47 protein-coding genes, 3 pseudogenes and 1 riboswitch (1 of these 51 running past the window's edge) are annotated in these 57,671 nt (G+C 70.8%); of the genes and pseudogenes, 15 read left to right on the forward strand and 35 right to left on the reverse strand.

Features of this window, described 5'->3' with window-relative positions; genetic code table 11:
* A partial coding sequence (locus IE277_RS23905) for a phosphopantetheine-binding protein (RefSeq protein ID WP_229881934.1) occupies window positions 1-1,428 on the forward strand: 1,428 nt, incomplete at its 5' end.
* A gap of 11 nt (window positions 1,429-1,439) precedes the next feature.
* Here the strand turns inward: IE277_RS23905 and IE277_RS23910 are convergent.
* The gene (locus IE277_RS23910; protein WP_189955691.1) at window positions 1,440-2,246 is read right to left on the reverse strand and encodes an RNA methyltransferase; all 807 of its coding nucleotides are present in this window, start codon (window positions 2,244-2,246) and stop codon (window positions 1,440-1,442) included.
* Window positions 2,247-2,600: 354 nt separating this feature from the next.
* Between IE277_RS23910 and IE277_RS47410 the strand changes: the two genes are divergently transcribed.
* From IE277_RS47410 to IE277_RS48885, 7 genes are read left to right on the forward strand one after another with little or no spacing between them, the layout of a single operon-like run.
* Window positions 2,601-2,777, forward strand: a complete 177-nt coding sequence (locus IE277_RS47410; protein ID WP_229881944.1) for an MbtH family protein — start codon at window positions 2,601-2,603, stop codon at window positions 2,775-2,777.
* Window positions 2,777-3,775, forward strand: coding sequence for a TauD/TfdA family dioxygenase (locus IE277_RS23920; protein WP_268252654.1), 999 nt, complete (start codon window positions 2,777-2,779; stop codon window positions 3,773-3,775). The genes IE277_RS47410 and IE277_RS23920 overlap by 1 nt, the downstream gene beginning before the upstream one ends.
* Entirely contained in the window at window positions 3,772-6,942 is a 3,171-nt protein-coding gene (locus IE277_RS23925) for a non-ribosomal peptide synthetase (RefSeq protein WP_189955697.1), read from the forward strand. Before IE277_RS23920 ends, IE277_RS23925 begins: the two co-directional genes overlap by 4 nt.
* Window positions 6,939-10,160: a condensation domain-containing protein gene (locus IE277_RS23930; protein WP_189955699.1), complete on the forward strand. Its 3,222-nt coding sequence runs from the start codon at window positions 6,939-6,941 to the stop codon at window positions 10,158-10,160. The genes IE277_RS23925 and IE277_RS23930 overlap by 4 nt, the downstream gene beginning before the upstream one ends.
* Entirely contained in the window at window positions 10,157-14,647 is a 4,491-nt protein-coding gene (locus IE277_RS23935; RefSeq protein WP_189955701.1) for a type I polyketide synthase, read from the forward strand. Before IE277_RS23930 ends, IE277_RS23935 begins: the two co-directional genes overlap by 4 nt.
* Window positions 14,647-15,444 (forward strand): nucleotidyltransferase family protein, encoded by a 798-nt coding sequence (locus IE277_RS23940; RefSeq protein ID WP_189955704.1) that lies wholly within the window; start codon window positions 14,647-14,649, stop codon window positions 15,442-15,444. Before IE277_RS23935 ends, IE277_RS23940 begins: the two co-directional genes overlap by 1 nt.
* Window positions 15,441-16,637, forward strand: coding sequence for a glycosyltransferase (locus tag IE277_RS48885; protein ID WP_189955706.1), 1,197 nt, complete (start codon window positions 15,441-15,443; stop codon window positions 16,635-16,637). The genes IE277_RS23940 and IE277_RS48885 overlap by 4 nt, the downstream gene beginning before the upstream one ends.
* 48 nt (window positions 16,638-16,685) lie before the next feature.
* Here IE277_RS48885 and IE277_RS23950 read toward each other — a convergent pair whose 3' ends face one another.
* Both IE277_RS23950 and IE277_RS23955 read right to left on the reverse strand, forming a co-directional pair.
* The gene (locus IE277_RS23950) at window positions 16,686-17,423 is read right to left on the reverse strand and encodes a class I SAM-dependent methyltransferase (RefSeq protein WP_229881935.1); all 738 of its coding nucleotides are present in this window, start codon (window positions 17,421-17,423) and stop codon (window positions 16,686-16,688) included.
* Between the two features lie 1,317 nt (window positions 17,424-18,740).
* Entirely contained in the window at window positions 18,741-19,127 is a 387-nt protein-coding gene (locus IE277_RS23955; RefSeq protein ID WP_189955708.1) for an ArsR/SmtB family transcription factor, read from the reverse strand.
* A 78-nt stretch (window positions 19,128-19,205) separates the two neighbouring features.
* Window positions 19,206-19,396: riboswitch (cobalamin riboswitch) on the forward strand.
* 27 nt (window positions 19,397-19,423) lie between these two features.
* On the opposite strand from IE277_RS23955, the gene nicT reads away from it, so the two are divergent.
* Entirely contained in the window at window positions 19,424-20,533 is a 1,110-nt protein-coding gene (gene nicT, locus IE277_RS23960; RefSeq protein WP_189955710.1) for a Nickel transporter NicT, read from the forward strand.
* Window positions 20,534-20,570: 37 nt separating this feature from the next.
* Here nicT and IE277_RS23965 read toward each other — a convergent pair whose 3' ends face one another.
* The 18 genes and pseudogenes from IE277_RS23965 to IE277_RS24050 form a co-directional block, all read right to left on the reverse strand.
* Window positions 20,571-21,530, reverse strand: a complete 960-nt coding sequence (locus IE277_RS23965) for an L-tyrosine/L-tryptophan isonitrile synthase family protein (protein WP_189955712.1) — start codon at window positions 21,528-21,530, stop codon at window positions 20,571-20,573.
* 150 nt (window positions 21,531-21,680) lie between these two features.
* Window positions 21,681-22,943, reverse strand: coding sequence for a cytochrome P450 family protein (locus tag IE277_RS23970; RefSeq protein ID WP_189955714.1), 1,263 nt, complete (start codon window positions 22,941-22,943; stop codon window positions 21,681-21,683).
* 11 nt (window positions 22,944-22,954) lie between these two features.
* Window positions 22,955-24,781, reverse strand: coding sequence for an asparagine synthase (glutamine-hydrolyzing) (gene asnB / locus IE277_RS23975; protein WP_189955716.1), 1,827 nt, complete (start codon window positions 24,779-24,781; stop codon window positions 22,955-22,957).
* Between the two features lie 17 nt (window positions 24,782-24,798).
* Complete coding sequence (locus IE277_RS23980; protein ID WP_189955718.1) at window positions 24,799-26,214, reverse strand: MFS transporter; 1,416 nt, start codon at window positions 26,212-26,214, stop codon at window positions 24,799-24,801.
* A 131-nt stretch (window positions 26,215-26,345) separates the two neighbouring features.
* Window positions 26,346-26,525, reverse strand: a complete 180-nt coding sequence (locus tag IE277_RS23985) for a hypothetical protein (RefSeq protein WP_189955720.1) — start codon at window positions 26,523-26,525, stop codon at window positions 26,346-26,348.
* A 130-nt stretch (window positions 26,526-26,655) separates the two neighbouring features.
* Window positions 26,656-27,474, reverse strand: coding sequence for an ABC transporter ATP-binding protein (locus IE277_RS23990; protein WP_189955722.1), 819 nt, complete (start codon window positions 27,472-27,474; stop codon window positions 26,656-26,658).
* Window positions 27,471-28,529, reverse strand: coding sequence for a FecCD family ABC transporter permease (locus IE277_RS23995; RefSeq protein ID WP_189955894.1), 1,059 nt, complete (start codon window positions 28,527-28,529; stop codon window positions 27,471-27,473). Before IE277_RS23995 ends, IE277_RS23990 begins: the two co-directional genes overlap by 4 nt.
* Before the next feature lie 17 nt (window positions 28,530-28,546).
* Complete coding sequence (locus IE277_RS24000) at window positions 28,547-29,626, reverse strand: ABC transporter substrate-binding protein (protein WP_229881936.1); 1,080 nt, start codon at window positions 29,624-29,626, stop codon at window positions 28,547-28,549.
* A gap of 183 nt (window positions 29,627-29,809) precedes the next feature.
* The gene (locus tag IE277_RS24005; protein ID WP_189955724.1) at window positions 29,810-30,436 is read right to left on the reverse strand and encodes a sigma-70 family RNA polymerase sigma factor; all 627 of its coding nucleotides are present in this window, start codon (window positions 30,434-30,436) and stop codon (window positions 29,810-29,812) included.
* Window positions 30,437-30,615: 179 nt separating this feature from the next.
* Complete coding sequence (locus tag IE277_RS24010) at window positions 30,616-31,287, reverse strand: hypothetical protein (RefSeq protein ID WP_189955726.1); 672 nt, start codon at window positions 31,285-31,287, stop codon at window positions 30,616-30,618.
* 170 nt (window positions 31,288-31,457) lie between these two features.
* Window positions 31,458-31,979, reverse strand: a complete 522-nt coding sequence (locus tag IE277_RS24015; RefSeq protein WP_189955728.1) for a copper chaperone PCu(A)C — start codon at window positions 31,977-31,979, stop codon at window positions 31,458-31,460.
* Window positions 31,976-34,252 (reverse strand): heavy metal translocating P-type ATPase, encoded by a 2,277-nt coding sequence (locus tag IE277_RS24020; protein WP_189955730.1) that lies wholly within the window; start codon window positions 34,250-34,252, stop codon window positions 31,976-31,978. Before IE277_RS24020 ends, IE277_RS24015 begins: the two co-directional genes overlap by 4 nt.
* The gene (locus IE277_RS24025) at window positions 34,252-34,497 is read right to left on the reverse strand and encodes a hypothetical protein (protein WP_189955731.1); all 246 of its coding nucleotides are present in this window, start codon (window positions 34,495-34,497) and stop codon (window positions 34,252-34,254) included. The genes IE277_RS24020 and IE277_RS24025 overlap by 1 nt, the downstream gene beginning before the upstream one ends.
* A gap of 190 nt (window positions 34,498-34,687) precedes the next feature.
* Window positions 34,688-35,367: pseudogene (locus IE277_RS24030) on the reverse strand (YcnI family protein).
* A 306-nt stretch (window positions 35,368-35,673) separates the two neighbouring features.
* Window positions 35,674-35,910, reverse strand: a pseudogene (locus IE277_RS24035) (ArsR/SmtB family transcription factor); the annotation flags it as partial.
* A complete protein-coding gene (locus IE277_RS24040; RefSeq protein ID WP_189955733.1) occupies window positions 35,907-36,224 on the reverse strand; it encodes an SRPBCC family protein in 318 nt (105 codons plus the stop codon). The pseudogene IE277_RS24035 and the gene IE277_RS24040, both read right to left, overlap by 4 nt.
* Window positions 36,225-36,554: 330 nt before the next feature.
* Window positions 36,555-37,883 carry a class I SAM-dependent RNA methyltransferase gene (locus IE277_RS24045; RefSeq protein ID WP_189955735.1) on the reverse strand — a complete coding sequence of 443 codons (1,329 nt, stop codon included), beginning with the start codon at window positions 37,881-37,883 and terminating at the stop codon, window positions 36,555-36,557.
* Window positions 37,884-38,046: 163 nt separating this feature from the next.
* Entirely contained in the window at window positions 38,047-40,110 is a 2,064-nt protein-coding gene (locus tag IE277_RS24050) for an APC family permease (protein ID WP_189955737.1), read from the reverse strand.
* 160 nt (window positions 40,111-40,270) lie between these two features.
* On the opposite strand from IE277_RS24050, the gene IE277_RS24055 reads away from it, so the two are divergent.
* The 3 genes from IE277_RS24055 (at window position 40,271) to IE277_RS24065 (ending at window position 41,944) form a co-directional block, all read left to right on the forward strand.
* Window positions 40,271-40,408, forward strand: coding sequence for a hypothetical protein (locus IE277_RS24055; RefSeq protein ID WP_189955739.1), 138 nt, complete (start codon window positions 40,271-40,273; stop codon window positions 40,406-40,408).
* A gap of 193 nt (window positions 40,409-40,601) precedes the next feature.
* A complete protein-coding gene (locus tag IE277_RS24060) occupies window positions 40,602-41,273 on the forward strand; it encodes a potassium channel family protein (RefSeq protein WP_189955740.1) in 672 nt (223 codons plus the stop codon).
* Window positions 41,273-41,944 carry a potassium channel family protein gene (locus IE277_RS24065; RefSeq protein ID WP_189955742.1) on the forward strand — a complete coding sequence of 224 codons (672 nt, stop codon included), beginning with the start codon at window positions 41,273-41,275 and terminating at the stop codon, window positions 41,942-41,944. Before IE277_RS24060 ends, IE277_RS24065 begins: the two co-directional genes overlap by 1 nt.
* Before the next feature lie 82 nt (window positions 41,945-42,026).
* Here IE277_RS24065 and IE277_RS24070 read toward each other — a convergent pair whose 3' ends face one another.
* The 8 genes and pseudogenes from IE277_RS24070 to IE277_RS24105 form a co-directional block, all read right to left on the reverse strand.
* Window positions 42,027-42,794: a DUF3159 domain-containing protein gene (locus tag IE277_RS24070; protein ID WP_189955744.1), complete on the reverse strand. Its 768-nt coding sequence runs from the start codon at window positions 42,792-42,794 to the stop codon at window positions 42,027-42,029.
* A 3-nt stretch (window positions 42,795-42,797) separates the two neighbouring features.
* Window positions 42,798-43,196, reverse strand: a complete 399-nt coding sequence (locus IE277_RS24075) for an OB-fold nucleic acid binding domain-containing protein (protein ID WP_076095565.1) — start codon at window positions 43,194-43,196, stop codon at window positions 42,798-42,800.
* 87 nt (window positions 43,197-43,283) lie between these two features.
* On the reverse strand, window positions 43,284-43,970 hold the full coding sequence (locus IE277_RS24080) for a response regulator (RefSeq protein ID WP_189955746.1): 687 nt from the start codon (window positions 43,968-43,970) through the stop codon (window positions 43,284-43,286).
* Window positions 43,967-46,549, reverse strand: coding sequence for an ATP-binding protein (locus IE277_RS24085; protein ID WP_189955748.1), 2,583 nt, complete (start codon window positions 46,547-46,549; stop codon window positions 43,967-43,969). Before IE277_RS24085 ends, IE277_RS24080 begins: the two co-directional genes overlap by 4 nt.
* A gap of 153 nt (window positions 46,550-46,702) precedes the next feature.
* Window positions 46,703-47,362 (reverse strand): annotated as a pseudogene (locus IE277_RS24090) (ABC transporter ATP-binding protein).
* 129 nt (window positions 47,363-47,491) lie between these two features.
* On the reverse strand, window positions 47,492-48,265 hold the full coding sequence (locus IE277_RS24095; RefSeq protein WP_189955750.1) for a DUF3710 domain-containing protein: 774 nt from the start codon (window positions 48,263-48,265) through the stop codon (window positions 47,492-47,494).
* Window position 48,266: 1 nt separating this feature from the next.
* Complete coding sequence (dut, locus tag IE277_RS24100) at window positions 48,267-48,818, reverse strand: dUTP diphosphatase (protein ID WP_189955753.1); 552 nt, start codon at window positions 48,816-48,818, stop codon at window positions 48,267-48,269.
* A complete protein-coding gene (locus IE277_RS24105; RefSeq protein WP_189955755.1) occupies window positions 48,815-49,399 on the reverse strand; it encodes a PaaI family thioesterase in 585 nt (194 codons plus the stop codon). The genes dut and IE277_RS24105 overlap by 4 nt, the downstream gene beginning before the upstream one ends.
* Before the next feature lie 168 nt (window positions 49,400-49,567).
* Between IE277_RS24105 and IE277_RS24110 the strand changes: the two genes are divergently transcribed.
* Complete coding sequence (locus IE277_RS24110; RefSeq protein WP_189955757.1) at window positions 49,568-50,032, forward strand: DUF3093 domain-containing protein; 465 nt, start codon at window positions 49,568-49,570, stop codon at window positions 50,030-50,032.
* Between the two features lie 18 nt (window positions 50,033-50,050).
* Here the strand turns inward: IE277_RS24110 and IE277_RS24115 are convergent, their stop codons facing one another.
* The 4 genes from IE277_RS24115 to IE277_RS24130 all read right to left on the reverse strand — a co-directional run bounded on the left by IE277_RS24115 (window position 50,051) and on the right by IE277_RS24130 (window position 53,606).
* Entirely contained in the window at window positions 50,051-50,965 is a 915-nt protein-coding gene (locus IE277_RS24115) for a hypothetical protein (protein ID WP_189955758.1), read from the reverse strand.
* 13 nt (window positions 50,966-50,978) lie between these two features.
* Window positions 50,979-51,275 (reverse strand): DUF4193 domain-containing protein, encoded by a 297-nt coding sequence (locus IE277_RS24120; protein WP_005481602.1) that lies wholly within the window; start codon window positions 51,273-51,275, stop codon window positions 50,979-50,981.
* A gap of 414 nt (window positions 51,276-51,689) precedes the next feature.
* The gene (locus IE277_RS24125) at window positions 51,690-52,946 is read right to left on the reverse strand and encodes a sensor histidine kinase (RefSeq protein WP_189955760.1); all 1,257 of its coding nucleotides are present in this window, start codon (window positions 52,944-52,946) and stop codon (window positions 51,690-51,692) included.
* Between the two features lie 6 nt (window positions 52,947-52,952).
* Window positions 52,953-53,606, reverse strand: coding sequence for a response regulator transcription factor (locus tag IE277_RS24130; RefSeq protein WP_023546086.1), 654 nt, complete (start codon window positions 53,604-53,606; stop codon window positions 52,953-52,955).
* 415 nt (window positions 53,607-54,021) lie between these two features.
* Between IE277_RS24130 and IE277_RS24135 the strand changes: the two genes are divergently transcribed.
* Window positions 54,022-54,195: a hypothetical protein gene (locus IE277_RS24135; protein WP_189955762.1), complete on the forward strand. Its 174-nt coding sequence runs from the start codon at window positions 54,022-54,024 to the stop codon at window positions 54,193-54,195.
* 204 nt (window positions 54,196-54,399) lie between these two features.
* Here the strand turns inward: IE277_RS24135 and IE277_RS24140 are convergent, their stop codons facing one another.
* Together IE277_RS24140 and IE277_RS24145 are read right to left on the reverse strand one after the other, a co-directional pair.
* Window positions 54,400-55,215: an inositol monophosphatase family protein gene (locus IE277_RS24140; protein ID WP_189955764.1), complete on the reverse strand. Its 816-nt coding sequence runs from the start codon at window positions 55,213-55,215 to the stop codon at window positions 54,400-54,402.
* 8 nt (window positions 55,216-55,223) lie between these two features.
* Window positions 55,224-56,351, reverse strand: coding sequence for a ferrochelatase (locus IE277_RS24145; protein ID WP_189955766.1), 1,128 nt, complete (start codon window positions 56,349-56,351; stop codon window positions 55,224-55,226).
* A gap of 172 nt (window positions 56,352-56,523) precedes the next feature.
* Here IE277_RS24145 and IE277_RS24150 point away from each other — a divergent pair, with 172 nt between their 5' ends.
* A protein-coding gene (locus IE277_RS24150; protein WP_189955768.1) for an MFS transporter crosses the window boundary here: on the forward strand, window positions 56,524-57,671 show its 5' portion. It continues 91 nt past the right edge of the window; the window shows 1,148 of its 1,239 coding nt (coding positions 1-1,148); the start codon lies at window positions 56,524-56,526; its stop codon lies off the right edge, out of view.

Genomic DNA, 57,671 nt, shown 5'->3' on the forward strand with positions numbered 1-57,671 from the left:
GGGGTGGCACGACCGGGACTGGACGACAACTTCTTCGCACTCGGCGGCCACTCACTCCTCGTCACACAGCTGGCGGCCAAGCTCACCTCCGCGCTGGGGGTCGGCGTAGGCGTCCGGCTCATCCACATGAACCCGATGCTGGGGAATCTGTGCCGAGCCATCGAAGCGGCGGAGCCCGAAGGGGCACTCCCGTCCGGTGGGAGCTCCGCAGCGCGGGGAGATGACAGTGTCTCCCTCGAACGGATCCCACCGTGCCCCGTCACCCGCCTCCGGTCGCATCGGCTCGACACGGCCGTGCTCGACGGACTGCTGGCCCCGGTGGACGCCGCAGCGGTCACCTACGTCCCCGACGCGTGGCTGCGCGGCGCGCGCATTCCGGAGACGGTCTGGCAGGACGAGTTCGAGGCACCGGGCGCGCTGCTGGCACACATCTTCGACACGGCGGTCGGCCGCATCGGACTGGTCGTCGCGCCCATCGGCTCCGCCGGACTGTACGACGACCCCGCCCGAACGGCGGCGATCACCAAGCGCGCGATCCACCGGGCCGCCGAACTGGGTGCCCGTGCCGTGTCACTGACGGGGCTGCTGCCCTCCGCCACGGAATACGGCCGTACGGTGGCCGAAGCGATCCACGACGGGCCCGCCCCGGTGCGGGTCACCACCGGGCACGCGGCGACCGCGACGGCCGTGGCGCTCACCACGATGGACGCGTTGAAACGGTTGGAACGTCCCGTCGGCCGGGAGACGCTGTGCGTTCTCGGCGTCGGGTCCATCGGAACGTCGAGCGTGCGGCTCCTGGTCGATGCGGGGCACCATCCGGGTCAGCTCGTGCTCTGCGACCTGTTCAGCAAGCGTGAGGCACTCGCCCGGGAGATCCGCACCCTGCGGGATCTGGGGTACGCCGGTGACATCCGCGTAGCCGTGACGTCCGGTGCCGCGCCCGCCGAGGCATACCAGGCCGACGTCGTCATCGGCGCGGTCAATGTGCCGGACGTCCTCGATGTCGCCGCGGTGCGGGCCGGCACGGTGGTCGTCGATGATTCCTTCCCCCGCTGCTTCGACGCGACGGCAGCCGTCGGCCGGATGAGCCAGGCGGGCGACGCACTGTTCATCGAGGCGGGCTTGGTGAGCGCCCCTCAAGCGCTCGACGAGGTGCGGTACCTCCCCGACTGGCTGAAGCCCTTGGTGGGGAACGAGCCACCGCGGAGGCTGCCTCACGAAATCATGGGCTGCGTGGCCGCGTCAGGACTCGTCGCCACTCACCCGGACGTGGGCGCCTCGATCGGCGCGGTGACCCGGGAACAGGCCCGCGGCCATCTGGAGCGCCTGACCCGGCTCGGCTTCAGCGCAGCCACGCCGCAGTGCGACGGATATCTCGTACCGGACGCGGTGTTCGCCCGCATACAGGAGCTGGGAGCGCGCCGATGAACGGCTCCCCCTCAGGGCTGCCCTGCCGCCATGCGCTGTCGCACGGCCTCGTAGGTGAAGAGCGCGGCCGACACCGCGACGTTGAGCGAATCCACCTGACCGAACATCGGGATCTTCGCCCTGCTGTGGGCACCCGTCATCCACGCGTCCGACAGACCGTACTTCTCGCTGCCGACCGCGATCGCGGTCGGCCCGGTCATGTCGAACTCGGTCATCAGGACGTCCGTGTCGGGAGTGGCGGCGACGACCCGCACCGAGTTCTTCGCCAGCCAGTCCATGACCTCGTCGGAGGCGGCCGAGGCGACGGGTACGGAGAAGACCGTGCCCTTGCTCGCCCGGATGACGTTGGGGTTCCCCCAGTCGGTGACGGCATCGGCGGAGACGACCGCGGTCACTCCGGCCGCGTCTGCGGTACGGAGCATCGAGCCAAGGTTGCCGGGCTTCTCCACGCCCTCACAGACGAGAATGAGCGCCTGCGGCCCCACATCGATGTGCGAGAGCTCCGTCTCGATGCTCGGCACCACGGCGAGCCAACCGTCCGGCCCCTCACGATAGGCGGCCTTGTCGAATGCCTGCTGGCTGAGGCTGAACAGGGCGGTGCCGAGTTCCGCGGACCGTGCCAAGACGTTTCTCGGGTCCTTGCCACCGGTCAGCGCGGGGCAGAAATAAAGATCGCGAGGGCGTACTCCGGCCCGCAGCGCGAGGTCCAGTTCCTCATACCCCTCGACCAGGGTCACTCCGGAGCCATGCCGGCTTCGGCGGCGTCGCAGCGTGACGAGTTCCTTGATGCGGGGATTGCTCGGACTGGAAATCTCCATGGGCGAACCACCCGGCGAGATGGATGGCATAGGCGATGGGAGTCACGGTGCCTTTCGGCCTCCGGTCCTCTGCCCCCTTCCTCTTTGCGCTGCACACGGTGGTGGCCAGCCTACCCGACCGGTCAGCCACCTGCTTCACCGTCACCAACAGCTCGGCAGCCACGGTGGAGTGCGAGTGGTCAGGCAACTACCGGCGGCCCGAGGCGCCTGTCCCGAGGAGGGGGTCGACCGTTCGGCTGCGATGGAGCCTCTCGCGTTCGTCGTCACCCCAGTAAGGAGCATCCTGTGCCCGCTACAGAAACCCAATCTCGACATGACGGTGCCGGTTCGAATCCGACCGGTCCGGAATTCCTCGTGGTCGTGAACGACGAGGAGCAGTATTCGATATGGAATTCACTGCGCCCGGTACCCGGCGGCTGGCGGGCCGAAGGGACGCGTGGCTCCAAGGAAGCATGCCTGGAGCACATAGACCGTGTATGGACGGACATGCGTCCGCGTAGCGTGCGGGACACCGAAGGGGGTGACCATTGATGTCCGAGGCGGTCGCCATATCCCAGGAGCACGGCATCTCCGTATTCCAGGTCGATGACCAGGGTGCGGAAACACTGAATATTGCAGCCGTGGCACGGATTTTCCGCAGCGACCTCCGGAAAATCGCGGCCGAATCCGGGGCAGTGCTTGTCCGGGGCCTCGGTCCGCTGACCGTCGATGACTTCTCGAAGGCAGCCGAACACCTTCTCGATGTCGTCGTACGCGACAACGGCGAACATGAGCCGGCCAACGACACAGGAGACGTGCAGACTCCCGTCCCGTACGACGCCGGCCGAAAGCTCCTCTGGCACAACGAGAACTCGTTCAACCATCGATGGCCGCTCCTGCTGTTGTTCAGTGCCGAGCTGCCGGCCGCCGACGGTGGCCAGACCCCCCTGGCCGATGCCCGTCGGATGCTCGAGGTCCTCGACCCCGGTCTGGTCCGGCGTTTCCGGGACCGCGGCGTGGCCTATCTGCGGACGTACGGTTCCGGAGTCGGCCGCAGCTGGCAGAGCGTGTTCCACACGGAGTCGAGGTCGGAGGCCGAGGCCCGCTGTCGGCGCGAGGGCATCGGATTCCAGTGGGGAACCGACGGGACCCTCCGCACCCGGGCCGTGCGCCCCGCCGTGGTGGAGCACCCCCTGACGGGTCAGCTGTCCTGGTTCGCCCAGGCCCAGCACTGGCACCCCAGCTGCCTGGACGACGAGACCAGGGAAGCCGTGCTCAGCGTCTACGCGCCGGACGAACTGCCCCGGGACTGCCGCTACGGAGACGGCTCGGTCATCGAGGGTGCCGTCATGGAAGAGATCCTTCACGCCTACCAGAGCATCGAGCGGACGTTCGACTGGGTGAAGGGAGACGTGCTCATCGTGGACAACGTGGCCTCCGCCCACGCGAGAAACCCCTACACCCCGCCACGCCGCCTTCTGGTGGCCATGGGCGACGAGTACGAGTTCACGGGGCCGACGGCCGCCGCCGTGCGAAAGGCGGGATCATGACGGCGGTGCGAGAGGCGGTGGCCCGTTTCGCGGAAGAGACACCTCAGGCACCCGCCGTGCGCCTGGGAACCGACGAACTCGGCTATGCGGCGCTCGACCGGCGCAGCCGGGCGATCACCGCGCGGCTGCGGAAACGAGGCATCTCGGAGGGGGACCGGGTCGTGGTCCACATGGCCCGCGGTCTGTCGCTCCTGCCCACGGTCCTCGGCGTGTCGGGTGCGGGCGCCGCGTTCGTCCCGGTGGACGCGCGTACCCCCGCGCGACGCGTGCGCTGGATAGCCGAGGACTGCCGGGCTGCCCTCGCGGTCACGGACCGGTCCACCGAGGCGAACCTCCGGGGGCTCACCGGTGTGCCTTCGCTCCGCGCCGACGATCTGCTCGACGACATCGAGGAGCCCCGGCGGCACCCCGAGGACCGGAGTACCGGACTCGCCTATGTCCTCTATACCTCCGGGTCCACCGGCACTCCCAAGGGCGTCGCCGTTCGCACCGACGCGATGACGGAGTACCTCGACTGGGCGCGCACCGCGTACCAGATGGCTGACGGCACCGGGGCGCCCCTGTTCACCTCGATCGGTTTCGACGCCACGTTGACCACCTTGCTCGGGCCGCTCCTGGCCGGCCGTACGGTCACGGTGGTGCCGGAGGACGGCGGGGACGAACTCTTCCAACTGGCCGACCTGCTGCGGGGTGAGCCCGACTTCAGCTTTCTGAAGGCCACACCCCAGCACGTCGATCTGCTGGCCGACATCCTCGGCTCCACCGCGCTCGGCCGGGCGACCCGGCGCCTCATCGTCGGTGGGGACGCACTGCGCGCCCGCACGGTGCGCAGATGGCACCAGGTCTGTCCGTCCGTCCCGGTGGTCAACGAGTACGGCCCGACCGAAACCGTGGTGGGCTGCACCGCTTTCACCGTCACGCCGGATGAGGTGTCCACGCTGCCGGACGATGTGCCCATCGGCGATGCCATCGGCGCCACACGGATCTACCTCCTGTCGGAGGCCGGAGAGCCGGTACCGCCCGGCGGGACGGGAGAGATCTTCGTCGGCGGACCCAGCGCTCAGAACGTCTACCTGGGTCGCCCCGGCCTCACGGCGGAGCGGTTCCTGCCTGACCCCTGGGGAAGCCCGGGGAGCCGCATGTACCGGACCGGAGACCTCGGCCGCTACGACTCCGCCGGACGACTGGTCTACCGGGGACGGACGGACGATCAGGTGAAGATCCGAGGTATCCGGCTCGAACTGGGCGAGGTCGAGGCCGGGATCACAGCCTGTTCCGGAGTCGCCGACGCCTGCGTCGTGAGCTGGCGGGACGACGACGGCACGGCGGTGCTGGGGGCCGTGGTCGTGGGCCAGGACACCGATACGGTGCTCGCCGAGCTCCGCGAAAGGCTGCCCGCCCACGCGATTCCCCAGCGTCTGGTACGGCTGGCCGCCGTCCCGCTCAACCGCCATGGCAAGGCCGACCGCGCGGCCGTCACCGACACCCTGCGGGCGGAGTCCGGCGCGGCCGCGGGCGCTGCCGGCGACGACGAGGTCCAGAAGCTGGTGGCGCGGACCATGGCGGAGGTGCTGGGCTGCCCGGACCTCGCTCCCGACGACGACTTCTTCGGCCGCGGCGGAGACTCCATGCTGAGCATCCGGCTCGTGGCCAAGCTGCGCAACGCGGGATTCGCGCTCTACCCGCGCGATGTCGTGGCCGCGCCGACCCCGGCCCTGCTCGCGGCCGTGCTCTCCCCCGAGCCGGAGAACGAGCCGGGGCCACGCGTGCCGACGGCCGGGGAAACCGTCGAACTGACGCCTGTCCAGCGTCAGTTCTTCTCGCTGGACCTGCCGAACCCCTCTCACTGGAACCAGAATGTGCTGATCAGAGTGGAGGCCGGCCTGCCATGGTCGCGCTTCGAGACAGCGGCTCGATCCGCGTTCGCCGGGCGCGATGTGCTCCAGTACCGCTACCGGCGGACCGCGGACGGATGGCAGCAGACGTACGTCGGCGGCGCCCCGGCAGTCACGGTCGAAGAAGTCGTCCCCACAGCGACCGGGGCCGACCCGCTGGACGGGGCCGTGCGTGCCGCCAACGCGACGCTGGACATCGGCGACGGCCCGCTGGCCAAGGCCGTGCTGATCCGCGGCCCTGAAGCCGATCACGTCCTCCTGGTCGCACACCATCTCGTGGTCGACGCCGTCTCCTGGACGATTCTCCTCGACGATCTCGTGACGTCCTACCGGCTGGGCGCGGAGGATCCCGCGCGGACGAAACGTGTCCCTGCTCGCGGCGGTGACTTCGCGCGCTGGGCTGCCGCGCTGGGCGAGTTCGCGCGGCGTCCGGAAGTGAGCGCACGCCGGTCCGCCTGGGACGGCATACCGGCGCCGTCCACCGGCGGGCTCGGAGGACCGGCGATCGCTGCGGCGCCCGATGACTACGCCTTCGAGCGGCGCCGGCCGGGCGGCCTCGACTCGGAGGAGACCCGCCGGGTCGAGCGTGCGGGCGAGGCCGGCAACCTCAAGCTCCAGGAAGTGCTGCTGGCGGCGGCCGCCCGTGCGCTGAGCGAGGTGTTCGGCGACGATGTGCTCCGCCTCGATGTGGAGAGCCACGGCCGGACCGACGGACTCGGCGAGCTCGATGTCAGCCGGACCATGGGGTGGTTCACTTCGGTGTTCCCGGTCGCGCTTTCCGGTGGACAAGCCCTCTCCGAGCTCCTCGACCGGGCCCGCCGCGCACTGCGCGAGCAGCCTTGGGACGGAATCGACTTCGGGATATCGCGCCCAGGGCCGCACGGCGAGGGACCGGATCGTTCACCGGTGCTGTTCAACTTCCTGGGCAGAACGGAACGGACCGTCGCCGCCGATCTCGGCTGGACCCTGGTGGACCCGCCACTGGGCGTTCAGGTACCGCCGGCCGGCCGGCGCCCGTACCCGCTGGAACTCCAGGCCCGGGTCGTCGACGGCGCCCTGACCTGGCACTGGGTGCACGGTCGGCACCAGGCGGCGGAAACCGTCGACAAGCTTTCCGGGCGACTGCGCGAGGCACTGCTGGCCTGTGCCGAGGAACTCGACAGGAGCCGGACGCTGCAATTCGAGGCCAGCGGTCTGCCCGCCGACGAACTCGGCGCGCTGCTCGCCGGATTCGGGCACAGCGGTGAGTCCGACGGAGGTGAGAGCCGGTGACCGGCGCCGTCGAGGACGTCCACCCCCTCGCACCGCCCCAGGCGGGTGTGCTGCTGCGGTGCCTCACCGAACCCGAACCCGGCCTGTACGTCGTCCAGATGCGCTTCGAGCTCACCGGGGCGGTGCACGTGGGACGGCTGCAGGCGGCCTGGACGGAGATGGTCCGCCGGCACCCTGTTCTGCGGTCCGCTGTGGTCTGGGAGGGAGTGTCCCACCCGGTCCAGGTCGTGGTCCCGCCCTCCGGCCTGACGGTGCCGGTGGACGTGTTCGACGTCCGTGACGTGGCGGCGGGCGACCGCGCCGCGGCGGTCCAGGACATCCTGCGGGAGGACAGGGTACGTGGGTTCGACCTGACCCGTGCCCCCCTCATGCGCGTGCTCCTCGTCCAACTCGGTGAGCAGCTCTGGGAGATGGTCTGGACACATCACCACGTCATCCTCGACGGGTGGAGCGCCGCCCACGTCGTGGCCGAGCTGTGGCAGTGCTACGGCGGGCACGACGCGCCTGCCGCGAAGCGGCCCGCCTTCCGGGACTACACGGCCGCCGTCGCCGCCAAGGCCGCCCTGTCGCGCGAGGCGAACACGCGGTACTGGACCGGCGTCGTCCGTCCGCACAGCGGTCGGCGGCCCCTGCTCGACGAGGAGAACCTGCCGCGCTCCCACTGGGCTCCCGACATCTGGTCCGAGCGTGAACACCCGGTACCCGATGACCGGCTGCAGCCCTGGCTGAACGCGGCGCGCCGCCATCGCGTCAGCCTGCCGACGCTGCTCCAGGCGGGCTGGGCACTGACTCTTCGCACGCGTGGACTGGGCCCCGACGAGGTGACGTACGGTCTTGTGACGTCGACCCGCACGGACGTGCCCGACGGCACGGAAGTGGTGGGCATGTGCGTGACATCCGTGCCCCAAAGGGTGGTCATGGATCCCGGCGTGGATGTCTCGGCATGGCTGCGTCGCGTCGCCGGCGACACGGCCGCGGCGGAGGAACACGCCTGCGTCAATCCGGCCGACCATCGGCTGTGGAGTGGCGGTGACACCACGGCCGAGCCGTTCCGCTGTCTTCTCGCCATCGAGAACTATCCCCAGGAGGCGCTGCTCACCCGGGTCGAGACCGATGGAATCGGATGCCGCTACCTGGGCGTCCGCGAGTCGACGAACTATGCCCTGACCGCCGGGGTACCCGCCGGATCCCCGAAACGGCTCAAGCTGACCTTCGACACCAGACGGGTCCGCGCCGAGAGGGTGGTGGCGCTGCTGGACCTGTGGCACACGGCTGTCGATCTGCTCTGCGCCGAGGAACCCTGCACGCTGGGTGATGTCCTCGCCGCCTTGGATCAAAGGGGTGCCGGCCCGGACAACAGCGGATCGAGCGTGCTGTCCCTGATCGCCGGCCAGGTTGCGGCCCTGCCCGGGGCAGTGGCCGTCTCGGACGCCGTGGGCAGCCTCACCTTCCACGATCTGGACGCCGCCGCGGACCGCGTCGCCGCATGGTTGTGCGCGCGGGGAACCGTTCCCGGCGAGCGCGTGGGGGTCATGGCCGGCAGCTCCCGTCTGACGGTCGCCGCCGCACTCGGCGCCCTGCGCGCGGGAGCAGCGTACGTCCCCGTGGACCCCCGTCATCCAGCGCCGTACCGGGCCGCCGTGGTGGCCGACGCGGGGGTGCGTCTGGTGCTGTCATCGGCTCGCCGATGCCTTCCCGAACTGCCGGGTGCGACCGTGCTGTACGTCCCGGACATCCTGTCCGCTCCCGAGACTCCGGTCGTGCCGTCGCCCCCCGGGGGGCGCCGCACGGAAGCGGAGGCCGAGGCGTGCGTCGCCTACACGTCCGGCACCGCCCACGCGCCGGTCGGGGTCTCCTACTCGCACAGTGACCTCACGGCCGCGCTGAAGGACATGGCCGAGCTGCTGGACACCGGCCCCGGGGAGACCTGGGCGCCGCTCCATTCACTCGCACGCGCCGCCGCACCCTGGGAATGGTGGGCACCCCTTGCCCACGGTGGGCGGTTGCTCCTGCCACCGGCGGTGGTCGAGTCGCTGCCGGAGACGGCCGCTCGGCTTGTCGAAGAGCGGGTGTCGGTCGTGATGGCGGCACCGGCCGAGGTGGAGACCGTACGCCGGCTGATCCGCCGCTCGGCGTCCTGGCCCGGTCCACGGGGTCTTCGCACGCTGGTGAACGGGCGCGGCCCGGCCGATGCCGATCTGCGCGGATGGCGTGCCGAGGGCTTGCCGAGCGGAGTGCGTCTGGCGAGCCTTTATGCCCCGGCCGGAACGGGAGCCGCCCTGGCCCGTCTCCTCACCCCCGCCGACCTGGCGGACGAGGGTGGCGCGGCGGCTCTGGGACACCCGGGGCCGGGCACGGCGGTCGTGGTCCTGGGACCCGCCGGCGAACCCGTGAGCCCGGACGCCGTCGGCGAACTTCACCTCGGCGCACGCACGCTGCTGCCCACCGGGGATCTCGTCCGGGTTTCCGCCGACGGGCTGCTCACGATGACCGGCCGTGCGGACGACCGGGTCCCTGTACGGGGTGTCCTCGTCCGGCCCGAGGACGTGGAGACCCTGATCAAGGAGACCTGTCCCGAAGTCGCCGACTGCCGGGTGGCGGTACCCCCCGCGGAAGCGGACGCACCGCCGTCCCCGACGGCGGAGGGGGACGGTCTGGTGGCCTGTCTGGTCCCCAAGGAGCCGTTCTCCCAAGGCCCCGCACAGCGTGTCGCCGTGGAGCGCGCACTCCTGCGCGCCCTGCGGTCCCGGTTGCCCGAGACCTCGGTGCCGACCGCGCTGCGCTGGGCGGAGTTCCCCGCCGCCCTGGACGGCCGTACTGCGGTGGACATCGAGTCGGCTGCTGCTCTCCGGGCGGCTTCCACCCCGTCCGGCGCCCAGGACCGCAAGGACATCGAGGACGAGATCACCTCGGTATGGGGGGCCGTCCTGGATGTCCCGGACGTGCCGTTGGATGCCCGTTTCTTCGACCTGGGCGGCAACTCTCTGCTCCTGTTCAAAGTGCTGACGCTGTTGAGAAGGAAGGGGTGGAACGGCTTGACCATGGCCGACCTCTTTGCCTGCCCCACCCCCCGGGGCCTGGCCGACCATCTGCCGGCCCTCCGGGGAAGGGGACCGGCTACCCCCGAACCCCCTGTTCCGGACAGGGCCGCGGAGACCGAAAGCCGCCAGGTCGCACGAGGCCGCCTGGCCGACCGAAGGCGCAGGGGCCGTTCATGAGCGAGGCTGTACGGATGGAGATGGGGAACCTTCCTCCCAACGCTGTGGCCGTCACAGGAATGTCGGGACGCTTTCCCGGCGCGCAGAGCATCGACGAGCTGTGGCGGGCGCTGCGCGAGGGCCGCGAACTGATCAGCTTCTTCGATCGCCGAGAACTGCTGGACCTCGGTGTGCCCGCCGCGGACGTCGACGACCTCGGCTATGTGGCGGCTCGGGGAGCGCTCGACGCACCCCTGGCGTTCGACGCGAGCTTCTTCGGATACAGCGCCCGGGAAGCCGAACTGATGGACCCTCAGCAGCGCCTGATCCTGGAGACGGCATGGCACGTCGCCGAAGACGCCGGTTGTCGACTCGCCGACATCGACGGGCGTGTCGGTGTGTTCGCGGCCGCCGCACCACCCACGTATCTATCGGTCTTCCAACAGCCCAAGGAGGCCGGCGGGCTGGAGATCCAGCTCGGCAACGACACCGACTTCGCAGCGTCCAGGGTCTCCTACAAGCTTGACCTGAACGGGCCCAGCGTCTCGGTGGCCACGGCGTGTTCCTCGGGGCTCGCCGTCGTCCACCTGGCCTGTCAGAGCCTGCTGTCGGGTGATTCCGACGTGGCCCTGGCGGTCGCGGCCTCGGTGCGCTTCCCCGCGGACAGAGGGCTGCTGCGCGGCGCCGACTCGATCCTGTCGCCCGACGGGCATTGCCGTGCCTTCGGTGCCGACGCCGACGGCACCGTCGAGGCGGACGGCGCGGTCGGCGTCCTGCTCAAGCGGCTCGAGGACGCCGTGGACGACCGCGATCACATCTACGCCGTGATCCGTGGGTCCGCCATGGGCAACGACGGCGCCCATCGGGTCGGGTTCACCGCTCCGGGCGCGCGCGGACAGCAGTCCGTGCTCGCCGAGGCCCTGCGGTTCGCCGATGTCCGACCCGAGGATGTCGGGTACGTGGAGGCGCACGGCACGGGTACACCCCTGGGCGACCCGATCGAGATGCGCGCCATGGCCGGTGTCTACGGCACGGCCGAGCGGACCGAGCCCTGCCGGGTGGGATCCCTCAAGTCGAATCTGGGTCATCTCAACCATGCGAGCGGTATGGCTGGACTGGTCAAGGCGGTCCTCTGCCTGCGGCACCGGGAGTTCGTGCCGACCCTGCACACGGACCGTGTGAACCCGGAACTGGACCTGGCCGACGGACGGTTGAGGATTCAGCGGGAGCGGGAGCCCTGGCCGGAGGCGGCCGTGCCACGGACGGCGGCGGTCAGCTCGTTCGGCATGGGCGGGACCAATGTCCACATGATCGTCTCCGAGGCGCCCGCCGTTCCGGCGTCGGCATCGGGGTCCCGCCCGGCGCAGGCGGTGATCCTGCCCCTTTCGGCGCGGTCGGGTCCCGCCCTGGAGGAGGCCCGGGCCCGGCTGGCGGCGTGGTTGCGCGCCCATGGGGACACGGCATCACTCGCGGACGTCGCCCACACCCTGCAGACGGGGCGCACCGCGTTCCCCCACCGGGCCGCCGTCGTCTGCCGTACAAAGGATGAGGCCATCGCGGCTCTCGACCGGCCGGCCGAGCCGGTGCTCCGGCCGGGTTCCATGAACCGTGACCGCGTCGTGGCGTTCCTCTTTCCCGGACAGGGGGCGCAGCGGCCCGGCATGGCGCGCGCCCTGTACCGGTCCGCGCCGGTCTTCCGTGCCGTCCTGGACGAGTGCCTCGAATACGCCCGGCGAGAACCGGGGCTGGAATCGCTACGGGCACTGCTTCTCGACGAGGACGTGCCCATGGATGCGGAGCTGCGGCGGACAGCCTTGGCCCAGCCGGCGCTCTTCGCCGTCGAGTACGCCATGGCCCGGCAGTGGATGGCTCACGGGGTCCTGCCCGGCGCCATGCTTGGCCACAGCGTCGGCGAGTTCGTCGCCGCCTGTGTGGCGGGGGTGTTCTCCGCCGAGGACGCGATGCGCCTGGTCGCCCGGCGCGGCCGACTGGTGCAGTCCGTTGAGCCCGGCGGAATGTCGGCGGTCAGGCTCCCCGAAGAGGAGGTGTCCGCCGCTCTCGGCGAGCTGCGCGGGTGGGAGTTCAGCGCGTACAACGCCGTCGACCAGTGCGTCATCAGCGCGCCGTTCGGCGTGCTCGAGTCCGCCGAGGAGGCGCTGCGGGCCCATGGCGCGGTCACGACCCGCCTGAAGGTCAGTCACGCCTTCCACTCCCGGTCCGTCGAGCCGGTGCTCGAGCAGTTCGCGCGGGAGGTCGAGCGCACGGCGCGCCACCAACCGCGGTACGCGTATCTGACCAATGTCACGGGGAACTGGATCACGCCGGAGGAGGCGACCTCGGTCGACCACTGGGTCCGCCACCTGCGGGAGCCGGTGCGGTTCGGGCCGGCGCTCAGCACCGTCAAGGAGGCGCTGGACCCGGTGTTCCTGCACCTGGGGCCGGGTACCTCGGTGGGCGACCTCGCCCGCGGCGCCGGAGCGGACCAGGTCGTCTTCGGCCTCGGGCGCGGTGAGCGGGAGGACACCCGGCAGGCTTCCCTCGCCGCCCTCTGGACGGCGGGCGCACGGATCGACTGGCCGTCCCTGGCCGGCCCGGATTCGCGCCGCGTGAGCCTGCCCGGATATCCGTTCCAACGGCAGGTGTTCGCCCTCCCGCTCCGTGGCTCGGCACCGGCCGCTCCGCCCGCGGCGGACAGCGAACGGCTCCCGGTCCACCGGTGGTTCTACGCCGAGACATGGGCACCGTCCGTCGAACTGCCCCTGCCTTCGGACCGGCTGGCCGGCCAACTCCCGGAGCGCTGGGCCGTGGTCGGGGGTGGGCAGGTCGCGGACGCTCTCGCGGAGCTGGGCAGGTCCTGGGGCAAGCGGGTGACCGCCCTCGGCTCAGTCGCGGGCCCGGACGGCGAGGCCCTCGCGAGCGCCGAGCCTGAACTCGTCCTGACCGTCGTCGAGAACGACGGAGCGGATGGGGAGAGCCGACTGCACGGCGCGGACGGGGCGACACGGGCGCCGGGCCCGGAGCTCTCCGGAGTGCGTGACGTCATGACGATCGTCCGTCTGCTCGCCGAGGGCGAGCAGCGGTCGGCGGCACGGGTGCTCGCGCTCGCCGTGAGCGACGAAGCTCAGGGCGAGTCCGCGGCAGGACCCCCCGGTCCACCGAACGGCGCCGCGCTCGTCGCTGCCGCCAGAGTGCTCGATCAGGAGAATCCCGGCGTTACGGTGTCGGCCCTCCCCGTGGCCCGGTACGGGGCGCCCGCCTCGCAGGTGGCCGTCAGAGCGCTGCGCCGGCTGGTGGACGGCAGGGACGACGACGCGGTGCTGGTCGGCGAGAGGCGTCTGCGGCGGCTGATCGAACCGCTGGAGCTGCCTGCCGACGCGCTTCCGCCGACCCGGCTGAAACGACGAGGTGTTTATGTGATCACGGGCGGCCTGGGTCGGATCGGGCTGCGCATGGCCTCCTATCTGGCCCGTCACCACGAGGCCCGGCTGGTTCTCGTGGGGCGCCGCACGGTACCGCTTCGCTCGGAATGGCCCTCGGTCCTCGCGGATCCATCGCATCCATGCCACGGACTGGTGGGCGAGTTCACGCGCTGGGAGAAGGAGGGCGCCCATGTCACTCCCGTCAGCGCCGATGTGACCAGCATGGACTCGCTGGCCCGAGCGTGGGACGAGGCCGAGTCGGCGTACGGGCGGGTGGACGGCGTGGTGCACGCGGCGGGCCTGTCGGATGCCGACGCCTTCCCGCTGGCGCGGGACACGGACGGTGAACTCGCCGCGCGGCACCGGAAGGTCAAGTCGGAGGGCGCTCTCCATCTTGCCGCGCTCGCCGCTGACCGCCGCCCCGACTTCGTCCTCGCTCTGTCGTCGTTGTCGACGGTGCTGGGTGGTCTGGGTTTCAGTGCCTACGCCGCTGCGAGCGCTGCCATGGAGTCGGTCTGCGCGTCCGCCTCAGGCGACCTTCCCGTGGAGTGGTGCGCGGTCCGGCTGGACGGCTGGGAGGACAAGGAGGGCGGCGGTGCCGTCTTCCGTCGGCGCGTCGCGGACGTCATCAGGGACGACGACGCCGATGAGTTGTTCGACGTCCTCTTCCGGCTGCTGCCGCTCGGTGTCGTCATGGTGTCGACGACCGACCTGCCGGCGAGGCTCGCCGGCCGCAAGGTGGCCATGGCGGCCGACGAGGACGAGCGGCAGGGGAAGGAGGACCAGGCTCCTGCCGAGAGCTTCCGCTATCCCCGACCGGCTCTGTCCACGCCGTACCGCGAGCCGGGTGACGAGTTCGAGGGCTTCCTCGTCGGAGTGTTCTCGGAACTCCTGCGCACGGAGGGGATAGGAGTCGACGACGACTTCTTCGAACTGGGCGGTCATTCCCTCCTCGCCATGAGCATGGTGGACCGGCTGCGCACGGAGCTCGGCCTGGACATCGGGCTCCGCGTCCTGTTCGAGGCACCGACAGCCGCCCAGCTGGCGCAGTCTGTTGAAGCGCTGCTCAGGGAATCGGAGACCGCGTAATGATGGATGTCGTCATTCTGTGCGGAGGTCGCGGGACCCGCCTCTTCCCGGCCACCGCGACACTGCCGAAGCTGCTGGTCCCCATCGGCCCCCGCACGATGCTGGAACTCTTGATCGCGCACCTGGAAGGGCAGGGCATCCAGCGCGTGATCCTCTGCGCGGGCTACCGCGCCTCGGAGATCATCTCGTTCCTCACCGAGCGCTCGGTCGAACCCGTCCGGGAGCTCGGCGACGGAGACCTCGGAGCGGTGGTCCGGGGCCCCCGCGGCCGTCCGGTCGAAGTGGTCGCCGCCGACACGGGACTCGACGTACCGACCGGGGCCCGCATTCACCGGATATCGCCGTATCTGCGCAGTCAGGAGTGCATGGTCGTCTACGGTGACGTCCTCGGCGACGTAGCGGTCGATCGGCTGCTCCACCACCATCGCTGGCGATGCAAGTCCGTCACCGTGACCACCGCCAAGGCGCGGTCGCCCTTCGGGCATGTGATCGTCGGCGAGCAGGGGCAGGTGCGGGCCTTCCAGGAGAAGCCGGTTCTGACCGACCCGGTCAACATCGGTTTCATGGTGCTGGACCGGACGGTGGTGGCGGACGAACTCAATCCCCACTCGGGTCAGTTGGAGGAGGATCTGCTGCGCAGGCTGGCGGTCGACGGACAGCTGTCGGCGTTCGAGCACGACGGACACTTCGAGAAGATGGACACACTCGCCGACCGCGAGCGGCTGGAGGGTCTCTGGAAACAGGGGGAACTGGATTGGCTGACAGCGCCGGTCTCGGACCTGGCGACGACGCTGTGACAGCGCTTCCCGCGACCGTCGCGATAGCAGGCACCGGGACCGCGGGTGACCTGCTCCCCTTGTTGGCGATCGGGCGTCGGCTGGTGGCTCTGGGGCATGCCGTCACGTTCATCACCCATGCCCCGTACCGGGAAAGGGCACAGTCGGCGGGGCTGCGCTTCGTGGCCCTGGACACGGAGGAGGAATACGCGGCCCTGCTGGCGGACTCGGCGGAGCTGGTGGGCGGAAACCACGATCTGGACCTGGTGGAAGGGACAACCGGCTGGTACCACAGCCCGGAGCGCAAGCTCCGGGAGTACCAGGCCGTGGCCGACTGTGTGTCGGACCGCGACGCCGTGGTCATCGGCCGCTATCTGAGCGCTGCTCCGGCGATGGCGGCGGCTGAGGCGTGCGGCGCACGTGGTGCCTGGTCACTGGTCTCGCCGCACGCCTTGCAGGAGGGCGTCGCCACACAGGCGCTCCACGGCGCGCGCAAGCTCGATGCCCTGAACACCGACCGGAAGCTCTTCGGGCTCCCGCCTGTCGAGGACTGGCTCGACTGGACGGAGCGGGTGGCGGTCAAAGTCGGGCTCTGGCCGGACTGGTTCGCGCCCGACGTGAACGAGTGGCCGAGGCTGTTCCGCACCGGATTTCCCTGCGACGCCTCGGAGTCCGGCGCCCTTCCGGAGGAGGTCTGGGAGTTCCTGTCCGCCGGGGAACCACCGGTGCTGATCACCGGGGGGACCGGTCGGATGCTGGTCTCCAACTTCTTCGAGTCGGCGGTCAACGGCGTGCTGCGGGTGGGTGCCCGGGCGATTGTCGTCAATCGGCATCTGCGCCGGCCTCTGCACTGGCCCGAGGGGCAAGTGCTGGTCCAGCCGCAGTTGCCCTTTCCGGCCCTGATGCGGCATCTGAGCGCCATCGCACATCATGGCGGTATCGGTACGTGTGCCCGAGCCCTGGAGTGCGGCGTGCCGCAGGTGGTTCTCGCGGAGGGCGTCGACCGACCGGACAACGCCGCCCGGCTGAGACGCCTGGGGGTGGCGATCGATGTGCCCGGCCCTTCCTGGACGGCTTCGACGATCGCCGACGCCCTGCGCGTTCTGGCGGAGACACCGTCGGTGCGTTCGGCGAGCGAGGAGGCGGTCCTGCGGCTGCGCGGTGTGGACGCGGCCGATCAGGCGGCCCGGCTGGTCGCGGCGCACCCGTGGTGAGCCCCGGCCAGCCGGTGTTTCCCGGACCGCCGCGGCGGTCCGGGACCGTCAGACCCTGGCTTCGATATAAATCGACTCGTCCCGCCGGTCCGCGCGGTCGTGATCCGCCATTTCGGGGACGGAGCTGTCCTGGTATTCGCGCACTTCGATCCCTTCGGCATCGAAACCGGAGGCCGTCAGAGCATATCGGAGTTCAGCCTCGTCGTAGATCCATCGATGGCCCCAGAGGTAGAATATCTGGTTCATCATGAAAGCCTTGCGTTTCGGCATGGGGGGACGTGCGCCCATCGTGTGCATTTCCTCGCGGTGAGTGGCGTAGAAATCTCCCCCCAGATAGCCGTTCACATATTTCCCGAGATCGGGTGTGGTAAGGCGAAGGATTCCTCCAGGGGCCAGGACGCGTCGGACTTCCCTGAGCCAGCGAATGCCGTCCGGCAGCGTCAGGTGTTCGATCATGTGCTCGGAGTAGGCCCAGTCGAAACAGCCGTCTTCCAGCGGGAAGGGCTTCGAGGCGTCCATTTCCAGGTAGTACAGCCGGTTGTCGATACGCGAGACGCAATCGGGTCGGCTCACGGCGGTGTCGGACTCGGCACGGAACATGTCCGTGTTCAGGAATGCCGGAGCAAGCCGCCATGAACAACCGAACTGGATACCTCGGATGCCAAGTCCGGAAAGCTGCTCTCGGGTGAAGCGGGAGCTTTCGAGAACCCCTTCCAGATGCTCGCAGCGCAGCGGTGCAGGAGTTTCCGGTTCTGCTTCGCGCCAATCCCACGTGTAAGCGTCCATGCGGCGATCATACATAGCGGTCGCAGATTTCGATATGCGCCGGAGTGATTTAGCTCGAGAAACGGCTGCGGGAACAATGTCCGGTTTTCTTCAGCAACAGCGACAGGTCGGCGGCTCGCGTTCCGAGCGCTCCCCACCGGACTCGTCCAGTGCCGCGTCATCGGCCCCGGACGTCGAAGAAGCTCAGGCAGCCCTCGCAGTCAGGAAGCGCTTGAGCGCGTCGAGCCAAGCGGTGTTGCCGTTACCGTGCGGGCCCCCTCCCCACAGGACGACGGCATTGGTGGCCTTGCTGCAGGCTTGGAGCTCGTACGACCACAGCACTGGAGGCACATACCGCCCGGATCCCGGTCGGTCTCGGTACTGAGGTCACAGGAACGGGTACACGGGTTTGCCAGGGGGCGATCTGCTTCGCCTCGGCGCGAGCCTGGTCGAGCCGGTGCTGCCAGCCGGCCTCGCTGTCCGTCGAGCTGGTGTGGAGACCGGGAAGGAAGACATCCTCGTGCGCCGCGAGGGCGCGGCCCAACGGGTAGTACCTGCGGCTGATGTTGCCGAGCAGGTCCCAGAAGCCGATCTGCTTGTGCGGGGCGGCTTCACGCGTCCACGTCAGCAAGGTCGACAGTTTCCGGAAGCGGCGCCTGGCCACCTCCGGTTTGCCCGCCACTTTGCGTTGGTTGCCAGCGCCTCACACCGACCCCACCCCGCGCACCGACGTCCGACCGCCCTCAAGCCGCAGGGTTTGAGCGGGCCAAGGTCGCCCCGTCCAAGGGCGACGGGCGGCAGGCGCAGGAACACAGCGCGCTCCACTCCATGGTGATCCGGAAACAGGTCGAACGAAGTGTCATGTCCGGAGTAACGGCAGGTCAGGAGCCCGCCCGGGAGAATGCGGACGACAGGCCAGTGTGCGTTACGGGCGATGCGGGCGCTACGTGCGCACGTCTGACGGGCGTCAGTGCGGTCCGCCTGGCCATCCGCCACGCGTCTGCAGGCTTTCGGGGCTGACGCCCACCGATGTCTCGCACCACAGCCCCACGAAAGGCAGAATCGTCCTACTGGCCTCACGCGCGACCACACACCTCGACAACGTCGTGTTACGAGCTCTACACCGAGAGGCGGTTGGCCAATTCGCGGCGCAGGCAGCGAATGGTCCGGCCGGAAAGTCTCCTCCACCAGATCGGAGAAGAAGTCGTCCTCGATCGACGTAGCCCGATGGACAGCGGCTTCCTCGCCTACGCGCAGCTCGAGGCGAGACCACCCGGCCCGGAACGTGAGGGAAACAGCGAACCGGTCGGTCGAATCAGAGAGCCGCAGTTCCTCGCCTCATCCTGCGCCGGTTGCTTCTCCTGCCGGTTCTGCCACGGACGCGCAGTGGGTCAGCAATGCGGAGATGAGGCCGTCGATGACTCGGTAGCGTACGATCCGGCCGTCCTTCTCGCCTTGTACGACGCCTGCTGCCCGCAGCAGGCGCAGGGCCTGGGACACGGCGGTGTCCCGCATCCCGGTGGCGACGGCTAGGTCGGAGACAGCGATGGGGCCCGCCTCGTGGAGGGCCAGCAGCAGGGACAGGCGCCCGGGATCGGAGAGCAGGGAGAAGCGGTCGGCCCAGGCCCGTACTCGCTCGGGCTCGCCGACTGCGGCGATGGCGTCGCAGACCCGGTGGCCGTCGATGGTCCGCTGTCCGGCACGTTCCGCGGGGACGAGATGCATGTACGCATCATCGCAGTCGCCGACTCGGGCCTCGATATCTGCTCAGTTGTGCAGCCTTGCAGGTTCAACCTTCGGCCTTCTAGGGTGAGCGGGCCGTGGTGTTCGGGAAGACCGGTGACAGCCCCTCAGGGGCTCAGTCCGGAGCGGCCCTCGCCACTGTGATCGGGGAGTTCCCGCCTCATGCATTGCCACTGGCCTCGCGGCCGGGAAGGCAGGGGCGGGCGCGGTGACCCGTCAGCCAGGAGACCGGCCACGGCAGCACGAAGCTGATCCACGAGGTGCTGGAGCGTGACCGTATGACCCTGTCCTCAGGTGTGCCTGAAACCGCCGCCGCCCCGTCGTTCCGCTGGCGGCGCGAGGACACCGTCCGAACCGCCGGCCTGCTGGCCGTGATCGTCGCCCTGCACGTGGTCGCCTTCGGGATCCTCTTCCTGCTCGTCACGCCGCATCACTACGAGGTCGGCTCCAAGGCGTTCGGGGTCGGCCTGGGCATCACGGCGTACACCCTCGGGATGCGGCACGCATTCGACGCCGATCACATCGCCGCGATCGACAACACCACCCGCAAGCTGATGGCCGATGGCAAGCGGCCGGTGTCGGTGGGGTTCTGGTTCGCGCTCGGGCACTCCAGTGTGGTGGTCGCCATGGCCGCGCTGGTCGCCGGCGGGGCGAAGCTCGCCGGGACCCTGATGAACGACGGCTCGCGCACCCACCAGGTCCTCGGCACGGTGGGTACTACGGTCTCCGGCAGCTTCCTGTACCTCATCGCCGCCCTCAACCTCGTGGCGCTGTTCGGCATCGCCCGCGTCTTCAGGGCGATGCGGGCCGGACAGTACGACGAGGCCGAGCTGGAGGCCCACCTCGACTCACGTGGTTTCATGAACCGCCTCCTGGGCCGGCTCACCAAGTCCATCCGCCGGCCCGGCCAGATGTTCCCGCTCGGCTTCCTCTTCGGCATCGGCTTCGACACCACGACCGAGGTGCTTCTCCTCGCCCTGGCCGGCAACGGCGCCGCCGCGGGCCTGCCCTGGTACGCGATCCTGTGCCTGCCCCTGCTCTTCGCCGCCGGTATGAGCCTGTTCGACACCCTCGACGGCACGTTCATGAACTTCGCCTACCAGTGGGCGTTCTCCAACCCCGTCCGCAAGGTGTTCTACAACCTCACCATCACCGGCCTGTCCATCGCGGTGGCCTTCTTCGTCGGCACGATCGAGCTGGTCGGGGTGCTGCACGACAAGTTCGGCCTGAGCGACGGGATCTCCGACTGGATCGCGGGCCTGAACCTCGACAACGTCGGCTACGTCATCGTCGGCCTGTTCGTGGTCGTCTGGGCCGTGGCCATCGCGTACTGGCGCCTGGCCAAGGTCGAAGAGCGCTGGAGCGCCCGCACCGCGGACAGCGGCTGACAGCACGCCGTACTGCCGTTACTTCGCCGTGGAAGGATCACCGGCAAGCCGCCCGGCTCTGGTCGAAGTGACTGTCCTTGCCGCCTTGCCGGACCAGTCGACCCGTCCGGGCGGCTTCGGCCCGGGGCATGAGGGCCCAGGTCCCGTCGGTGCGGCGCAGGGCGGCGGAGTGCCAGGGGGTCGTCCAGGCGTCCGGGGCGTCGAGGAGGCGGATGCCGAATTTCGGGGCGCCGATGGGCTGGGGGTGGATGGAGAGGCGTACGGCGCGGGGGTGCTGTTCGGCGATCAGGTCGCCCCAGGCGCGGCTGCGCTGGATGACGCCGTAGGCCCGTTGCCTGCAGGCGCGTTGGAGGGCGGAGCGGGTGCCGGTCCAGTCGGCGGTGTCCTCGACGAGGAAGCGGGTGATGCCCCGGTAGAGGGCGAGGGCCTGGCTGTCGGATCGGATCTCGGCACGGAGGGCCTCCAGGGTGGGGGCGTAGCGCTCGTGGACGTGGCTGCGTTTCGCGTCGTGCGGGAGGTCGCCGAGGACGTCGCGCAGGTCGAAGACGGACAGTCTGTGCAGGCCCATCCGGCCTATCTGTGTGCGTAGGTCGTCGGCATAGGCGTCGATGTGGTCGTCGGGGACGCCGATGAGGTCGCCGAAGACGTGGCCGTCGGAGCAGATGATCACGCGGGCGCCGGGCGGATAGATCCGTTCAATCTTGGTGCACAGGGTGTTCAGGAAAGTCAGGGAGAGGCGTTCGCCCTGGTCGGGGAGGTGGCCGAGGACCTTGGCCGGGTTGGGGGACTTGCAGGGGAAGCCGGGCAGCGTGAAGACGATGGGGGCGCCGTCGCGTACGAATGCGTCGATGCGGCGCAGCTGATGCGGGAACGCTTGCGCGGGAACGCGAACGGGAGCGGGGACGGGGTCGGTCGTGCGGTGGTGGGGCAGGAGCAGGTTCAGGATTTCGGTGCCGATGCGGGTGGGAAGGGTGTCCGGCGCGGTCGTCAGGGGCATGTCGCCTCTCCTGGAGAACGAGGAAGTACGAGGGCACGTCGACATGGCGCCGTGGCGAGAGTGGAAGCCAAGCGCCTTGGGTCGGTGGGCGTGGGTCAGCCGGGGCCGGGTCGGCTGGTGTGGTCCGACCCGGTCAGCGGTACGTCGGTGTCAGAGGCGTCGGTCGTAGCCGACGGTGAGGTGGTTGGTGCCGCGGCCGAGGACGGCCGGGATCCACTCGATGTCCTCGTCTCTGGCGGTCAGATGGAGGCCGGGCAGGCGGGCGAGGAGGGTGCCGAGGGCGACCTGGAGTTCGGCACGGGCGAGGGCGGCGCCGGGGCAGAAGTGGATGCCGTGGCCGAAAGCGAGGTGGGGGTTGGGCGAGCGGTCGAAGTCCAGGGTGTCCGGGGCGGGGAAGCGGCGCGGGTCGCGGTTGGCCGCGCACAGGGAGACGATCACCGAGTCGCCGCCGGGGACGCGCGTGCCGTGCAGGTCGCTGTCCTGGTCGAAGAAGCGCCAGGTGGTGAGTTCGAAGGCGCTGTCGTAGCGCAGGAGTTCCTCGACGGCGCTGGGCAGCAGGTCCGGGTCGTCGCGCAGGCGGGCGAGCTGGTCCGGGTGGCGGAAGAGGGCGATCAGGGCGGTGGTGATCTGGTTGGTGACCGGCTCCTGGCCCGCGACGAGGAGCTGGAAGATCATCGAGTCCAGCTCTTCCTGCGACAGTTCGCGGCGGTCACGGGCCACGACGAGGCGGCTGAGCAGGTCGTCGTCCCAGTGCTCTCGCTTGTGGCACACGACATCCGAGATGTAGCTCTGCAGGCCGTGCAGGCGTGCCTCGTAGAGGGGGCGTCCGGGGTCGGTGGGGCCGACCGGCTGGACGACCTTGCCCCAGTCGCGGTCGAAGCGGGCTGCCAGTTCCTGTGGGAGGCCGATGACTTCGGCGAGGACCTGGAAGGGGAAGTGGGCGGCGAAGCCGGTGACGAGGTCCGCGGGGCCGTGCTCCGGCAGTGCGTCGACGAGGGTGTCGGCCAGTTCCTGGAAGCGGGGGCGGAGCTGCTCGATGCGGCGCGGGGTGAAGGCGTCCGTCACGAAGCGGCGCATCCGGGTGTGCTCGGGCGGGTCCTGGTGGAGGAGGTGGACCTGGAGCTGGGAGTGCTGCGGCTCGGGCATGATCGAGGCGCGGGCGCGCCAGCGGTCGTTGCCTCGGTCGTGGTTCTTGCCGAGGCGATCGTCGTTCAGCGCGGCGTGGGCGGCGTCGTAGCCGGTGACGAGCCAGGCTCGGACGCCGCTGGGGAAGAGGACCCGGTGGACAGGGCCGGTCTCGCGCATCTGCTCGTACAGGGGGTAGGGGTTGCTCTTGTACGGGCAGCCCATCAGCGGCACCGGGTCGGGCAAGGTGTCCGGGTCTGCGGCCGGCTGGTGTTCCTGGAGGGTCATGGGGAGGCTCCTCAGAGGGCGAGTTCGGGCCGGTAGTGGTCCAGCCAGAGGGCGAGGTCGACGACGCGTTCGAGGCGCAGGCGGTGGCCCCACTCCAGTCGTTCGGGCGGGGTGTCGAGACAGGGCTTGATGCGGGTCTCGTCGGCGAGGGCGCGGACCTGTTCGGTGGCGAGGGCGTCGCGGGCCAGCTGCTGCAGGCCGCGGTTGTAGTCGGGGTGGTGGGTGGCCGGGTAGTGGTTCTTGGGGCGGTACAGGACCGAGTCCGGAGCGAGGCCGGCGCCCATCGCGCGCAGGAGGCTCTTCTCGCGGCCGTCGAAGTTCTTCAGCGCCCAGGGGGTGGTGAAGGCGTACTCGACGAGCCGGTGGTCGCAGTACGGGACGCGGACCTCCAGGCCCTGGGCCATGCTGAGGCGGTCCTTGCGGTGGAGGAGCTGGCGCAGCCAGCGGGTCAGGGACAGGTGCTGCATCTCGCGTTGGCGGTGCTCGGCGGGGGTCTCGCCGTCGAGATGCGGTACGGCGGCCAGGGCGGCGCGGTAGGTGTCGTCGCGGAACTCGCTGATGCGCAGGTCGAGTTCGGGGTTGAGAGGCATGGCGGCCTCGTCGCCCGTCACCAGCAGCCACGGGAAGGTTTCTGCGGCCAGGGCCTTCGGGTTGTGGAACCAGGGGTAGCCGCCGAAGACCTCGTCGGCCGCCTCGCCGGAGAGGGCGACGGTGGAGTGCCGGCGGATCTCGCCGAACAGCAGGTACAGCGAGGTGTCCATGTCGCCGACACCGATGGGCGAGTCCCTGGCCACGACGACTGCCTTGCGGTGCTCCGGATCGAGCAGGGCGCGCGGGTCGAGGACGACGGTGCTGTGGTCGGTACCGATGAAGGCGCCGGCTTCGATGGCGTACGGGGTGTCGTGGCCGGTGCGCAGGACGTCGCCGGTGAACTGTTCCGCCTGGTCGCTGTAGTCGACGGCGTAGGAGCGGATCCGGGCGTCCGGGCCTTCGCGCAGGCGGAGTTCGTCGGCGAGCAGGGCGGTCAGGACGGTGGAGTCGATGCCGCCGGAGAGCAGGCTGCACAGCGGGACGTCCGCTTCGAGCTGGCTGCGGGCCGCGGCACCGACCAGGGCGCGGATCCGCTCGATGGCCGCGTCCTGGTCGTCGGTGTGGTCGGCGGCTTCCAGCTGCCAGTAGCGGCGTTCGCGGATGCCGGCCCGGTCCAGGACGAGCACCCCGCCCGGCTCGACCTCCCGGATCCCGGACCACACCGTCGGACCGGTGTTGAACAGCAGGCTGTACGCCTCCCGCAGCCCGTCCGCGTCCACCCGCGGCCGGATCTCCGGGTGGGCGAACAGCGCCTTCGGTTCGGAGGCGAAGGCGAGGCCGCCGTCGACAGCGGCCCAGAACAGGGGCTTCACCCCGAGCCGGTCGCGGACCAGGAGCAGCCGCTGGGCGCGCTCGTCCCAGACGGCGAAGGCGAACATGCCCTCCAGGTGCTCGGCCACCGCCTCTCCCCACTCGGTGTACGCGCGCAGCACGACCTCGGTGTCACTGCGCGTGTGGAAGACATGGCCCCGGGAGTGCAGTTCGGTACGCAGCTCGTGGTGGTTGTAGACCTCGCCGCTGTACGTGAGCACGAGGTCCGGCTGGTCGGGCCGGTCGGTCATCGGCTGTACGCCGCCTTGGAGGTCGATGACGGCCAGTCGGCGGTGGCCGATCGCGGCCCGCTCGCCGAGCCAGACGCCGTCGGCGTCGGGGCCGCGCGGGGCGAGGGTGGCGGTCATGGCCTCGATGACCGGGGCCTGGGTACGGGCGTCGCTGTGGAAGGACGCCCAGCCGGTGATTCCGCACATGGGAGACGACTCCTCGGTCAGGGGTGGTGGGCGGCGGGAGCCGCGTCGGTTGACATCTCTCGCACGGGCGCCGACCTGCGTCCTTGCAGTGCGAGCAGGGGTACGGCGATACAGGCGGCGACTGCCGCCAGGGTCAGCCCGGCCGTCACGCCGTCGTCGCCTCCGGCCAGGCCCCAGGCCGCAGTGGCCAGGGCCGGGCCGAGGGTGAAGCCGAGGCTGCGGGCCAGCTGTACGGAGGAGCCCACGGTCGCCGTGCGGTCCGGTGGGGCGGCGCCCATGACGAGGGCCTGGGTGGGGCCGCCGTTCAGGCCCATGCCGAGGCCGGCCAGCGCCAGCCGCCAGGCCACACCCACCGGTGACCAATCGCCCCCCAGCGGAACAAGGAGGAGCAGACCGGCGGCGGTGAGGGCGGCACCGATGACCGCCACCGGCCGGGCCCCAGACCGATCGGCGAGGCGACCGCCAACCGGACCGGCCAGCCCCATGCCGAGCGGGAAGGCGAGCACGGTCAGCCCGGTCGTGGTGGCGCTGACACCGTCGTCGCGCTGGAGGTGCAGGGCGACGACGTAGTGCATCGCCGCGAACCCGACCGCCAGCGCCAGCACCGCCGTATGCGCCCGGAACAGCCCCGCCGCCCGCAGTACGCCGACCAGCGGACGGCCGCCGGGCCCCCTCAGCCACCACCACAACGGCGGTACGGCGGCGAGCGCGAGCACCAGCCACCCGCGGCTTCGCGACGCCAGGGTCAGCGCCAGCAGCACGGCGGCCACCCCGGAACCCACCAGCACGGCATCCGCCGCCGACCGCCGGTCGGGCAGGCGCAGGTCCCCGTCCCGCGGCATCGCCCTCCACGCCACGACCAGGGCGAGCAGACAGAAGGGGATCTTGACCAGGAAGACGGCGCGCCAGCCCAGGTGGTCCAGCAGCAGTCCGCCCACCGCCGGGCCGGTCACCGCGCCCAGCGGGCCCAGCGTCGCGGGCACGCTCATGGCCCGCCCGCGCAGTTGCGGCCGTACCGAACGCAGGGCGAGAACCGGCATCAGCACGAAGAGCACGGCCCCGAACGCGCCCTGGGCGAGGCGGGCGGCGATCAGCCAGGACGCCCAGGGTGCGGCAGCCGCCAGCGCGCTGCACAGACCGAAGCCCGCGGTCGCGACCAGCAGGGCGGAGCGCATCCCGACCCCGTCCAGCCACCGGCCGACAGGCAACAGCAAAGCCACCACGGGCAGTTGATAACCCAGGACCGCCCACTGGGCGGTCGCGGCGGAGACGTGCAGACCGTCGGCGATGTCCGCCAGGGCCACGTTGACGATGTTCATGTCGAGCATCGCCACGAACGACAGCAGGCCGGCCACGGCAACGAGCAGCCAGCGGTCGTCACCGCCGACGGGTATGCGGCCGGGCTGTTCCGAACCGGGACTGTGGCGTGTCACCGTTGCCGCCCCTCACGGTCGTGGGTGGGCTGCCGGACGGCAGCCTCGTCCCACAAGTCGGACGGGATCGCACACTAGTTCCCGGGCGCGTCCGAAAATCATGGCGGGCAGGCTGAAACTGCCCGCGCCGATCAGTCGCGGCCGCCGCCGCGTGGTGCCTTGCCCGACACGGCCGACTCCATCAACAGGTACAGCAACGCGCAGAGGATCAGCCCGGCGGCACAGCCGACAGCCGCACCGAACGCTCCATCGACGACGGAGCCCAGCCGGCCGTACCCGGCGACAAGAACGGCCGCAGTGGCCGCGAGCAACGGCCAGGCTCCCCCGTTGATCCGCGCATCCGTACGCCACGCCAAAGTCGAGTCCGCATCCAGGAGTTGTGCCATGGACCAGAAGCAGTACAACGTCAGGGGAATGAGCTGCGAGCACTGCGCGGCGCGTTCATCCCTGGGTTGGTGACTCCATCGGCACTGCCGTCGGTGCCTCGTCCGCCGGCGTCCGGTGGTCGAAGGCGATGAGCGGGTCACCGGTCAGGGGATGGTCGACCACCGCCGCTCGCACCCCGAACACCTCCGCCATCAGCGCGGGCGTGAGGACTTCCCGCGGCGTCCCGGAGGCGACGACCGCTCCCCCGTGCAGGACGTGGAGGCGGTCGCACACGGAGGCGGCGGCGTTGAGGTCGTGCAGCGACACCAGGGTCGTACGGCGCTGGGCGCGCAGGAGGGCGAGCAGATCGACCTGGTGACGGATGTCGAGGTGGTTGGTCGGCTCGTCCAGCACCAGGATGTCCGGCTTCTGGGCGAACGCCCTTGCCAGCAGGACGCGTTGGCGTTCACCACCGGAGAGGGCCGTGAAGCGGCGACCGGCCTGTTCCGCCATGCCGACGTCGGTGAGTGCCTGCGCGACGATGTCCCGGTCGGCGCCGTCCTCCCCGGCGAAGGCCCGCTTGTAGGGCGTACGGCCCATGGCGACGACCTCGCGGACAGTCAGTTCGAAGTCGCTCCCGCGCTCCTGCGGCAGGGCCGCCACGTGCCGAGCCGACTGGAGCGCGGTCATCTGACGGAGGTCGGTGCCGGCGAGCAGGACCCGCCCGGCGGTGGGCTTGAGGTGCCGGTAGACGGTGCGCAGGAGTGTGGACTTGCCGCTGCCGTTCGGGCCGACCAGGCCGGTGATCTCGCCCTCGGCCGCGACGAGATGGGCACCCGCGACGACCGTGCGGCCCGCGTAGGCGACGGACAGGTCTTCAATCTCGATCCTCAACTACCGCTCCCCAGACGCCGGTCCAGCAGATACAGCAGGGCCGGAGCCCCCAGCAGCGAGGTCACGACGCCCACCGGCAGCTCCTGCGTGTCCATCGCCGTACGGCACACGATGTCGACCACCACCAGCAGCAGGGCGCCGAAGAGGGCGGAGACCGGCAGGAGGCGTCGGTGGTCGCCGCCGACGACCAGGCGGCAGGCGTGCGGCACCATCAGCGCGACGAACGCGATCGCGCCGGAGACGGCCACCAGGACACCGGTCAGCACGCTGGTCACGGTGAACAGCTCGCGGCGCAGCCGGGTGACGTCGATGCCGAGTCCGGCGGCCGTCTCGTCGCCCATCAGCAGGGCGTTCAGGCCCCGGGCGCGCGCCTGCAGCCACAGCAGCGCGACGGGCACGGCGACGGCGGGCACCGCGAGCAGCTCCCAGGTCGCTCCGCTCAGGCTGCCCATGAGCCAGAACAGGACGCTGTGGGTCTGCTGCTCGTCGCCGGCCTGCAGCACCAGGTAGCTGGTGAACCCGGAGAGGAACTGGCCGATCGCGACCCCGGCCAGCACCAGCCGCAGCGGCGCGAAGCCTCCGCCACGCCGGGCCACCGCCCACACCAGCGCGAACGTCGCCAGCGCGCCGGCAAAAGCCGCCCCGGACAACCCCAGTCCCAGTGCCCCGCCCGCGCCGAGGCCGAGGACGATCGCGGCGACCGCGCCGAGGGAGGCGCCGTTGGAGATGCCCAGCAGGTAGGGGTCGGCCAGCGGGTTGCGCACCAGCGCCTGTACGGCCGTACCGACGACACCGAGTCCCGCGCCGACGAGGGCGGCGAGCAGGGCACGCGGGACACGGAGCTGCCAGATGATGAGGTCGTCCGTGCCGGGGCGTGGCGCCTCACCGGACAGCCGCCGCCACACCACGCTCCAGACCTCGCCGGGCGCGATGGACGTCGAACCCCAGGCCACGGCCGCCGTCAGCGCGGCCACCAGCGCCACGGCCAGAACCGCCGCCAGCGGACCGGCGGGCAGGCTGCCGCGCTCCTCCGCAGCTGCGGCTTTCCGGCGCATCAGGGTGAAGGCCACGATCAGGCGACCTTGCCCGGGTAGAGGGTCCTGGCGATCTCCTCGACCGTGTCGGCGTTATCGACTCCGGCGATGGTGGTCTGCTCGGAACCGATGCGCAGGTAGTGGCCTTCCTCGACCGCCTTAAGGCCCTTGGTGGCGGGGTTGGACTTCAGCCATTGCTCGGCCTCGTCGAACGCCTTCTTGTCGGCCGCCTCGCTGCCGCGGTTGCGGACGCCGAGCTGGATCCAGTCGGGGTTCTTGGCGATGACGTCCTCCCAGCCGACCTGCTTGTAGTCGCCGTCGCAGTCGGCGAAGACGTTGCGGGCGCCGGCCAGGGTGATCACGGCGTTGGCGACCTGGCGGTTGCAGGTGACACTGGGCTGCTTGGTACCGGCGTCGTAGTCGAAGAAGAAGTACGTCGGCCGCTTGCTCTCCGCCGTGCCGCCGACCGCCTTCTGGACGGCGGCCACCTTCTCCTTCATGCCGGCGACGAGTTTCTGTGCCTGAGCGCTCGTGCCCGTGACCGCGCCGAGGGAGGTGATGTCGGCCTCGACAGCGGACAGGTCGGTCACCGGCCTCTTGCTCTGGGCGGCGCAGGCGGTGGACTTCAGGTAGATGTGCTTGATCCCGGCCGCCTGGAACTCCTCCGCCGTCGGCGCGTCGCCCATCCCTCCGCCGCCCATGCTTCCCATGGAGGCGAAGGTGTCGATGTAGAGGTCGGCGCCGGAGCCGAGCAGCTTCTCCTTCGGGATCACGGTCTGGCCGAGCACCTTGACCTTCTGCGCCTGTGCGTCGAGCGCGCCGGGCAGCGTGCCCTTGCCGGGCGGGAAGCCGGTGCCGATCACCTGGTCGCCGACGCCGAGGCGCAGCAGCAGCTCCAGGCTGGAGGCGTTGCTGGTGACGATCCTTTTCGGGGCGCTGGAGAAGGTGGTCTTGGCGCCCGTGCAGTCGGTGACGGACACCGGGTAGCCGCCGGACGCCGCCTTCCCGGCCTGCTTCGCGTTCCCGTCCGCCGTGTCCTTCCCCCCGCCGCCGCAGCCCGCCACCAGCAGGCCGCCCATGACGACGGCCGCGGTTCCGCCCCACACACGAGAACGCATCGAACAACTCCCGGATCCACTCGGTACACAGGCGAGCATTCGCCACCCGCTCCAGTAGTCGGAGCGAAGGTGCCCCGAGTTCCCGGCCAGTTGGCAATCCGGCTCAGGTGAACCGCTCCCGGTACTCCGGTGGCGAGGGTGCCGGTGCCGTTCTTCCAGCCGGCACCGGCACCCTCCTGGCACTCAGGCCGCCAGCGCGGCGGGCTGGTCCGCTTCGTCCAACAGGTCCATCAGCGTCGCGCGGGCGCGAGCCACGCGGGAGCGGACCGTGCCGATCGGGCAGTCGCTCACCTCGGCGGCCTCCGCATAGGGCAGGCCGAGCAGCTGCGTGAGGGTGAACGCTTCCCGACGGTCGTCGGGCAGCGAGGCCAGCAGATCGAGCAGGGCGATGCCGTCGTCGAAGCCGGGCAGGTCGCACGGCTGGGCCAGTTCGGCGGCCAGTTGCCAGTCCGGTACGTGCGACAGCCGGGGGCGGGCGGCAGCGTACCGGTAGCTGTCGATCACCGCGCGGCGGGCGATGGACAGCAGCCAGGCCCGCGCCGAGGAACGCCCCTCGAAGCGGTGCAGGCTGCCGAGCGCGCGCAGGAACGTGTCCTGCGCCAGATCGTCCACCGCCTGGGGATCGCCGCACAGATGGGCGACATAGCGCTGGACGTCCCGGTGCAGGGCGCCCACGAACTGCTCGACCGCGACCGCGTCACCGCCCCGGGCTGCCAGCGCCCATGCGGTGATCGATTCGTCGAGCGCCGCCGACTTGTCGCCCGCTCGGCCGCCTTCGGCGCGCGGGGTGGGCAGGGCAGAGGTCATCACCTGGTGTCCTTCTCGGGTCAACCGTGATCCGGACCAGGGCACGCCGAAGCGCGCGGTCCGGTGAAAGTGGGAGAGACGGCCCTACGGCATCGCTGCGGCGCTACAGCGCCTGTGCGGTCGTACGGCCGTGGCCCGAGGCGCACACCGGCAGCCGGTCAGCCTCGGGAAACCAGCTGTCTTCAGACGACAGCCGTCCCCACGGGCGGACCCCGAGATGTGATCGCGTGGACGAGAAGGAGGAGACGCGGCGCCCGGTCCGGGCGGCGGCGCCGCAGGTGGACGCGCGGGCGGTCCGGGGTGGCGGGCAGGGCGAGCAGCAACCGCAGCGGCGCCGCCAGCCACCCGGCCGTCGCCCGCAGGATCCGGAAGGCGGCCTTCTCGCCGTAGGCCAGCCACAGGCCGCACAGCACCGCGGCGAGCAGGTGGGCGGCGAGCATGCCGAACGACGACGAACCGCCGTCCATGGAGTGCCCCATGTGATCCATGGGGCTCATGCCCGTGTGGCCCCTATGCATGGCGCCCGTTTCCATGGAGCCCATGCCCATGGAGCCCATGCCGCCCATGTCCATGGAGGCCGAGCCGCCTGACGTGCCGGACGCCGACTGGGCGTAGGAGAACGCCTCGTGGAGCACGGTCTGGGCGGCGACCACCACCGTCACGATCAACGGCAGCCCGCGCTCACGCCCCGCCAGGCACCAGCCCACGGCCCCGGTCACGGCCCCGCCGGCGGCCAGCGCCCACGCGGGCACATCAGCGCCGGACATCAGGACGTGGCCCAGGGCAGCGAGCAGCACGCACATGGCCGCGAACACCGCGGCCCGTATCGCGCGAGCACACCACCCTGCTGTCATGGCGCCTCATCCTCGCATCCGGGCTTCGGTCGTCATGCGTGGGTACGGACATCCACGGGGGACCGTACTCAATCCGCAAGGTGTGATCCAGCCCACGACAACTGACTGGAACTCGACGACACTCTGCCCCGACGTCCAGGAGAGAATCCCTGTGCCCTCAGGGCGGGCGATCATGGATCGCTGTCGCTCGGGTGGCTCACGACAGCGATCGTCTCGACCGGCGCGCTGCGCTCGAAGTGCAGCGTGAACGGCACGAGGTCACCCGCCCGCCAGTCGGCCTCGGCCTGCAGCGTCACGTCCACACCGCGTGGCGACATGGACAACTCGCCGCCCGCGGGGACGGTGGCCGAGGTCACGTCGGCCTTGTAGGCGGCCCGGCCGCCCAGCATGCGGTGCCCGCTGAGGGTGATCCGGCCGCGCGTGGCGGTGGACGTCACGTTCACCAGCCGGTCGTCCGCGCCACCGACGTTGGCGATGTCGAAGAGCGCCGCGGTGTCCGTGCTGTCCCCGTACGGCAGCAGGACCCGCCCGTTCGAGACGGTGATCCGGGCCGGGCTGCCCGCCCTCCCGGCCCCGGTCCAGGTCGTCAGCCCGCCCAGGGCGAGGCTGCACGCGGCCACGGGCGCGAGCGCGGCGAGGAGGGTGTCGGTCAGCCGGCGGCGCGTGGGTCGCCAGAGGTTCCGCTCGGTCATCGGGTTCGCCTCCGGGCGGGAGCGGGCGAGGGCTGCCAGGCGCGCAGCCGCAGGCTGTTGCCCACGACCAGCAGCGAACTCACCGACATCGCCGCCGCGGCGAGCATCGGATTGAGCAGGCCGACCATGGCCAGCGGCACGGTCACGACGTTGTAACCGAAGGCCCAGACGAGGTTGGCCCGGATCGTGCCCAGCGTGCGCCGGGCGAGCCGGACCGCGTCCGCCAACGCGTCGATGTCCCCGCGTACCAGCGTCACGTCGGCGGCCCCGATGGCCACGTCCGTGCCGCTGCCCATGGCGATGCCCAGGTCGGCTCCGGCCAGGGCTGCGGCGTCGTTCACTCCGTCGCCGATGACCGCGACACGGTAACCCTGCTCCTGCAGGTCCCGTACGAGGGCGGCCTTGGTCTCTGGTGTGCAGCGGGCGTGCACCTCGTCGATGCCCAGGGCTGCGGCCACGGCCTGCGCGGGTGCCTCACGGTCACCGGTGGCGAGCACCGGCCGCACGCCGAGGCGCCGCAGCCGGTCCACGGCCCGGTAGCTTCCGGGCCGTACGACGTCCCCGACCTCGATCAGGGCGTCGGCCACACCGTCCACCCGGACCAGGACGGGCGTGTGGGCGGCGGCCTCGGCCACCCGCAGCGCGTCTGCCAGGGCGGCGGGCAACTCGTCGTCCGGAGCCAGGACTTCCACCAGCCGGCCCTCGATCCGGCCGCGCACGCCCCGCCCCGGCAGGGCGGCGAACTCGCTCACCTCCGGCACGGGCCCCTCGGGGAGTTCCCGCCGGGCGTATGCGGCGATCGCCCGGCCAAGGGGATGCTCCGAGCCGTGCTCGACAGCACCGGCCAGCCGCACCAGCGCCTCCTCGCCCAGTCCGTCGGGTACGGCCGTGACCCGGGCGACGGTCATGTGACCGGAGGTGAGCGTGCCGGTCTTGTCCAGGACGACCGTGTCGAGGTGCTGGAGCCCCTCCAGAGTCTGGGGTCCGCTGACGAGGACGCCCAGTTGGGCACCACGGCCGGTGGCGGCCATCAGCGCGGTCGGCGTGGCCAGGCCGAGCGCGCACGGGCAGGCCACGACGAGGACGGCCACGCACGCGGTGACGGCGGCCTGCGGGTCGGCTCCGGCACCGAGCCAGAAGCCGAGGCAGGTGACGGCCAGCGCGAGCACCACGGGCACGAACACCCCGGCCACCGTGTCCGCCAGCCTCTGCGCCCGCGCCTTGCCGGCCTGGGCCTCGGTCACCAGCCGGGTGATCCGGGCGAGCTGGGTGTCGGCACCGACGGCCGTGGCTTCGACCAGCAGCAGCCCGCCGGCGTTGACGGCGCCGCCGACCACCGCCGAACCCGGCCCGACCTCGACCGGCTCACTCTCCCCGGTGACCAAGGACAGATCGACGGCCGAACTCCCCTCCACCACCTGCCCGTCAGTGGCCACCCGCTCCCCCGGCCGTACGACGAAGACCTGCCCCGCCCTCAACCGCTCCACAGGAACATGCCGTTCCTCGTTGCCTACGCGGATCGTCACTTCCTTGGCGGCGAGTTGGGCCAGCGACCTGAGCACCGCCCCGGTCCCGCGCCGGGCTCGGGCCTCCAGGAAGCGCCCCGCCAGGACGAACAGCGGGACACCGACGGCCGCTTCGAGATAGAGATGCGCCGCGCCGTCCGAAGCCGAGGGCACCAAAGTGAACGGCATCCGCATACCGGGCTCTCCGGCACCGCCGAGGAAGAGCGCGTACGCAGACCAGGAGAACGACGCCACCACACCCAGCGACACCAGGGTGTCCATGGTCGCCGCCGCATGCCGCAGCCCACGCGCCGCACGCGCATGGAAGGGCAACGCGCCCCACACGGCGACCGGCGCGGCCAGCGCGAAGCACAGCCACTGCCAGTTGCGGAACTGCAGCGCGGGCACCATCGACAGCACGAGCACCGGCAGCGCGAGCAGCGCGGTGGTCAGCAGCCGATCCCGCTCCTGGCGAGCGTCCTCGGATGCGCCCGCGTCCTTGCCCTCGCGCGTCTCGGGCGGCTCGGGCGGCTCGGGCAGGGCAGCCGTGTAGCCGGCCTTCTCGACGGCGGCGACGAGTTCCTCGGGGCTGATCCGCGGCGGGTGGCTCACACGCGCCCGCCCGGTGGCCAGATTGACCGTCGCCGTCACCCCGTCCAGCTTGCCGAGCTTCTTCTCGACGCGCCTCACACAGGCCGCGCAGGTCATCCCGCCGACCGTCAGGTCGGTCGTCAGCGACTCGGCGGCGGCCACCGGTTCTCCGCTCATCAGTGGCCACCCCCGTGCATGTCCCCCATGTCATCCGTGCCACCACCCCCGCCGGGATCGCCGTCACCCCGGCTCGTGCCGGTGCCGTGCATGCCGGGCGCGACGGGCCCTGCGGCGGCACCGACGACGTACGACACCGTGAACATCAGCGCCAGCAGGAGAAGGAATCCGCACAGGGCGGGCGGAGGCACCAGCTTCCGCAACACCGCACCCGCGCCGGAGGGGATTTGCCGGGACTCGTCCATCAACCGCGTCTCCAGATCACGTCGCACGGCGTCGGTCGGATCGCGCCGTACTGCATCAGGAGTCGGGGCCGCCGGGGGTCGAGTTCCGGAACAACGTTGTGGTCCGCGTCACGTAAGGGACAACTGTGCCCGAGGCCCGCAGCGACGGAATGCCGCCCTGCCGACGGCTACCGTCGGCAGGGCCGGTGCGCTACTCTGCCCGGGATCCGGCGGAACGGCCGCGCACGACGGCAAAACCCGCCGCTGCCAGGCCCAGCACGCCGACGACCAGCCCGGCGATGCCGAGCCCGCGGGCGGTCGAGTCGCTGGCCGAGGCGGTCGACTTGACGCTCTCGGAGCCCTTCGAACCCGCCGCCGAGGCGGTCGAAGCACCAGCGCCGTCCCCCGCGCCCTTGGCGGTGAGCTTGAGCACGGGTGCCGGGTTCTCCGGCTGCTGGCCGCCCTGTGTCTCCTCGATCCAGCGGACGATCTTGCCGTCGGAGTACGTCTGAAGGGTCTTGAAGGTCAGCTGGCCGGTGTCGTCGGGCAGCTGACCGAAGGCGACGTTGAAGTCTTCGTACTGCCCGGGTGCGATCTTCCCGCCGCTGAAGGTGATCTCCGAGACGGCGTCGGTGATAGTGCCGTCGTCCGTCTTGACAGGGGTCTTGAGCTTGGTGTTGGTGACCTTGGCGGTCCAGCCGTCCTGCGGGTGGACGAGGACGCCGAGGACGGGGTGGTCGGTGGGCAGAAAGACTGGACCTGGGTGGTGGAGGCGTTGTCCTCCTCGTTGGGGACGCGGAAGGTCAGGACGCCGTCGGTGGCGCCCTTGGCGTAGCTGTCGGGGTGGACGGTGACGTGCGCGGAGGCGACGCCCGCAGCAGCGGGGGTCAGATCGCGTACGACATCCCCATCGGCGGCCCCCGCCGGTGAACGGCGTACCTCAGCCGTACCTGCCGCAACTCGACGCCGCACCGGGCACGCAGACGCCCAATGGGACGCGCCGGGTCGGTGAGACTCGGCGCCGTAGCCGCCAGCAGGTGAGCAATTTCGACGCCGGAGCCGTCGGAGTTCTGCTGTCAGACCATGCCCCTGCGACCGAGTAGCCCCCTCTGCCAGATCCTTGATCGCGTCGAGGCGGTGTTCCCGCTGGGTGGCGAGGGTGTCCATCCACCGCGTTGTCCGCCTCAGTGGTTGAAGGTCGGCTTCGTAGCGGACCTCTCGTCCGGCCCGGTGGGCGCGTACCAGTCCGGCGCGGTCGAGGACTGCCAGGTGTTCGGCCACCGCCTGGCGGGTGATGGGGAGGCTTGCCGCCAGGGACGTCGAGGTCGCGGCGCCTTCGCGGGCAAGGACGGCCAGGACTTCTCGGCGGATCGGGTCGGCCAGGGCCACCAGGACGTCATCGGGGGCCTGTTCGCCCTCGGTGGTGCGGGTCATACCGTGGTCTGTTCGCAGTCCGCGCCCAGTTGGTCGAGCTTGCCGGGCCGGTTCCGGCTGTTGGCGCGGTGCCGGTCGGTGGCCTCGTCGGTGGGCAGTCCGAGGTGCGCGAAGCCGCTTTCGACCATGGTGAGGCGGGTGCCTCCTATGGAGTCGTCTTCGGTCACGGTGAACTCGACCAGAGCGGCGTTGGAGTCGTCCGGCTCCTCGCCAGCGGCTCCTTGGGGCCACTGCCAGGACAGGACGCGCGGCGGCTCGACCGTCTGGATACGGGCGGGAATGACGCCGCCGAGGAAAGCGGGCTCGCTCAGCACGGACCAGACCCGTTCTCTGGAGGCATTGATCAGGATGGCGCGTTCGAACGGCGCTGCTTGGGTCCCGCCAAGCTTCGAGCACTCACTGCTCATTCCGTCAGGAGTTCCAAGTGTCCGCCGCACGCACCTCCCCGCCACCACGCCTGAGCCTCAGAAGTCCACGGTCGTGCAGGGCATGGGCCGACCGCCAGTCGCCCGGTTCCCAGGCCGCGGGATCTTCACCAGCCGCGAACCGTTCGAGAAGCGCGCGTTGCCGATGGTTCAGAGCGGACCACCGATGCACGAACACCAGCCCACACCGCACATCATGTGCACGCACAAAATCGCAGGTCAGGAGCCCTTAGCCACCGGCTCAAGGATGGCAACACACTCCACATGATGCGTCATAGGAAACAGATCGAACGCCCGAAGCGTCCGCACCCGGTACCCGCCCTCCCTGAAGTACCCCAAGTCCCTGGCCAGCGCAGCGGGATCGCAGGCGACGTAGGCGATGCGGCGGGCGTTCAGGGAGGTGAGGTGGGTGACGGTCTGGCGGCCGGCGCCGGCGCGGGGTGGGTCGAGGACGATCAGGTCGACCTCCGTGATGCCCGTCCGTGGCAGCACCGACTCGACCTTGCCCTGCTCGATGCGGACCCGCGGGAAGTCGGCGAGGTTGTGCCGCGCGTCCTCGACCGCGCGCTTGCCGGACTCGATGCCGAGGACCGCGCCCTTCTCGCCGAGGCGGTCGGCCAGGGCGCCGGCGAAGAGGCCGACACCGCAGTAGAGGTCCAGGGCCATCTCGCCCTTGCGCGGGAGCAGGCCCTGCATGACCGCCGTCACCAGGGTGTCGGCCGCCTTCGGGTGGACCTGCCAGAAGCCGCCGTTTCCGACGCGGTGGGTGCGCCCGTCGGCGCGTTCGCGGACGAACGGGCGGCCGTGGACGCGGTGGATGCCGCCGTCCTTCTCGTCGACCCGGAGGACGGAGACCGGCTTGTCCAGTTCCACCAGCGGGAGGCGGGCGCCGGGTCGCGGTGTCAGGATCACCTGGCGGTCCTGGGAGCCCGTCGCCGCGATCGCCTCGACCGACTCCATGCCGGTCCAGTCGCGCCGCTCGATGCCCAGCTCGCTGACGCCCTCCGCCGCGATCATGCAGTGGTCGATCCGCTCGATCTCGTGCGAGCGGTGGCGGCGCAGGCCCGCGTGGCCCTCCGCGTCGACGGCGTACTGGACCCGGGTACGCCACTGCGGGACCTCGCCCGCGGGCAGCTTGTCGCCCTCGGCCGGCATGACCGTGCCGTCCCAGCCGGCCTCCTCGGGGGTGAGGCCCGCGAGCCGTTCCAGCTGTTCGGCGATCACCTCGCCCTTGAGGCGGCGCTGGGCGCCCGGCTTGGCGTGCTGCCAGTCGCAGCCGCCGCAGCGGCCGGGGCCGGCGAAGGGGCAGGGGGCCTCGACGCGGTCCTTGGAAGCCTCCAGGATCCGTACGGCATCCGCGCGCAGGAAGCGGGCGCCCTCCTCGCCGTCCGTCACCCGGGCCACCACCCGCTCCCCCGGCAGCGCGTGCCGGACGAACAGCACCTGGCCCTCGGCGGTGCGGGCGATGCAGTGGCCGCCGTGGGCGACGGGGCCGATCTCGACCTCGTGCTCCTCGCCCACCAGAGACTTCGTCGGTTCTGTCTGCATGGCGGGGTGACTCCAGATCCAGAAAGGGAAACGGCCGCAAACCGGTGGGCCTGACAACAGCCCACCAGTCTACGGCCTCGCCGCCCCGGCTCAGTCCTCGCCGCCCCGCCTCAGTCCTCGGCGGCCGCGGCTCCCCCGGTCCGCAGTCCTCTGCGGAGACGGTTCAGTCCTTCGCGACCGACGGCTCCTTGGCCCGCTCCGCCGCCGGCCCCCGCCGGACGGCGCCCGGTGCGCTCCACTCCTGCCGCTTACGGGCACGCAGCTTGGCCGCCTCCGACGAGGCCAGCTGGTAGGGCACGGACGTGACCATCACGCCGGGCGTGAAGAGGAGGCGGCCCTTCAGGCGCAGGGCGCTCTGGTTGTGCAGCAGATGCTCGTACCAGTGGCCGACCACGTACTCCGGGATGATCACCGAGATCGCGTCGCGCGGGGACTCCTTGCGCAGGTTCTTGACGTACTCGATCACCGGGCGGGTGACCTCGCGGTACGGCGAGTCCAGCACCTTGAGCGGTACGTCGATGCCGCGCCGCTCCCACTCCTCGCGCAGCGCCTTGGTCTCGGCCGGGTCGACGTTGACGGTGAGCGCCTCCAGGCCGTGCGAGCGCATCAGCTTGGCGTAGGCCAGGGCGCGCAGGGTGGGGCGGTGGATCTTCGAGATCAGCACGACCGAGTGGACACGGGACGGGCGGACCAGGTCGTCGTCCAGGTCGTCGTCCGGCGCCTCGGGGGCCGAGATCTCGTCGGCGACGCGGTCGTAGTGCTTCCGGATCGCGGTCATCGTCGCGTAGAAGATGCACATGCCGAGCAGGGCCACCCAGGCGCCGTGCGTGAACTTGGTGACCAGGACGACGACCAGCACCAGGCCGGTGAAGAAGGCGCCGAACGTGTTGATCGCGCGGGAGCGGATCATGCGGCTGCGCTTGGCCGGGTCCTTCTCGACCGCCAGGTGCCGGTTCCAGTGCCGGACCATGCCGGTCTGGCTGAGCGTGAAGGACACGAACACGCCGACGATGTACAGCTGGATGAGACGGGTCGAGTCCGCGCCGTAGATGACCGTCAGCAGGGCCGCGGCGCCGGCCAGCAGCACGATGCCGTTGGAGAAGGCGAGCCGGTCGCCGCGGGTGTGCAGCTGGCGCGGCAGATAGCGGTCCTGGGCGAGGATCGAGCCGAGCAGCGGGAAGCCGTTGTACGCCGTGTTGGCGGCCAGGAAGAGGACCAGGGCCGTCGCGGCCGCCAGCAGCACGAAGAGGAAGCTGCCCTTGCCGAAGACGGCCTCGGCGACCTGGGAGATCACCGGGTTCTGCACATATCCGGAACCGATCGGCACGCCGCCCCGGATCAGGTCGGTGGCCGGGTTCTCGGCCATGCGGACCTTGGTCGTCATGGCGAGCGCGATGATGCCGCAGAACATGGTGACGGCGAGCCCGCCCATCAGCGCGAGCGTGGTCGCCGCGTTCTTCGACTTGGGCTTGCGGAAGGCCGGGACGCCGTTGGAGATCGCCTCGACACCGGTCAGCGCGGCACAGCCGGAGGAGAAGGCGCGCAGCAGCAGGAAGACGAGGGCGAAGCCGGCCAGGCCCTGGTGCTCGGCCTTGATCTCGTAAGCCGCCGTCGGAGCGCGCATGGTGTCGCCGAGGACCAGGCCCCGGAACGCACCCCACGCGATCATGACGAAGACGCCGCCGACGAACACGTACGTCGGGATCGCGAAGAGCTTGCCCGACTCCTTCACACCGCGCAGGTTCATCAGCGTGAGCAGGACGATCACGGCGGTCGCGCACAGCACCTTGTGCTCGATCACGAACGGGACCGCGGAGCCGAGGTTCTCGATGCCGGAGGCGATGGAGACGGCGACGGTGAGGACGTAGTCCACGAGCAGGGCGCTGGCCACGGTCAGGCCCGCTCTGGGGCCCAGGTTGGTGGTCGCGACCTCGTAGTCGCCGCCGCCGCTCGGGTACGCGTGCACGTTCTGCCGGTAGGAGGCGACCACGGTGAACATCAGCACGACGACCGCGACGGCGATCCAGGGGCTGAAGTGGTACGCCGACACGCCCGCGACGGACAGGACCAGCAGGACCTCACCAGGAGCGTAAGCGACGGAGGACAGCGGGTCGGAGGCGAAGACGGGGAGTGCGATGCGCTTCGGCAGGAGCGTTTCACCCAGCCGGTCACTGCGCAGTGCGCGCCCGATCAGGATCCGTTTGGGCACGTCGGTCAGTTTGGACACGACAGAGGATCGTACGGCTTCGAACAGGAACTGGCCCACCCGGTGTCCGACATCTGCCTCACGAGTGAAATCAGGGGCGTGCGGAACTGCGGATTCCGTGGTCCGCGCGCTCCCCGTGCCTAGATGGCAGACCCGCCCGTCATCGCACCTCGGAGGTCCCATGCCGGCGACCGCGGAGCTGATCGGGGCGACGCTCGCCCTTCTCGGCCTCGGAATCCTGACCCTGTGCAGCGTGCGCAGCATCACGCGGCGACGCCCGCCGCCGGTGATCACCCCGTTCGCCGACGCGGACCGCTGACACACCGTCGGCACGGACCGCTGACACCCCGCTGACACGGACCGCTGACGCTGCCCACACGCATGATCGCTGACCGTGATCACGGCGAACCGGCGCACGGGGGTGCCCACCCCCCGGCGCTCGTGTGTAGCTTTGGGCGTCGGTCTGAGACCCTGATGCTGAGCAGTAACTTTTGGACACCGGAAGGACGGTCGTGCACATCGTCATCATGGGCTGCGGAAGAGTGGGTTCCGCTCTTGCCCAGACCCTGGAGCAACAGGGCCACACGGTCGCCGTGATCGACCAGGACCCCACCGCCTTCCGCCGGCTGGGCCCCGGATTCGGCGGTCGCCGGGTCACCGGTGTCGGCTTCGACCAGGACACGCTGCGCGAGGCGGGCATCGAGGAGGCCGGTGCCTTCGCCGCCGTCTCCAGCGGTGACAACTCCAACATCATCTCCGCCCGGGTGGCCCGGGAGATGTTCGGCGTGGAGAACGTCGCGGCCCGTATCTACGACCCGCGCCGCGCCGAGGTCTACCAGCGTCTGGGCATCCCCACCGTGGCGACGGTGCGCTGGACCGCCGACCAGATGCTGCGCCGCCTGCTGCCGTCGGGTGCCGAGCCGCTGTGGCGCGACCCCACCGGCGGGGTCCAGCTCGCCGAGGTCCACGCCAGCGCCCAGTGGGTGGGCCACAAGATCAGCAAGCTGCAGGAGGAGACGGGCGTCCGCGTGGCGTTCCTGACCCGCCTCGGCGAGGCGATCCTGCCGACCTCGCAGACGGTTCTGCAGGAAGGCGACCTGGTGCACGTGATGATGCGGACCGACGACGTGGACAAGGTCGAAGCCGCGTTCGCCCAGGGTCCGGAAGAGGAGGGCGGTCACTGATGAGGGTCGCCATTGCCGGAGCCGGCGCCGTCGGCCGCTCGATCGCGGGCGAGCTGCTGGAGAACGGCCACGAGGTCCTGCTCATCGACAAGGCCCCGACCGCCATCTCGGTGGAGCGGGTGCCCCAGGCGGAGTGGCTGCTGGCCGACGCCTGTGAGATCACGTCCCTGGACGAGGCGGCGCTGCAGCGCTGCAACGTCGTGATCGCCGCGACCGGCGACGACAAGGTCAACCTGGTGGTCTCGCTGCTGGCCAAGACGGAGTACGGCGTCCCGCGCGTCGTCGCCCGCGTCAACAACCCCAAGAACGAGTGGCTGTTCAACGAGGCCTGGGGCGTGGACGTGGCCGTCTCCACCCCGCGCCTGATGTCCGCCCTCGTCGAGGAGGCGGTGAGCGTCGGCGACCTCGTCCGGCTGCTCCGCTTCAGCCACGGCGACGCCAATCTCGTCGAGCTGACCCTGCCCGAGGAGTCGGCCCTGGCCGGCACCCAGGTCGGCACGGTGGAGTGGCCCGAGGACACCTCCCTGGTCACGATCATCCGCGGCACCCGTGTGCTGACCCCCTCCAAGGAGGACTCCCTGGAGGCGGGCGACGAACTCCTCTTCGTGGCCGCGCAGGCCAGGGAGGAGCAGTTGGAGGAACTGCTGTCGGTGCGGCGGGAAGAGAGCTGACCCGGACGGAAAAGGGCGCCCCTGGCAGCAGGGGCGCCCTTCGTCGTCGTACGACCGCTGGCTACGTGTCTGCGGTCGCTGTCTACACGTCCCTGCGGTGCCGTCCGCCGGACGCGTCACCACCCTCGGCGGCCAGCGCGGCCTTGCGCTCCTCGGCCGCCTTCTCCTCCGCCTCCATCTCCGCGAACACGTCGATCGGCGCGGGCGCCTTCGCCAGGAAGACCCAGGTCAGCCAGACCGCCAGCAGGAACGGCGGGATCTTCAGGGCGACCAGGACCCAGCCGAGCCTGGCGGTGTCGGACCACCAGTAGAGCGGGAAGAGGACCGCGCACTTGGCGAGCAGGATCAGGCCCCAGGCCCAACTGGCCTTCGCATAGGCCTTCTTGCGACCGGGGTTGCGGGTGCGCCAGGAGAGGTTCTCCTTGAAGACCGGGCCGAGGATGAGGCCGATCAGCGGCACACCGGCGAGGGTGGTGACGATGTACGCCAGCGCCAGGCCCAGCGTGTAGAGCATGCCGGGGAGGTAGAAGTCCTTGGCGTTGCCGGTGAACATCGCGAAGACGACACCGAAGGCCACCCCGAACACACCGCTGAAGGCGTGCTTGACGGTGTCCTTCATGGCCAGCCGGACCACGACCAGGACCAGCGAGACGACCAGGGCGGCGATCGCCGCCACATGCAGGTTCTTGTTGACCGTGAAGATCGCGACGAAGAGCAGGCCCGGCACGACCGTCTCGACCATGCCGCGGACGCCGCCGAACGCCTCGAACAGGGCCGCCTCGGTCACCGCCCGGGCGTCGTCGGTCTGCGCCTGACCGGCTTCTTCGGTCGGCTTGTCGAGGGACGTCACCGGCTACTCCCGTCCGAGGGGTCGCAGTTCGTACTTGGGGTTGAACAGCACCCGGCGGCCCCGGCTCATGGAGATCCGGCCCGATGCGATCAGCTTGCGCCCCGGTTCTATGCCCACGATGGAACGCCTGCCGAGCCACACCACGTCGAGCGCGGCGGAGCCGTCGAACAGCTCGGCCTCCAGGGCCGGAACCCCGGCACGCGGACGCAAGGTGACCGTGCGCAAGGTACCAGTTACGGTGACGATCTGCCGGTCGTGGCAGTCGCCGATCTTCGTGCAGCCCGCCGTCTCGGCGTCCTCGCGCAGCTCCTCGGACTCCAGGTCCTCCTGCGACGAGGAGAGCCGGTCGAGCATGCGCCGGAACCGGCCGGCCGGCTTTTCGGAACGAGGAACAGCACTCATACCTGAAGCGTACCGGGGCACACCGACACCGCCGTAGCGCAGCTCACTTCCGGGTGGCTGCCCCGCCCGCCGCCGTGATCCCCCCGCTCACTTCTCGAACCGGTACCCCATGCCCGGCTCGGTGATGAAGTGCTTCGGGTGCGAGGGGTCCGTCTCCAGCTTGCGGCGCAGCTGGGCCATGTACACGCGCAGGTAGTTCGTCTCGGTCCCGTACGACGGCCCCCACACCTCCTGCAGCAGCTGCTTCTGGCTGACCAGCCGGCCGGTGTTGCGGACCAGGACCTCCAGCAGATGCCACTCGGTGGGGGTGAGCCGGACGTCCCTGCCGGCGCGGTTGACCTTCTTGGCGGCCAGGTCGACGGTGAAGCCCTCGGTCTCGACGGTCGTCAGATCGTCCTCGCCGGGCCCGACCGGCTCGGCCCGGCGCACGGCGGCCCGCAGCCGGGCCAGCAGCTCGTCCATGCCGAAGGGCTTGGTGACGTAGTCGTCGGCGCCCGCGTCGAGCGCCTCCACCTTCTCGTCGGAGGAATGCCGGGCGGACAGCACCAGGATCGGCACACGCGTCCAGCCGCGCAGGCCCTTGATCACCTCGACGCCGTCCATGTCGGGCAGTCCCAGGTCGAGCACGACCGCGTCGGGGTGGCGGGAGGCGGCGAGTTCGAGGGCGGTCCTGCCGTCGGGGGCCGCGTCCACCTCGTACTTGCGTGCCTTGAGGTTGATCACGAGGGCGCGCACGATCTGCGGCTCGTCGTCGACCACGAGCACCCGGGTCATAGGGTCTGCCTTTCTGGTTCTGCGAAGTCCTCCCCGGCGGGAGGTTCTGCTCCGGCCCGGCCTACGGGAGGCGGCTCGGGACGGCCGGCCGCCGCGCGGAGGCTGAGGACCATGGTGAGTCCGCCGCCCGGTGTGTCCTCGGCGTCGAGGGTGCCGCCCATGGCCTCCGCGAAGCCCCGGGCGACCGCGAGACCGAGCCCGACCCCGGCACCGCGCGGAGCGTCACCGTACCGCTGGAACGGCTCGAAGATGCGGTCCTTGGCCTCGTCCGGCACGCCCGGACCGCGGTCCACGACGCGCACCTCGACCCGGTCGGCCATGGCGCTGGCGGAGACCAGTACGGGCCGTCCGTACGGGCTGTACTTGACGGCGTTCTCCACCAGGTTGGCCACGGACCGCTCCAGCAGCCCGGGGTCGACCTCGACCATCGGCAGGGTCTCGGGGATCTCCAGCTCGACGCTGTCCTCGGGTACGCCGCCCAGGGCCATCGGAACCACCTCGTCCACGTCGATCTCACGGATCAGCGGGGTGACCGTGCCGGTCTGCAGCCGGGACATGTCGAGGAGGTTGCCCACGAGGTGGTCGAGCCGGTCGGCGCCTTCCTCGATGCCTCCCAGCAGCTCCGCCTGATCCTCCTCGGACCAGGCCACGTCGTCGGAGCGCAGCGAGGTGACGGCGGCCTTGATGCCGGCGAGCGGGGTACGCAGATCATGGCTGACGGCAGCCAGCAGGGCGGTGCGGATGCGATTGCCCTCGGCCAGTGTGCGGGCCCGGTCGGCCTCCTCCTGCAAACGCCTGCGGTCGAGGGCGACGGCGGCCTGCGCGGCGAAGGCGGCGAGCACCCGGCGGTCCTCGGCGGGCAGCACCCGGCCGGTGAGCCCGAGCGCCATGTGGTCGCCGATGGGCATGTCGACGTCGGCGTCCTCGGGCCGCTCCAGCGGGCGCCCGAACCCGGCGCGTCCGGCGCAGGTCCACGGCTCGACGTCGCTCGCCCGTTCCAGCAGCGCGGCCGACTCCATCCCGAAGGTCTCCCGGACCCGCTCCAGCAGCTCCTCCAGGCTGGTCTCGCCGCGCAGCACGTTCCCGGCGAGGAAGGAGAGGATCTCGGACTCGGCGCGCAGCCTGGCCGCCTGATGGGTGCGCCGGGCCGCGAGGTCCACCACCGAGGCCACCGACACGGCGACGCACAGGAAGATCACGATGGCGACGATGTTGTTCGGGTCGGCGATCGTCCACTTGTGCAGCGGCGGTGTGTAGTAGTAGTTCAGCAGCAGCGAGCCGAAGGCCACCGAGGCCAGTGCGGGCAGCAGGCCGCCGAGCAGGGCCGCCGCGACCGTGACGGCCAGGAACAGCAGCATGTCGTTGGCGAGGCCGACATCGACGGCGTTCAGCAGCACCGCCAGCGCGACCGGGCCGCCGAGCCCGACGAGCCAGCCCGAGATGATCCGGGTCCGGCCGAGCCGGGCGCCGCGGGCGACGGGCAGTCCGCGGCCCTTGGCGACCTCGTCGTGGGTGACGATGTGGACGTCGAGGTCGGGGCCTGACTCGCGGGCGACCGTGGAGCCGACGCCGGGCCCGAAGACGTACTGCCAGGCCTTGCGGCGCGAGGAGCCCAGCACGATCTGGGTGGCGTTCACGCCGCGCGCGAAGTCCAGCAGGGCTGCCGGTATGTCGTCGCCGACGACATGGTGGAAGGTGCCGCCGAGGTCCTCCACGAGGGTGCGCTGGACGGCCAGCTCCTTCGGCGAGGCCGAGGTGAGGCCGTCGCTGCGGGCTATGTAGACGGCGAGCACCTCGCCGCCCGCGCCCTTCTCGGCGAGGCGCGCGGCACGCCGTATCAGGGTGCGGCCCTCGGGGCCGCCGGTCAGCCCGACCACGATCCGCTCGCGGGAGCCCCAGATCTTGGAGACCCGGTGCTCGCTGCGGTAGGCGTTCAGGTACTCGTCGACCCGGTCGGCGACCCACAGCAGGGCCAGCTCGCGCAGGGCGGTGAGGTTGCCGGGCCGGAAGTAGTTGGACAGGGCCGCGTCGACCTTGTCGGGCTTGTAGATGTTGCCGTGCGCCATCCGGCGGCGCAGCGCCTGGGGCGACATGTCGACCAGCTCGATCTGGTCGGCCCGCCGTACCACCTCGTCCGGGACGGTCTCCTGCTGCCGCACCCCGGTGATCGACTCCACGACGTCGCCGAGTGATTCCAGGTGCTGGATGTTGACGGTGGAGATCACGTCGATGCCGGCGGCGAGCAGTTCCTCGACGTCCTGCCACCGCTTGGCGTTGCGCGAGCCGGGGATGTTGGTGTGGGCGAGTTCGTCCACCAGGGCGACGGCGGGCGCCCGGCGCAGTACGGCGTCGATGTCCATCTCGCTGAAGACCGTGTCCCGGTACTCCAGCTGCTTGCGCGGCATCTGTTCCAGGCCGTGCAGCATCACCTCGGTGCGCTGCCGCGCGTGGTGCTCCACGAAGCCCACGACACAGTCGGTGCCCCGCTCCACGCGGCGATGTGCCTCGGAGAGCATGGCGTAGGTCTTGCCCACGCCAGGTGCCGCGCCGAGGTATATCCGAAGCTTGCCGCGTGTCATGGCTCCATTGTCTTCCCGTAACTGCTGCCTACGCAGCGTCGACCTTACGGCCACCATTCGCGGCAAAGGGGGACAGGGGGTGGGCAGGGGGCAACTTTGACACAACCCTGATGAGCCGCCCGCCCCGCCGGACACCCCTGCCGAACTGCTGGTTCAGTGCTCGACGAGCTCGCCGTCGCGCAGTTCCAGCACCCGGTCGGCCAGGTCCAGCAGGGTCGCGTCGTGGCTGGCGACCACAGCGGACGGCGGACCGTCCGGCTCGGCCGCGGCCGGCTCCCCGCCGCGGACGACGGCCCGCAGCAGTTCCATGACGGCGGGCCCGGTCCCGGCGTCGAGCCGGCCGGTCGGTTCGTCGGCGATGAGCAGGGCCGGGCGGTTGGCGAGGGCATGGGCGACGGCCACCCTCCCCGAGTGCCTCAAGGGCCTGGGGGCACCCCCAGTGCTGGCCGCCGGACAGCTCGCCGGGCCGCAGTCCCGCGTGGCCGGCCGGCCCGACCAGGGAGAGCAGCAGCTCCACGCGTTCTTCGCGTTCACGCGGGCCGGCCCTGCGCAGCCCCAGCAGCTCGCTCTCCGCCGGCTCCCCCAGCTCCCGCCCGTCCACCTCGACCCGCCCCCGGTCGGGTGCGTCGAGGCCGCCGACGATGTTCAGCAGGGTGGTCTTGCCGGCTCCGGAGCGCCCCTTGAGCGCGACGAGTTCACCCCGCCGCGCTCAAGGGAGACCCCGCGCAGGGCATGGACGGCGGCCGGAGCCCGCCCGTAGGACTTGTGGACGTCCTCGACCCGCACCATGACGTCGGTCACCACGTGTGCCATGTCGCCTCGCCGGTCCACCGAGCGCCAGTATGACGCGCCCTCCCCGGGGGACGCCCCCCCTTGGCGCGCGCCACGAGAAAACGGGCCGTACCCCTCGAAGGTACGGCCCGTCCCCAGCTGCTGTAGCCGTCAGCGCACCTCGGTGATCTCCGGTCCACGCTGCAGCTGCCCCATGCCGCCGGAGAAGCGCGAGCCCTCCTCCTGCTGGACGCCCTCGGGGACCATCTGGGCGTCGTTGGGCAGCTTCAGGACGATCGGGTCGCGGGGCGCCATCGGGCCCTCACCACGGACGACGACCGTGTCGCGGAAGATCTGCTCCAGCAGCCCGGCGGCCTGCGGCTGCACCGCGCCCTGGCCGGAGATCACCCCGCGCAGGAACCAGCGCGGGCCGTCCACACCGACGAACCGTACGACCTGGAAGCCGCCGGTGCCGTCCGGCAGCTGCACCGGCACCTGGGCGCGCAGTTCCCAGCCGAGGGTGCCCTCGACCTCGTCGACGATGCCACCCTGCTGGGTGATGCCGGAGGCGATCTCCTCGCGGACCTCACCCCAGATGCCCTCGCGCTTGGGCGCGGCGAACGCCTGCAGCTGCACGGCGCTGTCACGCAGCACGACGGTCGCGGCGACGATCGCGTCACCGGCGACCTCGACCCGCAGCTCCATCCCGTCCACGCCGGGGACGAACAGGCCGCCGAGGTCCACCCGGCCCTCGGCCGGGTCGCGCACCTCGGTGCTGTCCCACGGTCCGTCGGGCCGGGGCTCGGGCTCCAGCCGGACGCGCGCGCGCTCGCCCTCTTCCACTGCCTCTTCCTCGTCCGCCTCGGTGCCGACGCTGTCGACGACCTGCTCGGCCTCGCCGGCCGCGTCCTCGGCGGCACCCTTCTTGTTGCGACGTCCGAACACGTCACTGTCCTTCCCGGTCGGATACGACCGAAGCGTATCGATTCCCACCCGTCGAACCGCCATCGGCGGCCCGACCGCTTGTGCCGCTCTCGTCGCCCACCGCGGCATGGCCACCGGTGGACCCGAAGCCCCCTTCGGCCCGCGCCGAGCCGGGAAGTTCCGCCACCTCCTGGAAGCGGACCCTCTCGACCTGCTGGACGACCAGTTGGGCGATCCGGTCGAAGCGCTCGAACCGCACGCTGTCGTGCGGGTCGAGATTCACCACGATCACCTTGATCTCCCCACGGTACCCGGCATCAACCGTCCCCGGGGCATTCACCAGGGCGACACCGCAGCGGGCGGCGAGGCCGGAGCGAGGATGTACGAAGGCCGCGTACCCCTCGGGCAGGGCGATCGACACCCCCGTGGGCAGGACGGCCCGTTCGCCGGGCTTCAGCTCGCACGGCTCGGTGGTGCGCAGATCGGCCCCGGCGTCCCCGGGGTGCTCGTACGCCGGAAGCGGTACGTCCGGATCAACGCGCCGGAGCAGCACGTTCAGGGGGTCACGGCTCACGGGTTCACCTCGAAGGCGCGGGCACGGCGGAGCTGGTCCGGGTCGCTCATGGCGGCCTGGATCTCCTCCTGGCGGCCGTGGTCGATGAAGTGGTCGACCTTGACCTCGATGAAGAGGGCCTCGGCCCGGACGGCGACGGGTCCGTCGGGGCCGCCGATGCGGCCGGTGGCGGCGGAGTAGATCTTCCGCCCGGCGACGGCGGTCACCTCGGCCTCCAGATGCAGCACGGTGCCCACCGGGACCGGCCGCACGAAGTCGGTCTCCAGCCGGCCGGTGACGGCGATGGTGCGCAGCAGCCAGTTCAGCGAGCCGAGCGTCTCGTCCAGGGCCGAGGTCAGCACTCCGCCGTGGGCGAGGCCCGGGGCGCCCTGGTGGGCGGGCTGGACGGTGAACTCGGCGGTCAGCGCGACCCCTTCGCCGGCCCGTGCCTCCAGGTGCAGCCCGTGCGGCTGCCCGGGACCACAACCGAAACAGTGTTCGTAGTGGGCACCCAGAAGTTCCCCGGGCGCGGGCGCGTCGGGGTGCCGTACCGGTTTCACCGCGTCGGCGGGAGGCTGAAGACGTGCGGAACTACCACTCACAGCCGCAGACCTTACCCGCCCACCCGTCACCCACCACCGCCCTGCTCGACAGCGCTCCGCACTGACACCCCTTGCCCACCCGTCACCCACCACCGCCCTGCTCGACAGCGCTCCGCGCCGCCCGCCCCGACTCCGGCCGACCGCGGATCCCGTGCCAAGCTTGGCCCCATGCAGCTCTCCGCCACCCCCTACGAAGAACGCCTCACCGCCCCGCGCTCGTGGTGGCTGATCAGCTTCCTCGTGGGCGTCTCGTGCGCCCTGATCCTGCTCCCCTTCGGCACCCTGCCGCTGCTCGGCGGCCTGGTGGGCGGTACGGCCATGGCGGCGGTGGTCGCCAGCGCGTACGGCTCCCCGCGCATCCGTGTCGTCGGTGACTCGCTGATCGCGGGCGAGGCGAAGATCCCCGTGTCGGCGCTGGGCGGGTCCGAGGTGCTGGACGCGGAGGAGGCCCGCGCCTGGCGGACGTACAAGGCGGACACCCGCGCCTTCCTGCTGCTGCGCGCCTACATCCCCATGGCGCTGAAGGTGGAGGTCACGGATCCGCAGGATCCGACGCCGTACCTGTACCTGTCGACGCGGGAGCCGGAGCGGCTGGCGGCGGCGATCGAGGCGGCGCGCAAGGCGAACGCCTAGAGGCCTTGTGGGGAGCGGCTAGAGCCCTTCGGGGAAGCCGCGCACCGGCAGCGGCTCCGCCGGTTTCTCCAGCGGCGGAAGCTCCGCCAGCTCCGCCCAGGGGACCTGGATCGTGCGCAGGTCGGCCCGGACATGGGCGGCGAGCCTCTTGGTGTCCCGGCGGTTCATGACCGCGCCGACCGCCGCGCCCACCATGAACGGCATGAGGTTGGGCAGGTCACGGACCACGCGCTTCATGATCTGCTGACGCAGTTCGCGCTTCATGTGGCCGCCGAGTGCCACGTCGTACGTCGACGGCTTCAGCACGTCGATCCCGCGCTCCCCCGACCAGGAGGACAGATACGCGGTGCTGCGGGTCTTCAGGTTCCCCGGCGGGCGTACGCCGTAGACCTCGTGGAGTTCGGCGACGAGCTTCAGCTCGATCGCGGCGACCCCGGTGATCTCCGCGGCCAGCTCGGTCGGCATGGCCGGCGGCACGGGCAGCATCGCCGCCGCTCCGATCCCGGCTCCCACCGTCGAGGTGGCGGCCGCCGCGCCCGCCACGAGCTTGTCGGCGAGTTCTTCGGGCCCGAGGCCCGGGAACTGCCGACGCAGGGTGGCGAGGTCACGTACGGGCACACGCGGGGCGATGTCGATGATGCGGTCCGCGAGGTAGGACAGACCCGCGCGGGCCCCGCTGCCGCCCCTGCGGACCCCTTCCCGGGCCAGCTCCCGGGCTTTGTCACGCATCACCGCAGCCCGTCGCCGAGCGACGGGCGCGGGCTGCGTCACCGGCACCGGATGGTCAGCCCGGTCGGTCGCCGGTTCGAACGGGGCCACCGCTCCCGGTGAGCCCCGCTCGTCGTCACGCGCGTCGTGCGAGCCGTCGGACGGCTCTTCGTCCGCCTTTCCCAGGGAGAAGCGGCGCTTCCTCGGAGGGGTCGAGCCAGTCATGGCCGACCCGACCTCAGTCGCAGTCGCGGCAGATCGGCTGACCGTTCTTCTCACGGGCCAGCTGGCTGCGGTGGTGCACCAGGAAGCAGCTCATGCAGGTGAACTCGTCCTGCTGCTTGGGCAGCACCCGGACGGCCAGCTCCTCGTTCGAAAGGTCGGCGCCGGGCAGCTCAAGGCCCTCTGCGGCCTCGAACTCGTCGACGTCCACCGCCGAAGTGGACTTGTCGTTCCGCCGAGCCTTCAGCTCTTCCAGACTGTCCGAGTCGACGTCGTCGTCGGTCTTGCGTGGAGTGTCGTAATCGGTTGCCATATCGCTCTCCCCCTCTGGGTGTCTGCGGTGTCTCCAGCGCACGTAACGCGTGAGAGGCCGGACTTGTGCCCGACCTGAGGCGGAGATTTTGCCTCACATCAAGGTCTGTTACTCAATCGACACCCAATCCGATCTCTCAAGAGTGATCGACTTGGATGGCGCTGAGGACCGTACACGGTTCGAATGTCGCACCTCAAAGGCGCCTCACCGTGTACTTCCCGTGATCAAGAGCCCTGAAAACCAGGACTTTCCCGGCTTTCCGGCATGTTTCATGATCACGGAGAGTACATGGCCGAAAATCCGTCCATGTGATCGATCACACAACTGGAAGCCCATTCGGCGGCTGAAAAATTCCGCGCGAAGCGAACATCCCTCGCGTGTGTCGACCCCGGATCACTACGGCCTGGTTGCCTTTCACAGCGGCAGAGTGACCCGCATCACGAGACCGCCGCCCTCGCGGGGCTGCGCCACGATGTGGCCGCCGTGCGCGCGGGCCACGGACCGGACGATGGACAGGCCGAGGCCCACACCCTTGTCGCTGCCCGTACGCTCCGTGCGGAGCCGCCTGAAGGGCTCGAAGAGGTTGTCCACCTCGTACGCAGGCACCACCGGACCGGTGTTCGTGACCGTGAGGACAGCCTGCCCGTGCTGGACCTCTGTGTCGACCTGAACCCAGCCGGCCTCGGCGACGTTGTAGCGCACCGCGTTCTGCACCAGGTTCAGGGCGATCCGCTCCAGCAGCACGCCGTTGCCCTGCACCACGGCGGGCTTGCGCTCGCCGCGGATCTTCACGCCCTTGGCCTCGGCCTCGGCGTGCACCTGGTCGACGGCCTGGGTGGCGACCTCGGCCAGGTCGACCGGCCCCCGCTCGACGATCTGGTTGTCGCTGCGGGCGAGCAGCAGCAGGCCCTCCACCAGCTGCTCGCTGCGCTCATTGGTGGCCAGCAGGGTCTTGCCGAGCTGCTGCAGCTCCACCGGGGCGTGCGGGTCCGAGAGATGGACCTCCAGCAGCGTGCGGTTGATCGCGAGCGGGGTGCGCAGCTCGTGCGAGGCGTTGCCCACGAAGCGCTGCTGGGCGGTGAAGGCCCGCTGCAGCCGCTCCAGCATGTCGTCGAAGGTGTCCGCCAGCTCCTTCAGCTCGTCGTCCGGGCCGTCCAGCTCGATCCTTCGGGACAGGTCGGAGCCGGCGACCTGGCGGGCGGTGCGGGTGATCCGGCCCAGCGGGGACAGCACCCGGCCGGCCATCGCGTAGCCGAAGGCGAAGGCGATCACGGCGAGGCCCAGCAGGGCCAGCAGCGAGCGGCTGAGCAGGTCGTCCAGGGCCGCCTGACGCTGCTGGTCCACGCAGTGTGCGATCGCCTCGTTGAAGTCCGACAGCGGCAGCGTGCTGGAGTTGATCGCGGTGATCGCCGGGCAGTTGTCGCTGGAGACCCGGATGTTCGTCCCGCCGATGATCTTGAACAGCGGCTGGTTGCCGGTGCTGATGGCCTGTGCGGCCAGCAGGTAGATGATCGACAGCAGCAGGATGCCGGCGATCAGGAACATGCCGCCGTACAGCAGGGTGAGCCGTATGCGGATGGTGGGGCGCAGCCACGGGAAGGGGGGCTGTGCCCTCCTGGGGTCCCAGGTGGGCTTCGGCGGGGCCTGGGGCGCTGCGGGTGTCGCGGCCATGGCGGATCAGATCCGGTAGCCGGAGCCGGGGACGGTGACGATCACCGGTGGCTCGCCGAGCTTGCGGCGCAGGGTCATCACCGTGACGCGCACGACGTTGGTGAACGGGTCGGTGTTCTCGTCCCAGGCCTTCTCCAGCAGCTGCTCGGCCGAGACGACCGCGCCCTCGCTGCGCATGAGCACCTCCAGCACCGCGAACTCCTTGGGCGCGAGCTGGATCTCCTTGCCCTCGCGGAAGACCTCGCGACGGTTGGGGTCGAGCTTGATCCCGGCGCGCTCCAGGACGGGCGGCAGGGGCACGCTCGTACGGCGGCCGAGAGCGCGCACGCGCGCGATCAGCTCGCTGAACGCGAAGGGCTTGGGCAGATAGTCGTCGGCGCCGATCTCCAAGCCCTCGACCCGGTCACTGACGTCGCCGGAGGCCGTGAGCATGAGCACGCGCGTGGGCATGCCCAGCTCGACGATCTTGCGGCAGACGTCGTCGCCGTGCACGAGCGGGAGGTCGCGGTCGAGGACGACCACGTCATAGTCGTTGACGCCGATGCGCTCCAGGGCGGCCGCACCGTCGTACACGACGTCGACGGCCATGGCCTCCCGGCGCAGTCCGGTGGCCACCGCATCGGCGAGCAGCTGCTCGTCCTCGACGACGAGTACGCGCACGTCGCAAGTCCTTCCTCTGTCCGCCCGCGGGGCGCGGCGTGCGCGCGTGCGGGCAGGGGTGTTCGTGGGGTGTGACCTCCATCCTGCCCTTTTCAGCCGTAAGTCGGCTGTAAGGCGGGTTGCGGGCCGCATGGATCCGCGCTCCGGGGGAGGAATACGAGATTTTCTCCTCCGGTTGAGGTTTCCGGGCAGGGGAGCCAGGGGAGGACGGCTTTACACCCCGCGATCACGCTCTGCATGTGCCGCAGCACCATGCGGTACATGGCGATCCGCTTCGGCAGAGTGGACGCGGGTGTCCGGCACCGTCGCCGCCCGGCAGGGCAGCGCTGGGCACCTGTGAGAGATGTGATCGCCCCTTTCCCAACCGGCACACCCCCGTGCCACCGACCCACGACCCTGGACGAGGGGGCGCAGCATGGACGCTTTCACCGCAGGACTTCTGCAGCGCATAAGGGCGACCGAGTCCGACCTGTCGCGGGCTCGCGACGAGGGTGACGACTTCCTTGTCGAGGTGGAGCAGGCAGAGCTCGACGACCTGCGACGCCTCGCCGCCGAACACGGTGTGGAGGTCGGCGCGCACCGCGTCTGATCGGCCCGTAGAGCGCACCAGCGGGACCCCCGGCGAATCCAGCGCCGGGGGTCCTGCGCGTTCCGATCCTCTTCCCGGCCGCGACGGCCCTCAGACGCGACAGCTCTCAGACACGACGGCCCTCAGACACGACGGTCCTCGGACTCGACGGCTCTCAGACACGACGGCGGGAACCGGCGGTGTCGAACCCGACTCGACTCCCGCTCAGTCGTGCCATGCCCCGAACTCCTCCAGCAGGCCCTGCAGCGGCTCGAAGACGCCCGGCGACCCGGCGACGGTGAGATCCCGGGACGGACCTTCCCCGTGCCGGCCGCCGACCAGCGCACCGGCCTCCCGGGCGATCAGGTCACCGGCGGCGAAGTCCCATGCGTTGAGCCCCCGTTCGTAGTACCCGTCGAGCCGGCCGCAGGCCACGTCGCACAGGTCGACCGCCGCCGAGCCGCTGCGCCGGATGTCCCGCAGCAGCGGGATCAGCCGGCCGGCCACCTCGGCCTGGTGGGCGCGGACCTCGGCCACGTAGTTGAAGCCGGTGGAGACCAGGGCCTGGTCCAGCGGGGGCGCGGGGCGGCAGGCGAGCGCCCGCTCGCCCTCCCAGGCACCGGTGGCCCACGCGCCGCCACCGCGCACGGCGTGATACGTCTCGCCGCGCATCGGAGCCGCGACGACCCCGGCGACCGTCTCGCCGTCCTGCTCGGCCGCGATGGACACCGCCCAGGTCGGCAGGCCGTAGAGGTAGTTCACGGTGCCGTCGAGGGGGTCGATCACCCAGCGGATGCCGCTGGTGCCCTCGCTGGAGGCGCCCTCCTCGCCGAGGAAGCCGTCGTCGGGACGCCGGCCGGAGATCAGGTCGGTGATCAGTTTCTCGGCCGCGATGTCCATCTCGGTGACGACGTCGATCGGGCTCGACTTCGTCCTCGCCACGGCCAGGTCGGCCGGGCGGCCGTCCCGCAGCAGCTCTCCGGCCCGGCGGGCGGCCTCCTGGGCCAGCTCCAGCAGTTCCCGGTGCAGGGCGTCGGTCACGGGGCTCCTCATGCGTAGGGGCTGTCGGCACCGGCGGCGGCCGGGCGCGGGGCGCGGGCCGGGCAGCAGCCGACCGGGCAGAGGTTGTGGGACGGGCCGAGGGCACCCAGTGCGCAGGGGGTGACCTCCTGGCCGCGCTCCACGGCGGCGCGCTCGGTGATCAGCTCGCGCACCGCGGCGGCGAACCTCGGGTCGGCGCCCACGGTGGCCGAGCGGCGCACGGGCAGGCTCAGTTCCGCGGCCTTGGCCTCGGCCTCGGTGTCGAGGTCGTAGAGGACCTCCATGTGGTCCGAGACGAAGCCGATGGGGGCCATGACGACGGCCGGGACGCCCGCCGCGTGCCGCTCCTCCAGGTGGTCGCAGATGTCCGGCTCCAGCCACGGGATGTGCGGGGCGCCGGAACGCGACTGGTAGACGAGGCGCCAGGGGTGGTCGATGCCGGTGCGCTCACGGACCGCGTCGGCGATCAGCTCGGCCACGTCCAGGTGCTGTTCGACATAGGCGCCGCCCTCGCCGTGGGCCTCGACGGGGCCGGAGGTGTCGGCGGCGGAGGTCGGGATGGAGTGCGTGGTGAAGGCGATGTGGGCGCCCGCGCGGACGTCCTCGGGGAGGTCGGCGAGGGAGCGCAGCACGCCGTCGATCATGGGCTCGACGAAGCCGGGGTGGTTGAAGTAGTGCCGCAGCTTGTCGATCCTGGGCGGTTCGAGACCCTCGGCCCGCAGCGTGGCCAGTGCGTCGGCGAGGTTCTCGCGGTACTGCCGGCAGCCCGAGTAGGAGGCGTAGGCGCTGGTGGTGAGGACCAGGATGCGGCGGCGGCCGTCGGCGGCCATCTCGCGCAGGGTGTCCGTCAGATACGGCGCCCAGTTGCGGTTGCCCCAGTAGACCGGCAGGTCCAGGCCGTGTTCGGCGAAGTCCTTGCGCAGGGCGTCCAGCAGGGCGCGATTCTGGTCGTTGATGGGGCTGACCCCGCCGAACAGGAAGTAGTGTTGCCCGACTTCCTTCAGGCGTTCCTTCGGAATGCCGCGCCCGCGTGTGACGTTCTCCAGGAAGGGGACCACGTCGTCCGGGCCTTCGGGGCCGCCGAAGGAGAGCAGGAGCAGGGCGTCGTACGGGGTGGCATCGAGCGCGTCTGGCATGTCTCGATCCTGCCACCCGCCTCTGACAGCCGGGGAACAGCAGGGTGACGAGTCGGGTTCCAGTGGGTTTAGCCCGGTTTTTCCCGCCGTCATCCGGGGTGCAATTAGGGTCACCTAACTCGTAAGCTGTATCAGCCGCATTCGCGCCTTACCGAGCCGTCCCGGAGACCACGTGCCCAGCCCCTACAGAGCCCTGTTCGCCGAGCCCGGCACCAAGGCGTTCTCCGTCGCGGGATTTCTCGGCCGGATGCCGCTGTCGATGATGGGCATCGGCGTGGTCACGATGGTCTCCCAGCTGACCGGGCGCTACGGACTCGCGGGCGCGCTGTCGGCCACCATCGCGCTGGCCGCCGCGGCGATCGGACCCCAGATATCCCGGCTGGTCGACCGGCACGGACAGCGCCGGGTGCTGCGCCCCGCGACCCTGGTGGCGCTCACGGCGGCGGCCGGGCTGCTGCTCGCCGCGCACTGGTCGTGGCCGGACTGGGTGCTGTTCGTGTGCGCGGCCGGGATCGGCTCGGTGCCGAGCCTCGGCGCGATGGTCCGGGCCCGCTGGGCGGCGCTGTACCGGGGCACCGAGAAGCTGCACACCGCCTACTCGTTCGAGTCGGTCGTCGACGAGATCTGCTTCATCTTCGGCCCGATCATCTCCATCGGGCTGTCCACCGTCTGGTTCCCGGAGGCCGGGCCGCTGCTCGCCGCCTGTTTCCTGGCGGCCGGCGTCTTCTGGCTCACTTCCCAGCGCGCCACCGAGCCGGCGCCGCACCCGCGCGAGCAGCACGGCGGTGGTACGGCGCTGCGCTCGGCGGGGCTGCAGGTACTGGTGGGCACTTTCGCGGCGACGGGCGCGATCTTCGGATCGGTGGACGTGGTCACCGTCGCCTTCGCCGACGAGCGCGGCCACAAGGGCGCGGCGAGCGTCGTGCTGGCGCTGTACGCGGCCGGTTCCTGCGTGGCCGGGGTGGTCTTCGGACTGCTGCGCTTCGCCGGAGCACCGGAACGCCGCTGGCTACTGGGCGTGGCGGCCATGGCCGTGAGTATGATCCCCCTCCTACTGGTCGGAAACCTGCCGCTTCTGGCCGTGGCGCTGTTCGTTGCGGGGCTGTCCATCGCACCGACGATGATCACGACGATGTCCCTCATCGAAGAGCACGTACCTCGCGCGAAGCTCACCGAGGGCATGACCTGGGTGAGCACCGGCCTCGCGGTCGGGGTCGCGCTCGGCTCGTCCGTGGCCGGCTGGGTCATCGACGCGGCCGGGGCGCGGGCCGGGTACGGGGTTCCGGCCGTGTCCGGGGCCGCCGCGGTCGCGGTGGGTTT

The organism is Streptomyces alanosinicus (assembly GCF_014650595.1).
Classification (GTDB): domain Bacteria; phylum Actinomycetota; class Actinomycetes; order Streptomycetales; family Streptomycetaceae; genus Streptomyces; species Streptomyces alanosinicus.

What these genes read in the sequence shown, in the direction of transcription:
- IE277_RS24120 (WP_005481602.1), bottom strand. Translation starts at nt 51,275, where the DNA reads ATGGCAACCGATTACGACACTCCACGCAAGACCGACGACGACGTCGAC.
- IE277_RS23910 (WP_189955691.1), bottom strand. Translation starts at nt 2,246, where the DNA reads ATGGAGATTTCCAGTCCGAGCAATCCCCGCATCAAGGAACTCGTCACG.
- IE277_RS24115 (WP_189955758.1), bottom strand. Translation starts at nt 50,965, where the DNA reads ATGACTGGCTCGACCCCTCCGAGGAAGCGCCGCTTCTCCCTGGGAAAG.
- IE277_RS23935 (WP_189955701.1), top strand. Translation starts at nt 10,157, where the DNA reads ATGAGCGAGGCTGTACGGATGGAGATGGGGAACCTTCCTCCCAACGCT.
- nicT (WP_189955710.1), top strand. Translation starts at nt 19,424, where the DNA reads ATGACCCTGTCCTCAGGTGTGCCTGAAACCGCCGCCGCCCCGTCGTTC.
- IE277_RS24125 (WP_189955760.1), bottom strand. Translation starts at nt 52,946, where the DNA reads ATGGCCGCGACACCCGCAGCGCCCCAGGCCCCGCCGAAGCCCACCTGG.
- IE277_RS24015 (WP_189955728.1), bottom strand. Translation starts at nt 31,979, where the DNA reads ATGACCGAGCGGAACCTCTGGCGACCCACGCGCCGCCGGCTGACCGAC.
- asnB (WP_189955716.1), bottom strand. Translation starts at nt 24,781, where the DNA reads ATGTGCGGAATCACCGGCTGGGCGTCCTTCCACAGCGACGCCCGTACC.
- IE277_RS24010 (WP_189955726.1), bottom strand. Translation starts at nt 31,287, where the DNA reads ATGACAGCAGGGTGGTGTGCTCGCGCGATACGGGCCGCGGTGTTCGCG.
- IE277_RS24075 (WP_076095565.1), bottom strand. Translation starts at nt 43,196, where the DNA reads ATGAGTGCTGTTCCTCGTTCCGAAAAGCCGGCCGGCCGGTTCCGGCGC.
- IE277_RS23995 (WP_189955894.1), bottom strand. Translation starts at nt 28,529, where the DNA reads ATGCGCCGGAAAGCCGCAGCTGCGGAGGAGCGCGGCAGCCTGCCCGCC.
- IE277_RS24080 (WP_189955746.1), bottom strand. Translation starts at nt 43,970, where the DNA reads ATGACCCGGGTGCTCGTGGTCGACGACGAGCCGCAGATCGTGCGCGCC.
- IE277_RS24020 (WP_189955730.1), bottom strand. Translation starts at nt 34,252, where the DNA reads ATGAGCGGAGAACCGGTGGCCGCCGCCGAGTCGCTGACGACCGACCTG.
- IE277_RS24045 (WP_189955735.1), bottom strand. Translation starts at nt 37,883, where the DNA reads ATGCAGACAGAACCGACGAAGTCTCTGGTGGGCGAGGAGCACGAGGTC.
- IE277_RS23925 (WP_189955697.1), top strand. Translation starts at nt 3,772, where the DNA reads ATGACGGCGGTGCGAGAGGCGGTGGCCCGTTTCGCGGAAGAGACACCT.
- IE277_RS23950 (WP_229881935.1), bottom strand. Translation starts at nt 17,423, where the DNA reads ATGGACGCTTACACGTGGGATTGGCGCGAAGCAGAACCGGAAACTCCT.
- IE277_RS24055 (WP_189955739.1), top strand. Translation starts at nt 40,271, where the DNA reads ATGCCGGCGACCGCGGAGCTGATCGGGGCGACGCTCGCCCTTCTCGGC.
- IE277_RS24000 (WP_229881936.1), bottom strand. Translation starts at nt 29,626, where the DNA reads ATGCGTTCTCGTGTGTGGGGCGGAACCGCGGCCGTCGTCATGGGCGGC.
- IE277_RS23970 (WP_189955714.1), bottom strand. Translation starts at nt 22,943, where the DNA reads ATGACCCTCCAGGAACACCAGCCGGCCGCAGACCCGGACACCTTGCCC.
- IE277_RS23940 (WP_189955704.1), top strand. Translation starts at nt 14,647, where the DNA reads ATGATGGATGTCGTCATTCTGTGCGGAGGTCGCGGGACCCGCCTCTTC.
- IE277_RS24110 (WP_189955757.1), top strand. Translation starts at nt 49,568, where the DNA reads ATGCAGCTCTCCGCCACCCCCTACGAAGAACGCCTCACCGCCCCGCGC.
- IE277_RS24145 (WP_189955766.1), bottom strand. Translation starts at nt 56,351, where the DNA reads ATGCCAGACGCGCTCGATGCCACCCCGTACGACGCCCTGCTCCTGCTC.
- IE277_RS23965 (WP_189955712.1), bottom strand. Translation starts at nt 21,530, where the DNA reads ATGCCCCTGACGACCGCGCCGGACACCCTTCCCACCCGCATCGGCACC.
- IE277_RS23955 (WP_189955708.1), bottom strand. Translation starts at nt 19,127, where the DNA reads ATGCATCTCGTCCCCGCGGAACGTGCCGGACAGCGGACCATCGACGGC.
- IE277_RS23920 (WP_268252654.1), top strand. Translation starts at nt 2,777, where the DNA reads ATGTCCGAGGCGGTCGCCATATCCCAGGAGCACGGCATCTCCGTATTC.
- IE277_RS24085 (WP_189955748.1), bottom strand. Translation starts at nt 46,549, where the DNA reads ATGACACGCGGCAAGCTTCGGATATACCTCGGCGCGGCACCTGGCGTG.
- IE277_RS24025 (WP_189955731.1), bottom strand. Translation starts at nt 34,497, where the DNA reads ATGGACGAGTCCCGGCAAATCCCCTCCGGCGCGGGTGCGGTGTTGCGG.
- IE277_RS24065 (WP_189955742.1), top strand. Translation starts at nt 41,273, where the DNA reads ATGAGGGTCGCCATTGCCGGAGCCGGCGCCGTCGGCCGCTCGATCGCG.
- IE277_RS24135 (WP_189955762.1), top strand. Translation starts at nt 54,022, where the DNA reads ATGGACGCTTTCACCGCAGGACTTCTGCAGCGCATAAGGGCGACCGAG.